Annotated in this window: 52 protein-coding genes, 2 other RNA genes, 1 pseudogene and 1 riboswitch (1 of these 56 running past the window's edge); of the genes and pseudogenes, 27 read left to right on the top strand and 28 right to left on the bottom strand. The window is 56.4% G+C overall.

Annotation, left to right across the window (positions count from 1 at the left end; all coding sequences use genetic code 11):
• From B5G37_RS08875 to cls, 8 genes are all read left to right on the top strand, one after another.
• Window positions 1-687, top strand: partial view of a recombinase family protein gene (locus B5G37_RS08875; RefSeq protein ID WP_087256581.1) — the 3' end only. It extends 729 nt beyond the left edge of the window; the window shows 687 of its 1,416 coding nt (coding positions 730-1,416); its start codon lies beyond the left edge, outside the window; it ends in the stop codon at window positions 685-687.
• A 17-nt stretch (window positions 688-704) separates the two neighbouring features.
• The gene (locus B5G37_RS08870; protein ID WP_143482906.1) at window positions 705-1,085 is read left to right on the top strand and encodes a hypothetical protein; all 381 of its coding nucleotides are present in this window, start codon (window positions 705-707) and stop codon (window positions 1,083-1,085) included.
• A gap of 153 nt (window positions 1,086-1,238) precedes the next feature.
• Window positions 1,239-2,150: a UDP-N-acetylmuramate dehydrogenase gene (gene murB / locus B5G37_RS08865; RefSeq protein ID WP_087256576.1), complete on the top strand. Its 912-nt coding sequence runs from the start codon at window positions 1,239-1,241 to the stop codon at window positions 2,148-2,150.
• A gap of 13 nt (window positions 2,151-2,163) precedes the next feature.
• Entirely contained in the window at window positions 2,164-3,030 is an 867-nt protein-coding gene (gene rapZ / locus B5G37_RS08860; RefSeq protein WP_087256574.1) for an RNase adapter RapZ, read from the top strand.
• Window positions 3,031-3,033: 3 nt separating this feature from the next.
• Window positions 3,034-4,032: a gluconeogenesis factor YvcK family protein gene (locus B5G37_RS08855; protein WP_087256572.1), complete on the top strand. Its 999-nt coding sequence runs from the start codon at window positions 3,034-3,036 to the stop codon at window positions 4,030-4,032.
• Between the two features lie 17 nt (window positions 4,033-4,049).
• Complete coding sequence (gene whiA, locus B5G37_RS08850) at window positions 4,050-4,943, top strand: DNA-binding protein WhiA (protein ID WP_087256570.1); 894 nt, start codon at window positions 4,050-4,052, stop codon at window positions 4,941-4,943.
• 37 nt (window positions 4,944-4,980) lie between these two features.
• Entirely contained in the window at window positions 4,981-8,445 is a 3,465-nt protein-coding gene (locus B5G37_RS08845; RefSeq protein ID WP_087256568.1) for a DNA polymerase III subunit alpha, read from the top strand.
• 12 nt (window positions 8,446-8,457) lie between these two features.
• A complete protein-coding gene (gene cls / locus B5G37_RS08840; protein ID WP_087256567.1) occupies window positions 8,458-10,005 on the top strand; it encodes a cardiolipin synthase in 1,548 nt (515 codons plus the stop codon).
• Window positions 10,006-10,066: 61 nt separating this feature from the next.
• Here the strand turns inward: cls and B5G37_RS08835 are convergent, their stop codons facing one another.
• The 10 genes from B5G37_RS08835 to B5G37_RS08790 all read right to left on the bottom strand — a co-directional run bounded on the left by B5G37_RS08835 (window position 10,067) and on the right by B5G37_RS08790 (window position 19,591).
• A complete protein-coding gene (locus tag B5G37_RS08835) occupies window positions 10,067-10,519 on the bottom strand; it encodes a helix-turn-helix transcriptional regulator (protein WP_087256565.1) in 453 nt (150 codons plus the stop codon).
• Window positions 10,520-10,530: 11 nt separating this feature from the next.
• Window positions 10,531-11,787 (bottom strand): phosphoribosylamine--glycine ligase, encoded by a 1,257-nt coding sequence (gene purD, locus B5G37_RS08830; RefSeq protein ID WP_087256563.1) that lies wholly within the window; start codon window positions 11,785-11,787, stop codon window positions 10,531-10,533.
• Between the two features lie 15 nt (window positions 11,788-11,802).
• Complete coding sequence (locus B5G37_RS08825; RefSeq protein WP_087256561.1) at window positions 11,803-12,975, bottom strand: phosphoribosylaminoimidazolecarboxamide formyltransferase; 1,173 nt, start codon at window positions 12,973-12,975, stop codon at window positions 11,803-11,805.
• 3 nt (window positions 12,976-12,978) lie between these two features.
• A complete protein-coding gene (locus tag B5G37_RS08820; RefSeq protein ID WP_087256559.1) occupies window positions 12,979-13,692 on the bottom strand; it encodes an IMP cyclohydrolase in 714 nt (237 codons plus the stop codon).
• A 53-nt stretch (window positions 13,693-13,745) separates the two neighbouring features.
• Window positions 13,746-13,824: riboswitch (ZMP/ZTP riboswitch) on the bottom strand.
• Window positions 13,825-13,851: 27 nt separating this feature from the next.
• Window positions 13,852-14,490, bottom strand: a complete 639-nt coding sequence (gene purN, locus B5G37_RS08815; protein ID WP_087256557.1) for a phosphoribosylglycinamide formyltransferase — start codon at window positions 14,488-14,490, stop codon at window positions 13,852-13,854.
• 3 nt (window positions 14,491-14,493) lie between these two features.
• Window positions 14,494-15,543, bottom strand: a complete 1,050-nt coding sequence (purM, locus tag B5G37_RS08810; RefSeq protein ID WP_087256556.1) for a phosphoribosylformylglycinamidine cyclo-ligase — start codon at window positions 15,541-15,543, stop codon at window positions 14,494-14,496.
• A 5-nt stretch (window positions 15,544-15,548) separates the two neighbouring features.
• Window positions 15,549-16,973 carry an amidophosphoribosyltransferase gene (locus B5G37_RS08805; RefSeq protein WP_087256554.1) on the bottom strand — a complete coding sequence of 475 codons (1,425 nt, stop codon included), beginning with the start codon at window positions 16,971-16,973 and terminating at the stop codon, window positions 15,549-15,551.
• An 18-nt stretch (window positions 16,974-16,991) separates the two neighbouring features.
• Window positions 16,992-17,702, bottom strand: a complete 711-nt coding sequence (gene purC / locus B5G37_RS08800) for a phosphoribosylaminoimidazolesuccinocarboxamide synthase (RefSeq protein ID WP_087256552.1) — start codon at window positions 17,700-17,702, stop codon at window positions 16,992-16,994.
• 37 nt (window positions 17,703-17,739) lie between these two features.
• Window positions 17,740-18,240 (bottom strand): 5-(carboxyamino)imidazole ribonucleotide mutase, encoded by a 501-nt coding sequence (purE, locus tag B5G37_RS08795; RefSeq protein WP_087256550.1) that lies wholly within the window; start codon window positions 18,238-18,240, stop codon window positions 17,740-17,742.
• A gap of 271 nt (window positions 18,241-18,511) precedes the next feature.
• Window positions 18,512-19,591, bottom strand: a complete 1,080-nt coding sequence (locus B5G37_RS08790; RefSeq protein WP_087256548.1) for a hypothetical protein — start codon at window positions 19,589-19,591, stop codon at window positions 18,512-18,514.
• A 150-nt stretch (window positions 19,592-19,741) separates the two neighbouring features.
• Between B5G37_RS08790 and B5G37_RS08785 the strand changes: the two genes are divergently transcribed.
• Window positions 19,742-20,284 carry a phosphatase PAP2 family protein gene (locus B5G37_RS08785; RefSeq protein WP_242962843.1) on the top strand — a complete coding sequence of 181 codons (543 nt, stop codon included), beginning with the start codon at window positions 19,742-19,744 and terminating at the stop codon, window positions 20,282-20,284.
• Here B5G37_RS08785 and B5G37_RS08780 read toward each other — a convergent pair.
• The 7 genes from B5G37_RS08780 to rnpB form a co-directional block, all read right to left on the bottom strand.
• Complete coding sequence (locus tag B5G37_RS08780) at window positions 20,259-20,984, bottom strand: tRNA threonylcarbamoyladenosine dehydratase (RefSeq protein WP_087256544.1); 726 nt, start codon at window positions 20,982-20,984, stop codon at window positions 20,259-20,261. The genes B5G37_RS08785 and B5G37_RS08780 overlap by 26 nt on opposite strands.
• Before the next feature lie 65 nt (window positions 20,985-21,049).
• The gene (locus B5G37_RS08775) at window positions 21,050-22,597 is read right to left on the bottom strand and encodes a SurA N-terminal domain-containing protein (protein WP_087256542.1); all 1,548 of its coding nucleotides are present in this window, start codon (window positions 22,595-22,597) and stop codon (window positions 21,050-21,052) included.
• Window positions 22,598-22,781: 184 nt separating this feature from the next.
• A non-coding RNA gene (gene ssrS, locus B5G37_RS08770) (6S RNA) lies at window positions 22,782-22,981 on the bottom strand.
• A 6-nt stretch (window positions 22,982-22,987) separates the two neighbouring features.
• Entirely contained in the window at window positions 22,988-23,275 is a 288-nt protein-coding gene (locus B5G37_RS08765; RefSeq protein WP_087256540.1) for a DUF1292 domain-containing protein, read from the bottom strand.
• Between the two features lie 148 nt (window positions 23,276-23,423).
• The gene (locus B5G37_RS08760) at window positions 23,424-24,125 is read right to left on the bottom strand and encodes a queuosine precursor transporter (protein WP_087256538.1); all 702 of its coding nucleotides are present in this window, start codon (window positions 24,123-24,125) and stop codon (window positions 23,424-23,426) included.
• On the bottom strand, window positions 24,122-24,835 hold the full coding sequence (locus B5G37_RS08755) for a radical SAM protein (RefSeq protein ID WP_343229704.1): 714 nt from the start codon (window positions 24,833-24,835) through the stop codon (window positions 24,122-24,124). The genes B5G37_RS08760 and B5G37_RS08755 overlap by 4 nt, the downstream gene beginning before the upstream one ends.
• A gap of 231 nt (window positions 24,836-25,066) precedes the next feature.
• Window positions 25,067-25,443, bottom strand: an RNA gene (rnpB, locus tag B5G37_RS08750) — RNase P RNA component class A.
• Between the two features lie 103 nt (window positions 25,444-25,546).
• On the opposite strand from rnpB, the gene murD reads away from it, so the two are divergent.
• The 10 genes from murD to B5G37_RS08700 are packed head-to-tail and all read left to right on the top strand — an operon-like array spanning window position 25,547 to window position 38,201.
• The gene (gene murD, locus B5G37_RS08745) at window positions 25,547-26,938 is read left to right on the top strand and encodes a UDP-N-acetylmuramoyl-L-alanine--D-glutamate ligase (RefSeq protein WP_087256535.1); all 1,392 of its coding nucleotides are present in this window, start codon (window positions 25,547-25,549) and stop codon (window positions 26,936-26,938) included.
• Window positions 26,935-27,972 (top strand): M20/M25/M40 family metallo-hydrolase, encoded by a 1,038-nt coding sequence (locus B5G37_RS08740; RefSeq protein WP_242962839.1) that lies wholly within the window; start codon window positions 26,935-26,937, stop codon window positions 27,970-27,972. The genes murD and B5G37_RS08740 overlap by 4 nt, the downstream gene beginning before the upstream one ends.
• A complete protein-coding gene (locus B5G37_RS08735; RefSeq protein ID WP_242962837.1) occupies window positions 27,969-28,997 on the top strand; it encodes a M42 family metallopeptidase in 1,029 nt (342 codons plus the stop codon). The genes B5G37_RS08740 and B5G37_RS08735 overlap by 4 nt, the downstream gene beginning before the upstream one ends.
• A gap of 21 nt (window positions 28,998-29,018) precedes the next feature.
• Window positions 29,019-30,017 (top strand): M42 family metallopeptidase, encoded by a 999-nt coding sequence (locus B5G37_RS08730; protein WP_087256533.1) that lies wholly within the window; start codon window positions 29,019-29,021, stop codon window positions 30,015-30,017.
• A gap of 5 nt (window positions 30,018-30,022) precedes the next feature.
• Complete coding sequence (locus B5G37_RS08725) at window positions 30,023-31,273, top strand: methionine gamma-lyase family protein (protein ID WP_087256531.1); 1,251 nt, start codon at window positions 30,023-30,025, stop codon at window positions 31,271-31,273.
• 46 nt (window positions 31,274-31,319) lie between these two features.
• The gene (yunB, locus tag B5G37_RS08720) at window positions 31,320-31,976 is read left to right on the top strand and encodes a sporulation protein YunB (RefSeq protein WP_158099381.1); all 657 of its coding nucleotides are present in this window, start codon (window positions 31,320-31,322) and stop codon (window positions 31,974-31,976) included.
• A 25-nt stretch (window positions 31,977-32,001) separates the two neighbouring features.
• Entirely contained in the window at window positions 32,002-34,023 is a 2,022-nt protein-coding gene (ligA, locus tag B5G37_RS08715; protein WP_087256527.1) for an NAD-dependent DNA ligase LigA, read from the top strand.
• Between the two features lie 19 nt (window positions 34,024-34,042).
• Window positions 34,043-35,221 carry an aminotransferase class I/II-fold pyridoxal phosphate-dependent enzyme gene (locus tag B5G37_RS08710; protein ID WP_087256523.1) on the top strand — a complete coding sequence of 393 codons (1,179 nt, stop codon included), beginning with the start codon at window positions 34,043-34,045 and terminating at the stop codon, window positions 35,219-35,221.
• Complete coding sequence (locus tag B5G37_RS08705) at window positions 35,211-36,134, top strand: DNA/RNA non-specific endonuclease (protein WP_087256522.1); 924 nt, start codon at window positions 35,211-35,213, stop codon at window positions 36,132-36,134. Before B5G37_RS08710 ends, B5G37_RS08705 begins: the two co-directional genes overlap by 11 nt.
• 21 nt (window positions 36,135-36,155) lie before the next feature.
• Window positions 36,156-38,201: an ATP-dependent helicase gene (locus B5G37_RS08700; RefSeq protein ID WP_087256520.1), complete on the top strand. Its 2,046-nt coding sequence runs from the start codon at window positions 36,156-36,158 to the stop codon at window positions 38,199-38,201.
• Between the two features lie 139 nt (window positions 38,202-38,340).
• On the opposite strand, the gene nagE is transcribed toward B5G37_RS08700, so the two are convergent.
• The 7 genes from nagE to B5G37_RS08665 all read right to left on the bottom strand — a co-directional run bounded on the left by nagE (window position 38,341) and on the right by B5G37_RS08665 (window position 46,282).
• Complete coding sequence (nagE, locus tag B5G37_RS08695) at window positions 38,341-39,864, bottom strand: N-acetylglucosamine-specific PTS transporter subunit IIBC (RefSeq protein WP_087256518.1); 1,524 nt, start codon at window positions 39,862-39,864, stop codon at window positions 38,341-38,343.
• A gap of 137 nt (window positions 39,865-40,001) precedes the next feature.
• Window positions 40,002-40,262: an HPr family phosphocarrier protein gene (locus tag B5G37_RS08690; protein ID WP_087256516.1), complete on the bottom strand. Its 261-nt coding sequence runs from the start codon at window positions 40,260-40,262 to the stop codon at window positions 40,002-40,004.
• On the bottom strand, window positions 40,259-41,881 hold the full coding sequence (gene ptsP, locus B5G37_RS08685) for a phosphoenolpyruvate--protein phosphotransferase (protein WP_087256514.1): 1,623 nt from the start codon (window positions 41,879-41,881) through the stop codon (window positions 40,259-40,261). The genes B5G37_RS08690 and ptsP overlap by 4 nt, the downstream gene beginning before the upstream one ends.
• Window positions 41,882-41,912: 31 nt before the next feature.
• Window positions 41,913-42,413 (bottom strand): PTS glucose transporter subunit IIA, encoded by a 501-nt coding sequence (locus tag B5G37_RS08680; RefSeq protein WP_242962836.1) that lies wholly within the window; start codon window positions 42,411-42,413, stop codon window positions 41,913-41,915.
• Entirely contained in the window at window positions 42,400-43,266 is an 867-nt protein-coding gene (locus B5G37_RS08675; RefSeq protein ID WP_087256508.1) for a PRD domain-containing protein, read from the bottom strand. Before B5G37_RS08675 ends, B5G37_RS08680 begins: the two co-directional genes overlap by 14 nt.
• A 275-nt stretch (window positions 43,267-43,541) precedes the next feature.
• Complete coding sequence (locus tag B5G37_RS08670) at window positions 43,542-44,279, bottom strand: copper homeostasis protein CutC (protein ID WP_087256506.1); 738 nt, start codon at window positions 44,277-44,279, stop codon at window positions 43,542-43,544.
• A gap of 125 nt (window positions 44,280-44,404) precedes the next feature.
• A complete protein-coding gene (locus tag B5G37_RS08665) occupies window positions 44,405-46,282 on the bottom strand; it encodes a DUF4914 family protein (RefSeq protein ID WP_087256504.1) in 1,878 nt (625 codons plus the stop codon).
• A 393-nt stretch (window positions 46,283-46,675) separates the two neighbouring features.
• Here B5G37_RS08665 and metF point away from each other — a divergent pair, with 393 nt between their 5' ends.
• The 5 genes from metF to B5G37_RS08640 all read left to right on the top strand — a co-directional run bounded on the left by metF (window position 46,676) and on the right by B5G37_RS08640 (window position 51,475).
• Complete coding sequence (metF, locus tag B5G37_RS08660) at window positions 46,676-47,545, top strand: methylenetetrahydrofolate reductase [NAD(P)H] (RefSeq protein ID WP_087256502.1); 870 nt, start codon at window positions 46,676-46,678, stop codon at window positions 47,543-47,545.
• Between the two features lie 86 nt (window positions 47,546-47,631).
• The gene (locus B5G37_RS08655; RefSeq protein WP_087256500.1) at window positions 47,632-48,228 is read left to right on the top strand and encodes a hypothetical protein; all 597 of its coding nucleotides are present in this window, start codon (window positions 47,632-47,634) and stop codon (window positions 48,226-48,228) included.
• Entirely contained in the window at window positions 48,215-50,623 is a 2,409-nt protein-coding gene (locus B5G37_RS08650; protein WP_087256496.1) for a homocysteine S-methyltransferase family protein, read from the top strand. Before B5G37_RS08655 ends, B5G37_RS08650 begins: the two co-directional genes overlap by 14 nt.
• A gap of 67 nt (window positions 50,624-50,690) precedes the next feature.
• Window positions 50,691-50,894 (top strand): 4Fe-4S binding protein, encoded by a 204-nt coding sequence (locus B5G37_RS08645; protein WP_087256493.1) that lies wholly within the window; start codon window positions 50,691-50,693, stop codon window positions 50,892-50,894.
• Window positions 50,891-51,475, top strand: a complete 585-nt coding sequence (locus tag B5G37_RS08640) for a hypothetical protein (protein WP_087256490.1) — start codon at window positions 50,891-50,893, stop codon at window positions 51,473-51,475. The genes B5G37_RS08645 and B5G37_RS08640 overlap by 4 nt, the downstream gene beginning before the upstream one ends.
• 44 nt (window positions 51,476-51,519) lie before the next feature.
• Here the strand turns inward: B5G37_RS08640 and B5G37_RS08635 are convergent, their stop codons facing one another.
• The 3 genes from B5G37_RS08635 to B5G37_RS08625 form a co-directional block, all read right to left on the bottom strand.
• Window positions 51,520-52,182, bottom strand: a complete 663-nt coding sequence (locus tag B5G37_RS08635) for a Crp/Fnr family transcriptional regulator (protein WP_087256487.1) — start codon at window positions 52,180-52,182, stop codon at window positions 51,520-51,522.
• 12 nt (window positions 52,183-52,194) lie between these two features.
• On the bottom strand, window positions 52,195-54,171 hold the full coding sequence (locus B5G37_RS08630) for a YgiQ family radical SAM protein (protein ID WP_087256485.1): 1,977 nt from the start codon (window positions 54,169-54,171) through the stop codon (window positions 52,195-52,197).
• Window positions 54,172-54,261: 90 nt separating this feature from the next.
• Window positions 54,262-54,936: a Crp/Fnr family transcriptional regulator gene (locus B5G37_RS08625; protein WP_087256483.1), complete on the bottom strand. Its 675-nt coding sequence runs from the start codon at window positions 54,934-54,936 to the stop codon at window positions 54,262-54,264.
• A 132-nt stretch (window positions 54,937-55,068) separates the two neighbouring features.
• Between B5G37_RS08625 and B5G37_RS08620 the strand changes: the two genes are divergently transcribed.
• Entirely contained in the window at window positions 55,069-55,437 is a 369-nt protein-coding gene (locus tag B5G37_RS08620) for a VOC family protein (protein ID WP_087256481.1), read from the top strand.
• 44 nt (window positions 55,438-55,481) lie between these two features.
• On the opposite strand, the pseudogene B5G37_RS08615 reads toward B5G37_RS08620, so the two are convergent.
• Window positions 55,482-55,904: pseudogene (locus tag B5G37_RS08615) on the bottom strand (manganese catalase family protein); the annotation flags it as partial.
• 92 nt (window positions 55,905-55,996) lie between these two features.
• Between B5G37_RS08615 and yaaA the strand changes: the two are divergent.
• Both yaaA and B5G37_RS08605 read left to right on the top strand, forming a co-directional pair.
• Entirely contained in the window at window positions 55,997-56,752 is a 756-nt protein-coding gene (gene yaaA, locus B5G37_RS08610; protein WP_087256473.1) for a peroxide stress protein YaaA, read from the top strand.
• Between the two features lie 78 nt (window positions 56,753-56,830).
• Window positions 56,831-57,583 (top strand): helix-turn-helix transcriptional regulator, encoded by a 753-nt coding sequence (locus tag B5G37_RS08605; protein WP_087256471.1) that lies wholly within the window; start codon window positions 56,831-56,833, stop codon window positions 57,581-57,583.
• Window positions 57,584-57,671: the final 88 nt, after the last annotated feature.

Genomic DNA, 57,671 nt, shown 5'->3' with positions numbered 1-57,671 from the left:
AAACTTCCTGCCCAGGAGCAGCTTCACCATCCCCGTCCCCAGTGGTCCATCGTCACAGAAGAACAGTTTCAGCAGGCCCAGCAGCAGCGGAAACAGCGGCAGCGGGGGCAGGGAGGCACCCGGTACAGCGGTCGGCACCTGTTTAGCGGCTTGATGGTCTGCCAGGAGTGCGGCAGAAGCTTTTGTCGAAAAAGCTATACCTATGCCAAGACCAGAGTTTATTGGAAGTGCTCCGGAAACGAGGAGGGACAGTGCGACAATCGCACAAAAATCGAGGAGGCACAGCTGCTAGAGGAGATTGCAGCCTATGTCAGCGCCCATATTGTACACCCGAATCAGATTGCCCAGGAGCTAGAGCAGCGGCTCAGGCAAACACAACCGGGGGCGTGGACAGCCCAGGAGGAACGACAGAGACTGGAGCGGAAGGCGGCGCGCTATGCCGAGCTCTATGCCAAAGATGCCATGACCTTGGAGGACTATTTGCAGAAGCGTGGAGACATCATGAAACGGATGGAAGCATTGCAGCCCTTGGGGGAGATGCCGGATGACCATGACCTTGCCCAACGGGTGGCCCAGGCCATGGTGTGGCAGGGGTGGAATCGCGCGGACATGGCCAAGTTGGTGGAGCGAATCACGGTGAATGGGGCAGGGGGAGTAAAGGTGTTGCTGCGACACCTGCCGGTTTGATCGCCATAGTGGAGGCTGTGGATCCCATCATTCTCAGCATGAAGCTGGTGGAGAGCTGCGACAGCAGTTGTTGCGGTTGTGGCTGCTGCGATCCCAGCGACATTCCCAGCTGCATCACCTCTTGCTTCCCCGGTGAGCTGTCCATGGGCAGTGAGGGGAAGCGGGTATATGTGACCCTGGGGCAGTTCTCTATGATTCGTCTGGAGCGGGATAGCCAGCTGCTCATTCCCGCCTATGACTACTGCATTCCCAGCAAGGAGTGCACCGGTGGAAATGAGGAGGACCCCTGTGCGCTGTTCCGCAAGGTGCAGTTCCCCACGGAGGAGTTTTTCCCACCCAACACCGTCTCTCCTCCGGAAGGATATCAAGAGGCGAAAAACTGCAAACCCTGTTGCTGACCCATCCTGGGAGGGGCGTTGCCACACAACGCCCCTCTCCCTTTCTGTAGGAGGACACTTTTTTTTTGCGGCAAAGTCTGCTATAATACACTAGAGTCTTTATGACCTCATACATATTTCTATTTTGCGTGTCACAAGCCGGAGGGTTTGCATATGAATCAGATACAAATGCTGCAACAGCAGCTGGAACAGCGGATGCCGGAGTTGGAATTGCGCCCCGGTGAGCCTATGAGCCGCCACACCACCTTTCGGGTGGGCGGACCGGCGGCGTTGATGGCCTGTCCCAGGGAAACGGAAGAACTGGTGGAGGCGGTGAAGCTGGCCCGGGAACTGGAAGTGCCCACTGTTGTGGTGGGCAACGGCTCCAATCTGCTGGTAGATGACCAAGGCGTGAATGCTTTTGTGGTCAAGACGGTGCCTCAATATTCCAAGTGCCAGATTCAAGGAAGTGAAGTGACGGCCCAGAGTGGCATTTTGTTGTCTCAACTGGCCACTCGCGCCGCAGAGGCGGGGTTGACAGGGCTGGAATTTGCCCACGGGATTCCTGGCAGCCTGGGTGGTGGTGTGACCATGAACGCCGGTGCCTATGGCGGCGAGATGGTACAAGTGGTTACCAAGGTGGGGGTTCTACTTCCCAGCGGCGAGGTGGAGGAGTGGGAGGCACAGCGGTGCCAGTTCCGTTACCGCCACTCTGCATTCAGTGACGGGAAGCACCTGGTGTTGTGGGCCAAACTGCGCTTGCAGCCGGGCCAGCCGGACGCCATTCGGGAGACCATGCGGGACCTGGCTGCCAAGCGGCGAGAGAAGCAGCCGCTGGAATATCCCAGTGCAGGCTCCACCTTTAAACGGCCAGAGGGGCATTTTGCCGCGGCGCTCATCGACCAGTGTGGGCTTAAGGGCCTGCGTGTGGGAGGCGCCATGGTTTCGGAGAAACACGCCGGATTTGTGGTCAACGCAGGAGGAGCTACTTGCTCGGATGTTCTGCGTCTGATGGATCAGATCCGGGAGCGGGTGTTCCAGGCCACGGGAGTGGAACTGGAGCCTGAGGTGAAATACGTAAAGTAAGGAGGAAACACATATGCAGCTTTTTATTGTGTCCGGGTTGTCGGGGGCTGGAAAGTCCACCGTGATGTCCATTTTGGAGGACAGCGGTTATTTCTGCGTGGATAATTTGCCGCCCGCCCTGATTCCCAAGTTTGCCGAGCTGAGCCAGATGGGAAACGGGGAACATCAGCGAGCTGCTGTGGTGTGTGATATCCGGGGAGGCAGCAGCTTTGTCCAAGGCCTGTTTGAGGCGCTGGACACGTTGGATCACATGAAAACGCCCTATGAGATTCTGTTTGTAGAGGCGGAGGATGAGACCATCATCAAGCGCTACAAGGAGACCCGGCGCAGCCATCCCCTGATGGATGAAATGGGGACGTTGGCTGGCGCCGTGGAAGCGGAGCGGAAGGTGATGGAGCCGGTGCGCAACCGGGCGGATATTGTGCTCCAGACCGACGCCATGTCTACCCGGAAGCTGCGGGATCGGGTGCTGGAACTGGTGTATCCCGGTCGGAAAAAGGACAGTGAGCTCAACGTCTGTGTCACATCCTTTGGGTTTAAGTACGGGCTGCCCATGGAGGCGGATATGGTATTCGATGTGCGCTTTTTGCCCAACCCCTTTTACGTAGAGAACTTGCGCCCCCACACAGGATTGGATGAAGGGGTTCGGGATTATGTGTTCCAGTTTTCCCAAAGCCACGAGTTCTTGGAGAAGATGGAAGACATGGTGTCGTTTCTCCTTCCCCAGTTTGTGGAGGAAGGGAAGAGCATGGTGGTGGTGGCCATCGGCTGCACCGGCGGGAAGCATCGTTCGGTGGCCATGACCCACGCCTTGGCGCAGTACATAGAGGGCCTGGGGTACCGGGTCTCGGAAAACCATCGGGACATGACGAGGGCATAATTTATGAATGGAAACAATCATAAAATGGGCCCAGCCATTGTGGCCATTGGCGGCGGCCACGGCCTGTCTGCCATTTTGCGGGGGCTGAAAAATGTCACCGACGATCTCACGGCCATTGTCACTGTGGCCGATGATGGCGGTGGATCAGGCACTTTACGGGAGGAACTGGGCATGCCCCCACCCGGGGATATCCGAAACTGTATGGAGGCCCTGGCCGACGAGGAATCGCTGATGCGGAAGTTGTTGGCCTACCGCTACCCTGAGGGGCGTTTGGCCGGTCAGGCCTTTGGCAACCTGCTCTTGGCGGCGCTGGACGGGATTGCCCCTTCCTTTGACCAGGCGGTGGCTCAGATGAGCCAGGTTTTGGCCATTCGTGGCACCATTCTCCCGGTCACCAACGAAGATATCCAGCTGGAAGCGGTATTTGAAAACGGCACCCGTGTTCGGGGTGAATCCAAGATTTTTGCCTTTAAAAAGCAGCAAAACTGCGGGATTCACCACGTGAATCTCATTCCGGAGCATCCGCCGGCCTTGCCTGCGGCCTTGGAGGCCCTGGCCCGGGCGGATATCATCCTTCTGGGGCCGGGAAGTCTGTACACCAGCGTCATTCCCAATCTTTTGGTGGACGGTATTTCTCAGGCCATCGAGGACAGCAAAGCGTTGAAGATTTACATCTGCAACATTATGACCCAGGACGGGGAAACGGAGGGTATGACCGCTTCGGAGCACTTGGCGGCTCTTCTGGAGCACGGCGGGGCAGAGTTGGTGGATTTGTGCCTATGTAACTCGGCCACCATTTCCGGGGAGATGCTCAACCGGTACCGTCAGGAGGATGCGGTGCCCCTGGTGGTGGACCGACAGGAATTGGAGATTTTGGGGGCAGAGGTAGTCTGTCGTCCTTTGACCGAGGATCAGAAGGATTTTGCTCGCCATTCCGGGGACAAAGTGGCCCAAGCGGTGCTGGATTTGTATCAACAGCGGGCCCATACTAAGACTTTTTGATAAAGGAGCAGATGCATGTGACCTTTTCTGCCCAAGTAAAACAGGAACTGTGCCGACAGCCGGTGAACCGCCGCTGTTGTGCGCAAGCGGAGGCCTATGGAATTTTGCTCTACTGCAACACCTTCCATGCCCGGCAGGTGCGCATCATCACAGAATCTCCTCAGCTCAAGCAGCGGCTGCCGGTTCTGTTCCGCAAGGCATTCCGGGTGGAGTTCGATGCGCTGCCAGCCGCAGGGGAGGGGAAGGGCAGCTTTTTGTTGGAAGACCCCCAGAAACTCCACACGGTGTTTGACACCTTTGGCCTGGAGCGGGATTCCTCCGTGTCCCTGCACATCAATTTCGCACACTTGGAGGAGGAGCACTGCCAGACCGCCTTTTTCCGAGGGGCTTTTTTGGCGGGCGGTTCGGTGACCGACCCGGGGAAGAGCTATCACCTGGAATTGGCCACCTCCCACGCTGCCGTGGGACGGGAGAGCATTGCTCTGCTCCAAGAGCTGGACTTTACCCCCAAGGACACCCAACGGAAGGGAAATCACGTGACTTATTTCAAACAAAGCCACCATATTGAGGATTTTCTCACCACCATTGGGGCGCCTGTCTCCGCCATGGAGATCATGACCGCCAAGTTGGAGCGGGACTTGCGGGGCAGTGTCAACCGCCGGGTCAACTGCGATGCCGCCAACCTGGACAAAACGGTGGAGGCGGCTCGGTGGCAGATGGAGGCCATCTATCGCTTGGAAGAGCGGGGTATGCTGGAGGATTTACCGGAGAAACTGAAAGAAGCGGTGGATTTGCGCATGGCCCATCCAGAGCTGACCCTGGCTCAGCTGGCAGAGCTTTGTACTCCGCCGGTGAGCAAATCTGCCTTCAATCACCGTCTGCGCAAGCTGGCTCGGCTGGCCCAGACATAATCCAATCACCATAGTTTTTACACAGGAGGAGCAACCCATGGCATTTGTCCATCTACACGTACATACCGAATATTCCTTGCTGGATGGAGCCTGCCGCATCAAGCAGTTGGTGGAGCGGGTGAAGGAGTTGGGGCAGGAGGCGGTGGCCATCACCGACCACGGCGTGATGTTTGGCGCGGTGGACTTCTATCGTGCCTGTCTGGGGGCTGGCATCAAGCCCATCATCGGCTGTGAGGTGTACGTGGCTCCCCGCTCCCGGTTCGACCGCACCCGGGAGCTGGATGGAGCCCCCCGCCACCTGGTTTTGCTGTGTAAAAACGAGACGGGATACCGCAACCTCAGCTATCTGGTATCTATGGCCTACGTGGAGGGCTTTTACGGGAAGCCTCGGGTGGACATGGCATTGCTGCGGGCCCACAGTGAGGGGCTCATCGCCCTGTCTGCCTGCCTGGGCGGAGAAATTCCCCGGCGGCTCATGGCGGGGGATTACCAGGGGGCCTTGGCCCACGCGTTGGAGATGCGGGACATCTTTGGGGAGGACAGCTATTACCTGGAAATCCAGGATCACGGCATTCCTCAACAAAAGCAAGTGAATGCAGGTATCTTCCGCCTCCACGCCGAGACGGGGATTCCTCTGGTGGCCACCAACGACGCCCACTATCTCACCCGGGAGGACTCGGTGATGCAGGACGTGCTTATGTGTGTCCAGACGGGCAAGCGGCTGGAGGACACCGACCGCATGCGCTTTGAGACCCAAGAGTTCTACATCAAAAGCGAGGAGGAAATGGCGCAGCTGTTTCCCCAATGCCCGGAGGCCATTCAGAACACCGCCAAGATCGCCCAGATGTGTCAGGTGGATTTTCAATTTGGCGTGCATCACTTGCCCGAGTTTAAACTGCCGGAAGGGGAGACGGACGGAGACGCCTACTTTGAGCGTCTGTGCCGAAAGGGATTTGCCCAGCGGTATCCCCAGGCGGGGGAGGATTACCAGCAGCGTCTGGAGATGGAGATGAACATGATCCGCCGCATGGGATTTGTGGATTACTTTCTCATTGTCTCCGACTTCATTGGCTATGCCAAGAGCCAGGGGATTCCTGTGGGCCCTGGCCGTGGTTCTGCTGCTGGCTCCATGGTGTCCTACTGCCTGTATATCACCGATATCGACCCCATGAAGTACAATCTCTACTTCGAGCGATTCCTCAATCCCGAGCGAGTGACCATGCCAGATATTGATATCGACTTCTGCATTCGCCGCCGCCAGGAGGTTATCGACTACGTCTCCCGCAAGTACGGAGAGGATCATGTGGCCCAGATTGTCACCTTTGGTACCATGAAGGCCAAGGCTGCTATCCGCGACGTGGGCCGTGTCATGGACATGCCCTATGCGGAAGTGGATGCCATTGCCAAGCAGGTGCCTTTTGCCCTGGATATGACCTTGGATAAGGCCCTGGTGCTGTCCAAGGGGCTGGCAGACCTGTACAATGGCAATGAAAAGGTCAAGCAGCTGGTGGACATGGCCCGAAAGCTGGAGGGCATGCCCCGCAACGCCTCCACCCATGCCGCCGGCGTGGTCATCACCCGCCGCCCGGTGTATGAGTATGTGCCCCTGGCCACCAACGACGATTTGGCGGTGACCCAGTACACCATGGTGACCCTGGAAGAGCTGGGCCTTTTGAAAATGGACTTTTTGGGGCTGCGAAATCTCACCATTCTGGATGACGCAGTGAAGATGGTGCGGGAGCACCATCCGGAGTTTTCCATGAGCGACATCCGGGACGACGACCCGGGGGTGTTCCAAATGCTCTCGGAAGGGCGCACGTCTGGCGTGTTCCAGATGGAATCCACCGGCATGACTGGCGTGTGTGTGGGGCTGAAACCTCAGAACACTGAGGATATCACCGCTATCATTGCCCTGTACCGTCCCGGCCCCATGGACTCCATTCCTAAGTTCATTGCCAGCAAGCATGACCCCCGGTGCATCTCCTACCGGAATCCCGCCCTGGAGCCCATTTTGTCCGTTACCTACGGTTGCATTGTGTACCAGGAGCAGGTCATTGAGATTTTCCGTCGCCTGGCGGGCTACTCTCTGGGCCAGGCCGACATGGTGCGCCGGGCTATGAGTAAAAAGAAGGTCAAGGACATTGAGCGGGAGCGAGAGGCCTTCATCCACGGCGATCCTCAGCGCAACATTGAAGGCTGCGTGGCCCGGGGCATTCCGGCCGAGGATGCCCAGTCCATCTACGACGAGATTTACGCTTTTGCCAACTACGCCTTTAACAAGGCCCATGCGGTGAGCTACGCCATTGTGGCCTATCAGACCGCGTGGTTTAAGTACCACTATACCCGGGAGTACATGGCGGCCCTGCTCACCTCGGTGCTGGATTCCCAGGACAAGGTGGCGGAGTATATCGCTGAGTGTAAGGAGAACGGAATTGCGCTGCTCCCTCCGGATATCAACGAGTCGGGTTTGAGCTTCACGGTATCCGGGAACAACATCCGTTTCGGTCTGGCTGCCCTCAAGGGAGTGGGCCGCGGCTTTGTCAACGCCGTGTTGGCCCAGCGGCAGCAGGACGGGCCTTTCACGTCCTTCCCAGACTTCTGTGCTCGCATGAGCCAAAACGACCTGAATAAGCGGGTGCTGGAAAGTCTTATCCGGGCTGGTTGCTTTGACCGCATGGGCTACCGCCGCAGCCAGCTTTTGAAGGTGTTTGAGCAGGTGGTGGACTCCATTTTGCGGGACCAGCGGCAGAAGCTGGAGGGGCAGTTTGATCTCTTTGGTGGGCAGGAAAGCCTGGAGCCGGAGATGAAGTTGCCGGACATCCCCGAGTTTTCTCCCGCCGAGCTCATGGCCATGGAGAAAGAGGTTACCGGCCTGTATCTCTCTGGCCATCCCATGGATCAGTACCGCCGCCAAGTGCAAAAGCTCCGTGCAGTGCCCATCGCCACGCTGCTCCAGGGCTGCAATGAGGAGGGAGACCAGCCGCCCCGCTTTTCCGACGGGCAGAAGGTGACCGTGGCCGGAGTGGTTGCTTCGGTGAAGACCAAGACCACCAAGAACAATACCCTTATGGCCTATGTCAACCTGGAGGATGCCACGGGTACGATGGAGCTGATGGTGTTCTCCCGGGTACTGGGGGAGTGCGGCCACTACCTGAAAGCCGGGCTTCCAGTGGCTGTTACCGGGCGGCTGTCCCAGCGGGATGAAAAGGAACCCCAGATCATGGCTGACTGGGTGGGCCCCCTCAGTGAGGAAATGCCGTCGGAACCGGAACCGACGCAGAAGCGTACCGCTGACGCGGATACCTTGTGGATTCGCCTGCCCGACGGGGAGGAATCCCTGGTGTGGCTGAAAAAGCTGTTGAGCATGTTCCCGGGGAAGGAGCGGACCATTGTGTACTTGCAGGACAGCGGCAAGAAGCTGCTGACCACCTGTCTCCACCACACTGCTCTGTTGGACGAACTGAAAGAGAAGCTGGGTGTGGACAGCGTAGTGGTACGATAAGAGGTGAAGACCATGAATCGAATCTTGACACATGTGGGAAGCCTGCTCTTTCACCGGGTAGGCATTATGGCTGGCCTCATTGTCATCCAAATAGGCTTTTATGTCTTCGCCCTGTCCAGACTGCAAGAGATGCCCTTCTACAACGTCATTCATGGGATGTTTTTGGTGTTATCTATTCTGGTGGTGGTGTGGATTGTGGCCAGCAACAGCAATCCAGGCTATAAAATCAGCTGGATCATCATTGTGCTGGGCCTGATGCCCTTTGGCTCTCTGGCCTATCTGCTCTTGGGTGGAAACCATCTGTCCAAGTTCAACCAGAAGCGCCTGCGCATCATGGAGGATAAAATTTTCCAGAACCTGGGGGATGAATGCCACCGATCTGGGGCGCTCACGCAGCTCATCGGCTCGGATGCGGCGTGTATGGCCAACTATCTGGAGCGTGTGGCCCACTGCCCGGTGTATGGCAACACCAAAAGTCACTATTATCCCCTGGGGGACAACTGCTACAGCGATATTCTTTCCGCTCTTTGGGGAGCCAAACGGTATATTTTCATTGAATACTTCATCATTGAAGAGGGGAAACTCTGGAATTCCATTCTGGACGTGCTGCAAGTGAAGGTGCAGCAGGGGGTGGAAGTGCGGGTCATTTACGATGATGTGGGTTCCATTTTCACCTTACCTGCCGACTATCCGGAGCGACTGGAAAAGTTGGGAATCCAGTGCCGAGTGTTCAACCGCATTTTGCCGGTGATCTCCCTGCGCCAGAACAACCGGGACCACCGAAAGTATATGATTATTGACGGGCAGGTGGCCTTTACCGGTGGCATCAACATGGCCGACGAGTATATCAATGTGAAAGCTCGATTTGGTCACTGGAAGGATTCTGCCATCCGCCTGGAGGGGGATGCGGTGTGGTCTATGACCGTGTCCTTCCTCTCCATGTGGGACTTTACCGAAAACAGCCAGGAGGATTTTGACAGCTATCGGCCCGATCCTTCGGGCTGGAGCGAAGTGGGCTATATCCAGCCCTACCAGGACTGCCCCTGGGACAATGAGCCGGTGGGGCTGTCGGTGTACCTCAACCTTATCAACCGGGCCAAGCGGTATGTGTATATCACAACGCCTTATCTGGTCATTGATTACTCCATGACGGTGGCCCTCACCACCGCAGCCAAGTCAGGGGTGGACGTGCGCATCATTACTCCGCACATCCCCGATAAAAAGACGGTGTTTGAGGTGACCCGGGCCCATTACGATGAGCTGCTGGCCGCAGGAGTGAAAATCTATGAGTATACCCCCGGATTCATTCACAGCAAAAACTTCGTGGTGGATGACTGCTACGCCACCGTGGGTACGGTGAACATGGACTACCGCAGCATGTTCCTGCACTTTGAAAATGGAGTGCTCCTCTATGGAACCCCCACCGTCCATGAAGTCCGCAACGACTTTTTGAGCACCCAGGACAAGAGCGTGGAGGTGACGCTGGAGCAGTGCAAGAGCGTACCCTACTATCGACGCTTGGGGCGTGAGGTGTTACAGGTGTTTGCACCGCTCTTATGACACAAAAAAAGATCGGACTGGGAGAAAATCTCCCGGTCCGATCTTTTTTTATTGTCAGGGTTTATTTGCTACGCATGTATCGAGCCACAGCCTGCTCCAGCAGCTGCTGGCCCTCTTTGGAGCGCAGGACATCCAGCACGGCGGCCCGGAGGGCCTGCTGGAATCCGTCGCTTTTCAAAATGGGGTCCAGCATGTTGCCTGTCCCCCCGTGAGAGCGGGGAGCGGGGGCAGAGACAGGCTTGGTTCTGGACGGAACATCCACCGGCTCCTCGGGGAAGGAGCCGTTCATCCAGTTGTCCTGGGTGGTGGGATCGCTGCTCTCACCCCGCAGATAGAACAGAGATACGCCAAAGTAGGCAGCCATTTTCTTCTGCTGATCCTGGGTGGGAGTTTGACGACCTGTCTCGAACTTTTCTACCGCGGTTTTGGGCAGGCCCAGAGCCAGAGACAACTCCGGGCGGCTCATGCCTTTTTGGGTGCGCAGTTCGGTGATGCGTTGGGCTAAGGTTACCATAGGTCTACTCCTTAAAATGCGTGTCCAATGTCGGTGCGGAAGTGCATGTCGGTGAAGGAGATATGTTTGCCTGCCTCGTAGGCTTTGGCAATGGCTTCCTCCAAGGTGGGAGCGGTGGTGGTCACGCCCAACACTCGGCCACCGTTGGTGACGAACTGACCGTCCTTCTGAGCGGTTCCGGCGTGGAACACCACAGAAGCCTTTCCGGCTTCCTCCAGTCCGGTGATAGGATACCCCTTCTTGTAGTCCAGGGGATAGCCGCCGGAGGCCAGCACCAGCACGCATCCGGCTTCCTTCTTCCACTGGATATCCAGCTGATCCAGAGTGCCGTTTACACAGGCCTGGAGCACGTCCATCAAGTCGGTGTCCAGCAGGGAGAGCACCACCTGGCACTCAGGATCGCCAAAGCGGGCGTTATACTCCACCACCCGGGGGCCCTTGGGGGTGAGCATCAGACCGAAGTAGATGACACCCTGGAAGGGACGACCCTCCGCCTGGAGCGCGTCAATGGTGGGTTGGAAAATCTCCTCCATGCACTGCTTGGCAATCTCGGGGGTGTACTGGGGCGGGGGAGAGATGGCGCCCATACCGCCGGTGTTGGGACCCTGGTTGCCGTCAAAGGCCCGCTTGTGGTCCTGGCTGGCGGGCATGGGAACCACATGCTTGCCGTCGGCAAAGGCCAGAACGGTGACCTCGGGGCCGGTCATGCACTCTTCGATGACCACGGTGGAGCCGGAGGCGCCGAACTTCTTGTCTGCCATCATCTCGGTGGCGGCCTGTTTGGCCTCCTCCACGGTGGAGGCTACCACCACGCCCTTACCCAGGGCCAGGCCGTCGGCTTTGACCACGATGGGAGCGCCCTGCTCCTCAATGTAAGCCAGAGCCTTGTCCAGCTCGGTGAAGGTGGCATAGGCAGCGGTGGGAATGTGGTACTTGGCCATCAGCTCTTTGGAGAAAGCTTTGCTGGCCTCAATGATGGCGGCGTTGGCCCGGGGACCAAAGGCGGGGATGCCCGCCTTCTCCAGAGCGTCCACCATGCCCATGGCCAGGGGATCGTCGGGAGCCACCATGACGAAATCCATGTGGTTTTCCTTGGCCCAAGCCACCATGCCAGGCACATCGGTGGCCTTGACATCCACACAGGTGGCTACCTGGGCGATGCCGGCGTTGCCGGGGGCGCAGAACAGCTCGGTGACCTTGGGGGACTGGGCCAGTTTCCAGCAGATGGCGTGCTCCCGGCCACCGCTGCCCACAACGAGAACTCTCATGAAAGAACCCTCCTCTTAGTGGTGGAACAGCCGCATGCCGGTGAAGGCCATGACGATGCCGTACTTGTTGCAGGTGTCGATGACATTGTCGTCCCGGATGGAGCCGCCGGGCTGGGCGATGTACTCCACGCCGGACTTGCGGGCCCGTTCCACGTTGTCGCCGAAGGGGAAGAAGGCGTCGGAGCCCACAGACACGCCGTGCATCTGGGCGATCCAGGCCTTTTTCTCCTCGCGGGTGAGGGGTTCGGGCTTGACCTTGAAGGTCTCCTGCCACACGCCCTCGGCCAGCACATCCTCATACTCGTCGGAAATGTACACGTCGATGGCGTTGTCCCGGTTGGGACGGCGGATGTTGTCCACGAACTGGAGGCCCAGAACCTTGGGATGCTGACGCAGCATCCAGTTGTCCGCCTTGGAGCCAGCCAGACGGGTGCAGTGGATACGGCTCTGCTGACCGGCGCCCACGCCGATGGTCTGGCCGTTCTTGACGTAGCACACGGAGTTGGACTGGGTGTACTTCAAAGTCAGCAGGGAGAGAAGCAGGTCATGGCGGGCAGCCTCGGGCAGCTCCTTGTTCTCGGTGACGATGTTGTCCAGCAGGCTCTCGTTGATCTCAAAGTTGTTGTAGCCCTGCTGGAAGGTGATGCCGTAGATGTGGCGGGTCTCAATGGGGGCGGGCTCGTAGTTGGGGTCAATCTGCACCACGTTGTAGTTGCCCTTCTTCTTGGTCTTGAGAATGGCCAGGGCCTCGTCGGTGTAACCGGGGGCGATGATGCCGTCGGAGACCTCCATGGCCAGGAAGCGAGCGGTGGCCTCGTCGCACACGTCGGACAGGGCGGCCCAGTCGCCGTAGGAGCACAGACGATCTGCGCCACGGGCCTTGATGTAGGCGCAGGCGATGGGGGAGGTGTCAAACCCGTCGGCGAAATAGATCTGCTTTTCCACGTCGGTGAGGGGGGTACCCAGAGCGGCGCCAGCGGGGGAGACATGCTTGAAGGAGGCAGCGGCGGGCAGGCCGGTGGCCTTCTTCAAAGCCTTCACCAGCTGCCAGGAGTTGAGGGCGTCCATGAAGTTGATGTAGCCGGGCTTGCCGTTGAGCACGGTGATGGGCAGCTCACCTTGGTCCATGTAGATGCGGGCGGGCTTTTGGTTGGGGTTACAGCCGTATTTCAGTTCCAGTTCAGTCATGGATTAAACCTCCCAGTGTTTGTTGATGATGGAAGTCTCGGTGTCTCCGGTCTCCAGGTCGATGTAGCGGACGAAGAGGGAGACCTTGTTCTCGTCGTTGAGGGACAGCCACAGGTCCCCAGCCAGGGTTTCCGCATCAGGGGCGGTGATGGCCACCAGGCGGGGTTCCCCCTCGAAGGAGGGCAGGGGGTCCAGGTTTTCCTGATAGGTGTGGATGAAGTGTCCGGTGCCGGGCAGGGGAGCGTCATACTCGTAGAAGTAGCGCAGGTTGCAGTCGGGGTTGCCGTAGGCGGACTTCAGAATGGACAGCTTGTAGCTGCCATCTTTGAGGAGCAAACCGGAAATGCGAGGGGTGTAGTTGGGGGGATCGGGCTCGAAGCAGCGGGAGCGCAGAGACTCGGCAAAGGTTTTGCCGGCCAACAGGCCTTGCTGGATGGTGTCGGTCTGGTCGCCGTTGGTGACGATGGTGTCCTCACCCACCTGGCGCACGGGGTGGTAGATGATCAGGGAGGGATCGGTCATCTTGCTCTCGTCAAAGGCCCGGGTGCGGATGCCATCCTCGGTCTCCTCGAAGATACGGTTGCGGCTGTTCTCGCTACGGCCCATGATGAAATAGGCAATCACCGCCTGCTTGTTGTCGGCGGTGCGGCCCAGCACGATGCCACGGCCGGGATAGGGGTTGCGGGACAGCTCCTGGCACAGATCCAAAGTTGTCATAGTGGTACCTCCTCAATGTGTTTCAAAGAAAAAGGGCGCACCTATCCACAACATAGGTGCGCCCAGACGGTCGGCATTTCTACGGCCATACTCCCTGTGGTCAACCCACTTCCGTCAGTCATATAGCCTGTTAAATATATCATGCCCTGAGCGCTTTTGTCAAGCTTGGGGGGGCAGAATGTGAACCACCCGGCCCTCTACACGGAGCCGGTCTTGGCAGAACAGGGAGACGGCCTGGGGCAGGATGTGCCACTCGGCCTGCTCCATGATGCGTCGCTGCAAGGTCTCGGGGGTGTCCCCCTCCTCCACGGCAACTGCCTTTTGCAGCACAATGGGGCCGCCGTCGCACTCCTCGGAGACGAAATGGACGGTGGCGCCGGACACCTTCACTCCGTACTCCAGCGCCTTCTCGTGGACATGGAGGCCGTAGCAGCCCTCTCCGCAGAAAGAGGGGATGAGGGCGGGGTGGACGTTCAAGATGGCGTTGGGGTAGGCCTGCACCATCTCTTGGGTAAGAATAATCATAAAGCCTGCCAGCACCACAAGGTCAATGTCCAGGTCTTTGAGCTTGGTCACCAGAGCCTGGGTCATGGCCTGGTTGGAGGGGTGCTCCTTGCGGGGGATGACATAGTGGGGAATCTCCGCTATCTCCGCCCGCTCCAGGGCATACGCTCCGGCTTTGGAAGAGATGACGGCGGCAATGGTGCCGCCGCCCAACTCGCCCCGAGCTTGGGCGTCAATGAGGGCTTGCAGGTTGGTGCCGCCACCGGACACCAAAACGGCAATACGCTTACCCATGGATCACACCAGCTCCACGCCAGCCTCGCCAGCGACCACGCTGCCGATCTGGTAGGCGGTTTCGCCAGCCTGAGCCAGAGCGTCCAGAGCGGCCTGGGCCTGGGCGGCGGGAACGGCCAAAATCATGCCGATGCCCATGTTGAAGGTGTTGTACATATCCCGAGCGGGGATGTTGCCTGCCTTCTGGATGAGGGAGAAGATGGGAAGGGTGGGGAAGGAGTCCAGCTTGATCTGGGCGGTGAGGCCGTCCACCATCATGCGGGGCACATTCTCATAGAAGCCGCCGCCGGTGATGTGGCTGACGGCGTGGACATCCACACCAGCGCCCAGCACGGCCTTCACGGCCTTGACATAGATGCGGGTGGGCTCCAGCAGGGCCTCACCCAGGCTCTTGCCGTTCAGCTCATCCATGGGGGTGGTGAGGTCGGCGTGCTCCACATCAAAGACTTTGCGCACCAGGGAGAAGCCGTTGGAGTGCACGCCGGAGGAGGCCAGACCGATGAGCACATCGCCTTCGGCCAGGGACTTGCCGTCAATGATCTTCTCCTCGTCCACCATACCAACGGAGAACCCGGCCAGGTCGTACTCGTCCACGGGGTAGAAGCCGGGCATCTCGGCGGTCTCACCGCCCACCAGGGCACAGCCAGCCTGACGGCAGCCCTCGGTGATGCCGGTGACAATGTCAGCGATGCGGGCGGGATCGTTCTTGCCGCAGGCGATGTAGTCCAGGAAAAACAGGGGCATGGCGCCACCGCAGATGATGTCGTTGACACACATGGCCACGCAGTCAATGCCCACGGTGTCGTGCTTGTTCATGAGAAACGCCAGCTTCAGCTTGGTGCCCACGCCGTCAGTGCCGGACACCAGCACAGGCTTTTTCATGCCGCTCATGTCAGGGGCAAACATGCCGCCGAAGCCACCCAGGGTACCCATGACCCCGGGAATGTAGGTGGATTCCACCATGGGCTTGATGCGGCGCACCGCCTCGTAACCGGCGGTGACGTCCACGCCGGCAGCGGCGTAAGAAGCAGAGTGAGAGTCAGAATGATTCATGGAAATTACTCCTTTCCGTTCCAGCAGTAGGTGCACACCTTGTCACGATCCAGGCCAATGGACTCCAGCAGGCCGTCCAGAGACTGGTAGCCCAAAGAGTCAAAGCCCATCTTCTCACAGATGGCCTTGAGCATGCACTGGCCACGCTCCGTGTGGGCGTCGGCGTATTCCTCCAGGTGCTTCTGGCCTTCGTCACCCTCCAGCTCCTGGATGGTGCGGCGGGCCAGCAGGTCCATGTCGGAATTGCCCCGGGAGAAGTTGAGATACTTGCAGCTGTACATGATAGGGGGGCAGGCAGAGCGCATGTGTACTTCCTTGGCGCCCGACTCGTAGAGGAAGTCGACAGTCTCCCGCAGCTGGGTGCCACGGACGATGGAGTCATCCACGAACAGAAGCTTCTTGTCCTGGATGAGCTCGGGCACGGGGATTTGCTTCATCTTGGCCACCTGGTTGCGCACCTCTTGATTGGCCGGCATAAAGGATCGGGGCCAGGTGGGGGTGTATTTCACGAAGGGACGGGCAAACTGTTTGCCGCTTTTGTTGGCGTAGCCGATGGCATGGGGTACACCGGAGTCAGGCACACCAGCCACAAAGTCCACGTCGGGCTGGACGCCCCGGGCCTTCTCGTCCCGGGCCATGATTTCGCCGTTGCGGTAGCGCATGACCTCTACGTTGACCCCCTCGTAGTTGGAGTTGGGGTAGCCGTAGTAGGTCCACAGGAAGGCACAGATCTTCATCTCATCGCCGGCGGGCACCAAGGTTTGGAAGCCGTCGGCGGTGACCTGAACGATTTCCCGGGGGCCCAGCTCGTAGGCATCTTCGTAGCCCAGCTTGTGGTAGGCAAAAGACTCAAAGGACACACAGTGGCCCTCGGGGCCCTTGCCGATGAGCACCGGCAGACGGCCCAGGCGGTCACGGGCGGCAATGATCTCACCCCGGTCGGTGAGGATGAGCAGGGTCATAGACCCTTCAATCTGCTCTTGCGCGTGGCGGATGCCGTCAATGAGGTTGGTTTTCTGGTTGATGAGGGCGGCGGTGAGCTCGGTGGAGTTGACCTTGCCGGAGCTCATGGCCATGAATTGGTGACCAGGGGTGGAGAAGTGCTCGGCCACCAGCTGATCGGTGTTGGTGATCACGCCCACGGTGGTGATGGCGTACAGGCCCAGGTGGGAGCGCACCAGCAGGGGCTGAGGGTCGGTGTCACTGATACAGCCGATGCCGCTGCAACCGTGAAAGTCGTGGAGATCCTTCTCGAACTTGGTGCGGAAGGGGGTGTTTTCGATGGAGTGGATCTGACGCTGGAAGCCGTCGGTGGCGTCATGAATGATCATGCCGCCCCGACGAGTGCCCAGATGAGAGTGGTAATCCACGCCGAAAAAGATATCAAGAGTCACGTCCCGCTTGGAGACGGCGCCAAAAAAGCCTCCCATGCTGTTCCTCCTAGTAAATTACTTGCCCATGAGGCGACGGCTCATCTCCTGATAAGCGCCCTCAACGTTACCAAGGTCACGACGGAAACGATCCTTGTCCAGCTTCTCGCCGGTCTTGGAGTCCCAGAAGCGGCAGGTGTCGGGGCTGATCTCGTCGGCCAGAACAATGGTGCCGTTGGAGGTCTTGCCGAATTCCAGCTTGAAGTCCACCAGGGTCACGCCGCACTCGGCCAGAGTCTTCTTCAAAAACTCATTGACCGCGAAGGCATAGGTCTTGATCTGCTCGATCTCCTCCCAGGTGGCCAGCTTCAGAGCCACAGCGTGGTAGTCGTTGATGAGAGGATCGTGGAGGTCGTCGTTCTTGTAGGAGAACTCGATGGTGGGCTGCTCAAAGACAATGCCTTCTTCCACGCCGTAGCGCTTGGCAAAGGAACCGGCGGAGATGTTACGGATGATGACTTCCAGGGGGACGATGGAGACCTTCTTCACAGCGGTCTCACGCTCGTTGAGCTCCTCCACCAGGTGAGTGGGAACACCGGCCTTCTCCAGCTGGGCCATGAGGAAGTTGCTCATCTGGTTGTTGATCACACCCTTGCCAACGATGGTGCCCTTCTTGGTGCCGTCAAAAGCTGTGGCGTCGTCCTTGTAGGACACGATCACTACGTCGGGGTTCTCGGTGGCGAATACCTTCTTGGCTTTTCCTTCATACAGCTGTTCCAGTTTGTTCATGATACATCGTCCTTTCTCTATGTCCAAGTGGTGGAAATTACAGTTGGGAGAGCTCCTGCTGGAGTTTGTCCTCTTTGGCAGCGATCTGAGCGGCCATGATCTGGCGGTCTTCATCCAAACGAGCGGCCAGATCGTCGTCGGACACGGCCAGAATCTGAGCGGCCAAAACAGCGGCGTTCTTGGCACCGTTGAGAGCTACGGTGGCTACGGGAATGCCACTGGGCATCTGGACCGTGGCCAGGAGAGCGTCCAGACCGTCCACAGCGCCGCCCTTGAGGGGGATGCCGATGACGGGGAGGGTGGAGTTGCCGGCAAAGGCACCGGCCAGGTGAGCGGCCATGCCAGCGGCACAGATGAGCACGCCGAAGCCGTTTTTGCGGGCAGAGCGGGCAAATTCAGCGGCCTGCACCGGAGTGCGGTGAGCGCTCATGATGTGGGCCTCGTAGGGGATGCCGTAGTGGGCCAGTTGCTGACAGGCACCCTTTACCACAGGCCAGTCCGAATCAGAACCCATGATAATTGCGACTTTTTTACTCATTGTTCCAGTCTCCTTTACAATACGCATGCCAAAAAGCAAACAGGCCAACCACATGAGCGTAGTCGGCCTGTTTGGATTATGGACGGAATTTGGACGCAGAGATGCCCTGAGACATGGCAGATGCAACAGAAAAATGCTCGGCCTTCACAGGGCAACACCTCTCTACAAAAAGTATCTTTATTCTATACATAAAGTCCTGCGCAAATCAAGGTATAAAATTTTTTTCGTAGGCTTACACAATGTGACAGCGCCAAAAGGAAAAGAGGGCTGGTTAGAATAACCCGGTATGCTCTAAAATCTCAGTGACAACCTGCGCTCTGCCGGCCCAAGAGGCCTTGCGGGCGTATTCCTGTCTGCGTGGCGCGGCCATGGTAGATTCTTCCTCCAAAGCCCTGCGACAGCGGCGAATAAAGCCTGCAGAGTCATATGCGGTGTAAACAACATCGGGGAATGGCTCTACCTGGTCGGATTCGATCATCGTGACAATGGGTTTGCCGGATGCAAGATATTCGTACATGCGAGAGGGAATGATATCCGAGCCCTTGAGATCCCGATGAAACAGGTCAAAGAGTACGTCACAGGCGTACAGATAATCGGGCAACTCCACGGGGTTGATGGGGCCGGTCAAGACGATGTTGGGGCAGTGCTTGAGATGCATACGCACGGTGGATGTGACCCGGCCCATGAGCAGGAAGGTCCACTCGGGATGGGTCTGCGCCGCTTGTACCAGAGGGGCCAAGTCCAAGCGGTTGTTGATGTCACCCACCCGACCAAGAATGGGAGAGGGAAGCTTGGACAGCTGAATGGGCACTGTGAGCCCGGGACGGGTGAACATGCGGTCATTGACACCGTTGGGCAGAAGAACAATGGTGTCGTTGCAGGGGGCAAGCCGCTGCACCAGGCCCTGGGAGGCGGCAAATACCACCTCTGCGTGGCAGGTCAGATCACTTTCCTCCTCCACGTATTCCTCGCCCCATTCTCGGAAACAATCATATACCAAACCGCTGTATGCAAAGTGATCCAGATACATGGCTTGATCGGGGGCGGTGCACCACAGCACGGGCTCCACAAAGTGGTGGTGGTTGAGAATCTGCTGGATGAAGTCTACGGTTTTGCTGTCATTGCGGCGCTGAATGGCGGCGTTGCTCCAGCGGGGCAGCAGAGGGGTAGGCAACGTGTAGACGGTGATGTGGGGGCGCATTTTACGCCCTTGCCGGGGCTTGGCGGCGCCCCGGGGTACCGGGGGTTCAAAAAAGAGAACTTGTACATCATTGAGCCGGGCCAGCAGCTGCTGGGTCCGATTGGGGCGCGCCTGCCAGGGAGTGTGGGACAGGCAGAGCAGTTGCTTCATATCGTTCACCTCAGTGGTCACAAGAAAATATCTTGCCGATGCCGGAGAAATCCGGTAGAATAGGGGCAAGATGCAAGAAATTGTGTCGTTAATTTATTATACAATATGCTTGGCCTGCGGGTCAAGGGAAGGAGCGTAACCGTGTTGGAGATGATACAGCAGCTGGATGAACAGGCGCTGCGCTGGATTGCTCAGTTTGTGCGCCAGGAGTGGTTGAACCCCCTGGTGATCGCCTACACCAGCTTGGGCAATGCAGGGCTTTGCTTCATTGCAGCAGCCCTGATTCTTTTGTGCTTTCGGAAAACAAGGGAAGGAGGGGCTACCGCCCTGACCGCCATGGGGCTGGGCCTTTTGGTGACCAATCTTACCATCAAACCGCTGATTACCCGTCCCAGACCGTGGGTGGTCATGGAAGACTTTGTCTCCTTGGTCACCAGTTCGGATCCCCACTCTTTTCCCTCGGGGCATACGACGGCGGCCTTTGCCTTTGGTGTGGCGCTGTTTTTGACCTTGCCCCAGAAATGGGCCAAGGCCACAGCCTTGGTGGCTGCGGCCTTGATGGGATTGTCTCGCCTGTATGTGGGAGTGCATTTTCCCACGGATGTACTGGCAGGAATGGTGATTGGAACTTGCTGTGGACTGCTGGCCAGATGGCTGGTCCAGCGCTTCAAGGAGCGGTTTTTACACCGGTGAGGTGGGAGATGACCCACTGAGCCAGCAATAGTCCTGCGCTGGCGGGTACCCACATGGAACTGGCGGGGATGGAACGGCGACCCGGAGGGTGCGCTTCTGTCCCGTCGTGAGCACGAGAGGGAAGCTCGGGGGAGAACACCACAGGATGGTGGACGATCCCCCGGGCTTTCAATTCTTTGCGCACCACCCGAGCCAGGGGACACCCCTGGGTTTTGGACAGATCGGCAATGCGCAGTTGTTGGGCGTCCAGTTTATTGCCCGTCCCCATGGCAGAGATCATGGGGATGCCTCGGGTGTGGGCGGTCTCAATAAGATCCAGCTTGCAGGAGACCAGGTCAATGGCATCTACGATACAGTCGTAGGGTTGGGTAAAGAACTCCTCTCGGGTCTGGGCCTCGTAGCGGGCTGCCATGGGGTGGAGACGACAAGTGGGGGAGATGTCGCTTAAGCGGAGTGCGGCAGCCTCCGCTTTTTTCATGCCTACGGTGGAGTGGACGGCAAAAGATTGCCGGTTGATGTTGCTCACGGACAGTTCATCCAGATCGATGAGGGTCAGTTCACCCACCCCGGAACGGCATAGGGCTTCTGCGCACCAACTGCCCACGCCACCCAGGCCAAAGATGGCCACATGGCTGCTTTGAAGGCGGGTAAAAGCGTCATCTCCCAGCAACATGCGAGTTCGAATGAATTGATCTTCCATGTCAGATCCTCCTGTGAAAAAGTTTCCCCGGCGCTTTTGCGCCGGGGAAACGTACCTGTGTAGACTTAATAGCCGAAGTACTTGGCACCGTCAGCCTCAGCCACGGCGTAGGCGTCACCCTCCAGCAGCTTCTCAGACCACTCGGTCATAGCATCGCTGGTGAGAGCGGAGCGGACGGTCTGTTTCCAGGACTCTTCTTCCCACTCCTGGAAGTAGGTGATGTGATAGCCCCAATAGGAAGAGGAGGAGCTGGTGTCACCTTCGTGCTTGGTGGTGGTCACATCACCGGCAGTGCGGTCTTCTTCAAACAGCCAGGTGTCCCGGTCGTCGGTGAGAGAGCCAGACTTCACGCCAGTGGAGATGCCGCCGTTGGAAGAAGTGTTGCTGGCGGAATAGGAGGCAGCCAGTTCGCCGAAGGCCTCGGCGGTCTTGTCGCTCTCTTCCCACTTGGCCATAACCTCGTCCACCTTGGTCTTGGCAGCATCCCAAGCCTCCTGGGTGGGAGCCACCGCGTTGCCATCTTCGTCGGTGGTGGTCTCAGCCTGGATGAGAATGTCACGGATGGTGGCGGGGGTAGAGGTGTCCTGATAACGCTTGTGGAAGATTACCAGATAGTAACCGGTGTCGGCACTCTCCACCACGGTAGCGCCGTTCTCTTCCAGCTTCAGCAGTTCGTCCTTATAGGCGCTGGTGATAGAGCTGGTGCCCACCACGGTGGTGTGGTCGCCAGAGGCATCGGGAGAGGTCTCAGTGATGAGTTTGGTCACCAGCAGGCCATCCTTATAAGAGGCCAGGGCCTTCTCGGCTTCCTCCTTGGCCTTGGTCATGGCTTCTTCCTTGAGCTTGGTGATTTCATCGTTGCTCAGGGCATTGCCTTCGTCATCGGTCTCCTTCACAGTATCCGCCTTGAAGTAGAGGTAGGAGTACTCGAAGGTGTCCACATCGTCCTTGTGCTCCTGATAATACTCGTTGAGCTGATCGTCGGTGTAGCCATCGGAGGTTTTCTCCACGGTATCATTGTAATACTTGGTGGCCAACAGGGACTGGGACAAAATATCCTCGAAGGTGCCCACGGTAATATAACGACCATACATGGAGCGCAGGCTGGACTCATAAGTGATGCCGGAAGAGGCGGCGGAGTCCTTGTAGTACTGGATGGTCTCGTCCAGATCCTCCTGGATATCTGCCTCGGTGTAACCGGCCTCCAGGGCGGCATCATAACGGGCCTTGGTAGTTTGAGCCTGGGTCAGAGCATTCTCCATGAAGTAGTCCCGATAGGTGGTGCCTTCCTCTTCATTGTACATCTGCTCGCTGTCAGACTTGCTGGTGTCGATGATGCCGTAATTGGCATAAGCGGAGCGGATGCCGTTGTAGTAGTAGCTCATTTCTGCCACACTGATTTTGGTATCGCCTACCGTGGCAGCGGTGGCGTTGCGCTGGAAAATGCCGGAGTTCCAAGTGAGAAGGGCGGCAACCAAAATGGCGACAACCACACCGATGGCCGTATAGGTGCGGACTTTTCGTTTGTAAGCTGCCTGTTCGGAACGGGCTTTCGCGTTCTTGTCAGAAGGGGCAACGCTCTGGCGCTGCTTCTTCTCTCTGGATGCGCTCATGGTATCAATCCTCTCAAGTTTTCAATGGTATTCCCGGGTATAGGGAAGGCATATCGTCCGGATAGGAGAATGTGCCGAATGGAGATATTATAGCACGGTGGGTGAGAGCATGCAAGGAAAATCAAAATACGCAGGCTCCAAACATGCAAAAAGCGATGCAGATTCCTTTTCTGCATCGCTGAAAAAAGTCCCCGCCATAGCCGTGCCGCCCAATTAAAAACCTGCACGCAAATGCAGGTGGGTTGTCTCCACCTGGGTTCCACACTTCCAACGTCCAAATCCTCGCGAAGAGGTCCGGGAGGCCTGCGTTCCACCAGGTGAGGGGACATCCCGTTTAAGAGATGTGGGTTTTAAAAGAGCGGTCACGAGACAAGGCAGGGAATTCTTTGATTACTCAGACTCCTCTTCGGAATCGTCGAACAAGGTCTCCACAAACTGCTCGTAGACCTCGTCCAGTTCGCTCTGGTCGTCGATATCAGCCAGGATCTGCTCGCCGTTTTCTTCGGCCACGCGCAGAAGGATGAGACCAAAGTCCTCGTCGTCTTCGTCCATATCAGCAGGTACAAAGGCCATGTAGGTGTTGCCCTTGTGCTCCAGTGTACCCAGATGCTCCAATTCAAATTCGTTGCCGTCCTCGTCGGTGACGGTGACGAAATCAGGTCCAAATTCTTCGCTCATGCCTAGAAGTCCTCCTTATGGCGTTTTTGGGCGAATTTCTTTCGCTGGAACCATTGTAACTGCAAATGAGAAAAAAAGCAAGGGGGAGAATTGAGAAAAGAAAATCGAACCCCCCCACAAATTCCATTGTGGAGGGGTTCGGCCTGGTTTATGCAGGGTTCTTTTTCTCGTGAATGAGACGAGCCCAGTATACAATGGGGGTGTCCAGCAGGGAGGTGAAAATGAAGATGACATAGCTGGAGAGGACGATGGATACCAGCGTGGGAATGTCATACATTCCGTAGAAGGCAAATACGGTGTACAAAACGGCGTTGAGCAGCTGGGAGACCAAGGTGGAGCCGTTGTTGCGCACCCACAGGTAGGCCCGCCGATCTCCGCTGAGGCGCTGGGTGAAGGCCCACCACTTATGGTATAGCCACACATCAAAGACCTGGACGATGGCGTACACCGCCAGGGAGGCCAGCATCAGCCGGGGAGTATTGGAGAAAATATCTCGCATGGGGAGTGTGGCCCAGTCGTTGACGGAAGGGATGTACATAAGCCAGGACTGGGAGACCAGCACAAAGAGAATGTTGGCTGCAATGCCAATCCACACCGCCTGTTGGGCCTGCTTTTTTCCTGCAATCTCGCTGAGAATGTCGGTGACCAGGAAGGTGGTGGCAAAGAGGATGTTTCCCAAGGTCATTTCCATCCCGAAGGCTTGCACCAGAATTAAAACCTCGATGTTGGCGGCAATGGTGGCAAAGACAGTAAATGCCATCAAACCACTGGTGCCAAACAGGGCAAACCACAGCAGCACCGAGCCGTATAGGACCAAAAGGGTGACGATCAAAAGTAGTTCATTTCTCATAATTTCTCTCCTACACCAAAGTCTGTGTTATCCAACAGAATGTCCACTCTGGGGTTATCCTTGTACAGAGGATAGATCTCCCGCACAAAGGCGTCCCGCACCGCCAAATCTGGCACAATAGGAGTGGTGTTGGGAACCATGATGTTGATACAAACCCGGTGAAAGTGAGCTAGACCCGTTTCCACGTCCTGCTTCATGCTCTCCACGCTTTGGCCGGTGAGACCGAAGAGCAGGCAACACTCGTCAAAGGGGGCGGCGATGATGGCGGGATCGGTTTCGTCAATGCCCTTGTCCAGCACTTGCTCCCGATAGGCCGCGTCGAAGGTCTCCACCCCAATTTTCACGTGGAGGGTAACGCCCAGGTTGGCAAAATGCTCTCGCAGTCCAGGCAAGGTTTTGCGAAATAACCAGTGGCTCTCTACGTGAAGATCTCGGATGCCGCGTTGCTGACACACCCGGTCTACTTCCAACAGGGTAGAGGGATGGAGCTCGGCAAAGGAGCCGGAGTTGATGACTTCCAAACGGCGAAATTCCCCTGTGACGTGGGACAGAGCTTCCCGGTTGAGAGCCAGATTGGCGTCCTCGTCCATGGAGGCATCCAAGTGGTAGTCGCAAAACCGGCACCGTTTCCACGCGCATCCTCTCCCGCGCAGCAGGACAATTTCCCGCGGATTTTTATCGTTGATGACAGAATAGCGACTGAGTTCCACCGTGATCCCTCCAAAGAGCAAAAAAATATGGTGTACTCACACATGAGTACACCATCCAAATTGCGCACAAAAGCGCACCACAACTGTGGGTTGTGGTTTTCCCGTAGTTTTGTTTAGAGACAGGATGGTTCCGAACTGTCTGTATGGAATTGCGCATTTCATTATAACGGTTTTTTTTCACCTGTCAAGAGAAAAGAAAACAGCTCGCTAAATATCAGCGAGCTGTTTTATGGCACAAGTGGGCCTGTAAGCCGGGTTCTGTCCTTTAAGACAGCCATCTATCTAGGCGCAGCGTTGCCCCTGCGCTCCAGCCACCTCCTCAACGCGGCCGGGCCGACCTATGTGCGTTTCCACGGTGTTGCTCCGGATAGAGTTTACAGCGATGAGCAGTTCCCAGTCATCGGGCGGGCGCTTATCTCCGCCTTTCCACCCTTACCTTAGCCCCCGCCCCTCTTTCGAGGGCCATATAGACTAAGGCGGTATATCTCTGTTGCACTTTTCCTGAAGTCGCCTTCGGCGGGCGTTACCCGTTATCCTTGCCCTACGGAGCCCGGACTTTCCTCATGGACGGCCTTTCGACCTGCCCACGCGGCTGTCCAGCCCACTTGCTCCATGATTGTACTCTAACTTTGTATGATTGTCAAATGGGAGTTTATGCGTTATAATATCCTGATGTCATTTACTCCGAAAGGGAAAAGGAGGCAGAGGTCAATGCAATCGATTCTCATGGATTACTTGAACTCGCTCAAGGGGAAAAAGATTGCCGTCATCGGCATGGGGGTTTCCAATGCCCCATTGGTCAAGAAAATGTTAGAGGCCGGACTGCAAGTTCGGGTGTGTGATAAGCGGGAACGCGAGGATTTTGACGGTTTGGCAGAGCTGGAAGCTAAGGGCTTGAAGGCCAGCCTGGGACCGGATTACCTCAGCGGCCTGGAAGGTGCAGATGTGATTTTTCGCACCCCTGGTGTGCGTCCGGACCTGCCGGAGATTGCCCGCGCTGTGGAGGCAGGCGCTCAGCTGACCTCAGAAATGGAGACATTTTTGGAGCTGTGCCCTTGCAGCGTGATTGCGGTCACTGGTTCGGACGGGAAAACCACCACCACTACCATTATTGCAGGTCTGCTCAAAGCAGCGGGCTATCGCACCTTTGTGGGCGGAAACATTGGACATCCTCTCCTGTGTGAGGTGGATGAAATTCGCCCCGACGATATGGTGGTGCTGGAGCTGTCCTCCTTCCAGCTTATGACCATGCGCCAGAGCCCCAACGTGGCGGTGATCACCAATTTGTCCCCCAACCATCTGGATGTCCATAAGGATATGGAGGAGTATATCCAGGCCAAGCGAAACATCTTTGCCTATCAGGACACTGGAGACAAACTGGTGCTCAATGCAGACAACGAGATCACTGCCGGGTTTGCCCAGGATGCCCGGGGAGAGGTCACGTTGTTCAGCCGGAAAAAGTACCTGGAGCGGGGCGTATGCGTGCGAGACGGCATGGTGTGCTATTGCACCCGTCCCGTGCTGGCTGCCGACGACATTCTCATTCCCGGCGTGCACAACCTGGAAAATTATATGGCTGCCATCGCCGCGGTGGATGGGCTGGTGTCTGACGAGACCATCCGGGCGTATGCCAAGTCCTTTGGCGGCGTGCCCCACCGCATTGAACTGGTGCGCAAGCTGGACGGGGTGCGCTACTACAACGACTCCATCGCATCCAGCCCCACCCGTACCATGGCTGGACTGTGCTCGTTCCAGGAAAAGGTGATCCTCATTGCAGGTGGATACGATAAGCACATTCCCTACGATGTGCTGGGCCCTGAGATTGTCCGGGCCGTCAAATGCCTGATTTTGACGGGTGCTACAGCGGATAAAATTCAGCAGGCCACCCTGCAGGCGGAGGGCTACCAGGAGGGAGCCCCCCAGATCATCCGCTGCGACAACTTGGAGCGGGCGGTGCACACCGCCCACCAGGTGGCCACAGATGGGGATGTGGTGATTCTCTCGCCGGCCAGTGCATCCTTTGACTGTTTCCGCAACTTTGAGGAGCGGGGCAACAAGTTTAAGCAGTATGTCAATGCCCTGGAGGGAGTGAACGCCCCTTGAATACCTTAGATCAGCTCAAACGCCTTTGCCAGACGGGCGGCCCTTCGGGGTATGAAGCGCCGGTGGCCCAGGTGGCCCGGGAGCTTTTGGAGCCTTGGATGGACGAGGTGTGGGTGGACACCCTGGGCAGCGTGGTGGGCGTGCGCCGCTGCGGAAAGCCCAACGCCAAAAAGCTGCTTTTGGATGCCCATCTGGATCAAATCGGCCTTATGGTCACCGGGGCGGAGGACGGATTTCTCCGCTTTGCATCGGTGGGCGGGGTAGACCCACGCATGCTGCCGGGCCGGGAGGTGACCATTCTCACCCAGCCGCCGCGTTTTGGGATTATCGCCTGTCTGCCGCCCCATATTCTCTCTCAGGAGGAGCGGGAGAAGGCCCCGGCGCTGTCGGAATATGTGGTGGATACCGGCTTGACGCAGGAACAGGTGGAACGGGAAATCCCCGTGGGTACGCTCATGGTGTTCCGGGACTGTTTCCTGGAGCTGGCCGGTGGCCGTATTTGCTCGGGTTCCTTAGATGACCGGGCCTGTTTTGTAGCTCTGCTGCGCGCGGTGGAGCTGCTCCATGACCAGCCGCTGGATGTGGATTTGTACATTTTGGGCAGTACTCGGGAGGAGATTGGCGGTATGGGGGCTGTGGTGGCCACTCAGACCATCAACCCTGATTTTTGTGTGGCCGTGGATGTCACCCATGGGGCAACGCCGGACAGCGGGAAAGGCCGTGCCTATGAGTTGGGTGGCGGCCCAGCCGTGGGGATTGGCCCCAATATGACCCGTTGGATGACCCAGCGCCTGTTGCACAAGGCCCGGGAGCAGGGCATTGCCGTGCAAAAAGAGGTGATGGGTGGAGACACTGGTACCAACGCCTGGGGCATGCAAATTTGCAACGAGGGAATTGCCACGGCGGTACTCTCTCTGCCTCTTCGATACATGCACACGCCCGTAGAAGTGGTGGACTTGGAGGATTTGGAGCAGACGGCGCAGCTGCTATCTGCCTTTGCTCTGCATCTGGGAGAGGAGGCGGCGCAGGTATGATGTTGGAGACCTTAAAACAACTGTGTGCGCTGCCCGGGGTGTCTTCTTACGAGGACGCTGTCCGGGACTACCTGATTCAGCAGGCCAAGCCCTATGTGGATGCCATGCGGGTGGATACCATGGGCAACCTGATTGTGTTGAAAAAGGGCGCTAAGGCTACGGGGAATAAGCTGATGCTCTGTGCCCATATGGATGAAGTGGGACTGATGGTGCGCTCCATCACCGAGGACGGGTATCTGAAATTCGTCTGCGTGGGAGGAATTGACCGTCGGGTTCTGCTGGGCAAGCAGGTTCGCATTGGCGCCCAGGGCGTGCCTGGGGTCATTGGCCTGAAGGCCATCCACATGACCACAGCGGAGGAGCGAAAGAAAGTTCCCAAGTTGGAGGACTATTACATTGACATTGGTGCTGGAAGCCGGGAAGAGGCGGAAGCGTTGGTGGAGCCGGGAGACCCTTGTGCTTTTGTCAGCGACTGCGTGGAGTTTGGGGATGGATTCCTCAAAGCCAAGGCGCTGGACGATCGGGTGGGCTGTGCGGTGTTGCTGGAATTGCTGCGCCAGGAGCTGCCCATGGATGTGACGGTGGTGTTTACCGTCCAAGAGGAAGTGGGAGCCCGGGGAGCGTTTGGGGCTGCCTTTTCCGTCACCCCGGAGATTGCTCTGGTGGTGGAGGGAACTACGGCGGCGGATGCGCCCACTCAGGAACCCCAGGAGCAGGTGTGCTGGTGTGGGAAAGGCCCGGTGCTGTCCTGGATGGACCGTGGGACCATCTATGACCGGGAGTTGTTCCAGACCTTACGGCAGGTGGCCACTCAGCACCAGATTCCCTGGCAGTTGAAGCACTATGTGGCGGGAACCACCGACGCCAAAGCCATCCAACGCACCAAATCCGGTGTACGTGTGGCAGGCCTTGCTGCGCCGGTACGTTATCTCCATGGGCCCAGCAGCGCCGTGAAGGTGGAGGACGTGGAGCAAGTGCTGGAGCTTCTCCGGCAGTTCGTGCACACGATGGCCCAAGAGAGCTGATAAAAGGAGCGAAATGCGACGATGATACAGACTTTGACAACCCTGTGCACCGCCTTTGGCCCGTCTGGCGCTGAGGGGGCGGTGGCGCAGGTGATTGAGCAACTGGCTCATCCCTATGTGGATGAGATCGCCCGGGATACTCTGGGAAATCTGATATGCCATAAAAAGGGCCCGGGGCCACGGCTGATGTTCTCCGCTCACATGGACAGCATCGGTCTGGTGGTGACCCACATTGATGAAAAAGGCTTCCTTCGGGTGGGGGCTATCGGCGGTGTGCATGCCGATGCCGTGGTAAATACCCCTGTCCGATTCCAAAATGGCACCTGTGGCGTCATTGCGGCTCAGGTGGGATCCACACCGGGCAAGCGCACCGTGGCGGATCTGTACCTGGACATTGGTGTTTCCTCCCAGGAAGAGGCCCAGCAGCTGGTGCAGATTGGGGATGTGGCTGTGTACAACACCCCGGTGGTTTCAGTGCAGAATATGATGAGTGGCCCGTATATGGACAACCGCATCTCCTGCCTGGTGCTTTTGAAGGCCATGGAGAAGCTTCAGGACTGTCCCAACGACGTCTATTTCGTCTTTTCCACCCAGGAAGAGGTGGGCCTGCGAGGTGCAAAAACCGCCGCCTGGTCCATTGATCCTCACTACGGCGTAGCCGTGGATGTTACATCCGAGGACGGACAGCCGGGGGCCAAGCACACGGCTAGCAGTTTGGCCGGCAAAGGGGCAGCAGTGAAGGTGATGGACCGGTCGGTGATCTGCCATCCCTACATGGTGAACCTTCTGATGGATCTGGCCCAGGAGCACCATATTGCAGCCCAGCGGGATGTGATCCAGGCGGGGGGTACCGACGCAGGGGTCATCCATCAGACCCGTGGCGGTGTATGTACCGGGGGAATTTCCATTCCCTGTCGCAATGTCCATACGCCTTGCGAAATGGTTTCCATGCAAGACGTGCAGGCCTGCATTGACTTGGTGGCCGCTTTGGCCCAAACAACCTTACAGAAAGAGTGTTAAGTGAAATGTCTTTGGAATTTTCAGAGCAGTTGCGCACCTTGGCCCGTCAGGCCGAGGAGACGCTGAAGGAACAATTTGCCCGCATCGACGCCGTGGCAGAGGCCAACACCCTGCGGGTGCTGGACGCCTTCCGGCAGTTCCGGGTGGCGGAGAGCTATTTTGCCGGCACCACCGGCTATGGATACGATGATCTGGGCCGGGATAAGCTGGATGAAATCTACGCCCACTTGTTTGGCACCGAGGATGCCCTGGTGCGCATTGGCTTTGTCAACGGCACCCATGCCATCTCTGCGGCGCTGTTTGGCTGCCTGCGGCCTGGTGACGTACTGGTGTCTGCGGTGGGAGCGCCCTATGATACCCTGTTGGGCGTCATCGGTGTCACCGACAAGGGTACCGGCTCTTTGAAGGACTTTGGTGTGGAGTACCGTCAGGTGGATCTGACCCCGGACAACACCCCTGACCTGGAGGGGCTGGCTCAGGCGGTGTCTGACCCCAAGGTGAAAGCGGTGCTCATTCAGCGTTCCAAGGGTTACTCCACCCGGGCCTCTCTGTCGGTGGACGAGATTGGCCATATGTGTGACATCATCCGCCAGCACAACCCCAACGTTGCCATTCTGGTGGACAACTGCTACGGGGAGTTTGTGGAGGAAAAGGAACCTACTCACGTGGGCGCCGACCTGGTGGTGGGCTCTCTCATCAAAAATCCCGGCGGTGGGTTGGCCCCCACAGGTGCCTATCTGGCCGGTCGTCACCACCTCATCGAAGGGGCTGCCATGCGTCTGACCTGCCCGGGCATTGGCAAGGAGTGCGGCTCCACCTTGGGCAACAACCGCCTGCTCTATCAGGGCTTGTTTATGGCCCCTCACACGGTGGCCCAGGCTCTGAAAACCGCCGTGTTTGGCGCCGCTCTTATGGAGCAGATGGGATATGCTACCGAGCCCCACTCTTTGGCCCCCCGCCATGACATCATCCAGATGATCCACTTGGGCAATGGGGAAGGGGTCAAGGCCTTCTGTCGAGGCATCCAGTCTGGTGCGCCGGTGGATTCCTATGTCACCCCCGAACCCTGGGATATGCCCGGTTACGATTGCCAAGTGATTATGGCTGCCGGTGCCTTTATCCAGGGTGCTTCCATTGAGCTGTCTGCGGATGCCCCCATGCGGGAGCCCTATACGGTGTACCTGCAAGGCGGCCTCACCTATGAGTCTGGAAAGGCCGGCTTAATGTTGGCGGCCCAGGAATTGTTGGGCCGGTGAATGAATCAAGCCCCCGGAATCATACCATGGTTCCGGGGGTGATCCCGTGTCGGTGCCATTGCGACGCCGCTGGAAACGGTGGAAACAACATCCGGTGCAGCGTGTTGCGCTGCCTGCGGTCATTGCACTTTTGCTCGTCTGGGGAGTTTTTGCCTTTTTCTCCGAGCATTTGAGACCCATGGTGGAGACTGTGGCTAAAAGTCAGGCCACCAATCTTATCTCGGTGACGGTGTCTCAGGTGGTGGAGCAGTGTATGAGCCAGCAGGGATTAAGCTACAATGACCTGATGGAGATGCACCAGCAAGAGGAGAACGGGACTATTACGGTGACAGGGCGCACCACAGTGATCCAACAGTTGAGAAATGATATTACCCAGGCCTTAGTGGAGCAGCTGGAAAATTTAGATTCCGGCCAATTGGGAGTGCCTCTGGGCAATCTAACAGGCTGGATGCTGTTTTCGGGTTTAGGCCCCAAACTTCGGGTTACCATTGATTCCGTGGGGGATGTGGTGACCCAGGTCTACAACCAGTTTGACAGCGCCGGGATCAACCAGACCCACCACCAGGTGCTCATGGATGTTTCTGTGACGGTGCACCTGTTTATTCCCGGCGAGATCACGTCGGTCACCGTGGATACCACGGTGTGTTTGGCGGAGACGATTTTTCTGGGGACCGTACCCAATAGCTATTTGCAAACGGGATAACACAACACAAAGGAGATCAACGGATATGGATTCCTTGCAGCAAATCCAAAAGCTCCGGGAGGAGCTCAACCAGCACAATTATCAATACTATGTCTTGGACCAACCCACCATCTCCGATTTTGAATATGACCGCATGCTGCGGCAACTGGAGGAGTTGGAGCAGGCCCATCCGGAATGGATCACCCCTGATTCTCCCACCCAGCGGGTAGGGGGGAAGGCTCTGGACAGCTTTGCCCAGGTGACCCACCGGGTGCCGCTCCAGTCTCTGCAGGACGTATTCTCTCCCGAGGAACTCCTGGATTTTCACCGCCGCATTTCTCAGGGGGAGCCAGTGGAGTATCTGCTGGAGCCCAAAGTGGATGGGTTGTCTGTGGCGCTGGAATATGAAAACGGCGTGTTTGTTCGCGGCGCCACTCGTGGAGACGGCATGGTGGGGGAGGATGTGACAGAAAATCTGCGTACCATCCGCTCCATTCCTATGGTTTTGGAGGGAGCGCCGGAGTCCCTCATCGTCCGCGGCGAGGTGTATATGCCCCGTAAGACTTTTGAGCGGCTCAACCAAGAGCGGGAGCTGAGGGGGGAGCAGCTGTTTGCCAATCCTCGTAACGCTGCTGCCGGTTCCATGCGACAGTTGGATCCCAAAGTGGCGGCTTCCCGTGGACTGGATATTCTTATCTTCAATATTCAAGATGTAAATGGAATTTCCTTTACAACAGATAGCGATAGCCTGGACTATCTGCGTGGATTGCGATTCAAAGTCATTGACTATTTGAAAACTTCGGATATCCAGGAGATTCAGGAGAGCATTCAAAAGCTGGGGGATGAGCGAGAAAAGTATCCCTTCGACATTGATGGAGCGGTTGTAAAGGTAAATAACTTGACAGATCGAACCGCTCTTGGAGAGACTGCAAAATTCCCGCGTTGGGCTGCGGCCTATAAGTATCCGCCGGAGCAAAAGGAAAGTGTGGTACGGGATATTGTGGTGCAAGTGGGGCGCACCGGTGTGCTCACTCCCAAGGCGGTGGTGGACCCCGTGCGTCTGGCGGGAACCACAGTGACCAATGCCACCCTGCACAACCAGGATTTTATCACGGAGAAAGACATCCGCATCGGAGACACCGTGGTGGTGCAGAAAGCGGGGGAGATCATCCCTGAGATCGTGTCGGTGGTCACGGCTAAGCGTCCTCCCGACACCGTGCCCTATCAGCTGCCTCAGCAGTGCCCGGTGTGCGGTGCGCCGGTGGTGCGAGACGAGGATGGCGCCCACGTGCGGTGCACGGGGGCAGAGTGTCCGGCTCAGCTGCTGCGCAATCTCACCCATTTTGCCAGCCGGGACGCTATGGACATTGAGGGCCTGGGCCCAGCTGTGGTAGAGGCTTTGGTGCAGGCAGGGCTGGTGCGTACTTCGGCGGACTTGTATACCTTGCAGCAGGAGCAGGTGGCAGAGCTGGAGCGCATGGGCCAGAAGTCGGCGGAGAATTTGCTTGCTGCCATTGAGCGCTCCAAGGCCAATGATTTGTCCAAACTACTCTTTGCCTTTGGCATTCGCCAGGTGGGGCAAAAGGCGGCCAAGGTGTTGGCTGCTAAGTTTGGCTCTCTGGAGGTGCTGGCCCAGGCCAGTGCAGAGGAGCTCACCGCCATTGACGACATCGGACCCATCACGGCCCAGTATCTCACCCAGTGGTTTGCCTCTCCCCAGAGCCAGCACTTGATGCATAGCTTGGCTCAGGCAGGGGTGAACACCCTGAGTACCGCCGCGCCCGTGGGGGATCGTCTGGCGGGTCTGACCTTCGTGCTCACCGGGGAGTTGTCCCGCAACTCCCGGAAGGAAGCGGGGGCCATGCTGGAGGCCTTAGGGGCTAAGGTATCTGGTTCAGTGTCCAAAAAGACCAGCTGCGTCATTGCAGGTGAGGCCGCAGGCTCCAAATTGCGCAAGGCCAATGAACTGGGTGTGCCTGTGCTGGACGAAGAGCAGTTCCTCCAGCTGGTCAGCGAGGATGCAGGGGTGTATCAACCCATCCTGGACGCCATCACTGCAGAGAAATAGAAATCGAGGTAATGTCACCATGAAATGCAAAGTTGCCCAGCGTATGGAGGAATTCCAGCCTGGTATTTTCAATGTCTTGGATCAGCGCCGTCAACAGCGTCTGGCTCAGGGCCTTCCCGTGTATAACCTGTCCATTGGCACGCCGGATTTTCTCCCCGAGCCCCACGTGGTGCAGGCTCTGGCTCAGGCGGCTTCGGACCCGGCCAATTACCGCTACTCCCTCACCGAGCTTCCTGAGCTGGTGGAGGCGGTGCAGAACTGGTATCAGCGCCGGTACGGGGTACATCTGGTGAAGGACGAACTGATGAGTGTATACGGCTCTCAAGAGGGGCTGACCCATATTGGCTGGGCCCTGTGCGATCCTGGTGATGTGGTTATGGTGCCCGACCCCGGTTACCCCATTTTTGAAGTGGGCCCGGCCCTTTGTGGGGCTCACATTGTCCACTATCCCTTGGTGGAGGAGAAGGGGTATCTGCCGGACTTGGATGCTATCGACCCGGAGATTGCCCGAAAGGCCAAGATGATGGTGGTCTCCTATCCGGCAAACCCGGTGTGTGTCACCGCACCCGACGAGTTTTATCACCGGCTTATCGCCTTTGCCAAGGCCAATGATATCATCATCATCCACGACAATGCTTACTCGGACATCATCTTTGATGGCCGGGAAGGAAAGTCCTTCCTCAGCTATGAAGGGGCCAAGGATGTGGGCGTGGAGTACAACTCCCTGTCCAAAACCTATAACTTGACGGGTGCACGTATTTCTTTTGTGCTGGGTAATCGGGAGATAATCCAGACCTTCCGTCGTCTGCGCTCTCAGATCGACTACGGAATTTTCCTGCCTGTGCAGTACGCCGCCATTGCGGCCCTCAACGGCCCCCAGGAGAGTGTGGAGCGCAATCGTGCGGAGTATCAGGCTCGCCGGGATGCTCTGTGTGGTGGTTTGCGTTCCATTGGCTGGGAGGTTCCCGACAGCCAGGGCAGCATGTTTGTGTGGGCCCCCGTGCCCCAGGGCTATCACAACTCTGTGGACTTCTGCTTTGAGCTTTTGGAGCGCACGGGCCTTTTGTGTACACCTGGCTCTGCCTTCGGTCCCTTGGGAGAGGGACATGTGCGCTTTGCCCTGGTGCAGCCAGTGGAGCAGATGAAAAACATTGTGGCTGCTGTGGCCGCCAGCGGGATGATTGGCCATGAAAAGTAAGCGAGCTGCCACTCTGATTCTGGCACTGCTGGCCTGCCTGTGGCTGACGGGGTGTGAGAGCCTTGCCACGTTGCCCACGTCTACAGTTGAGCCCACCGCTACCACCCAGCCGAGTTCTTCTCCCACTCAGCCTGCGGAAACCATCACTCTGGATTCCATCCCGCCCTATGACCAGCAACCCTATGTGGTGTTACAGGACAATGTACCGGGATTCCAAGAGTCGGATTGGACCACCCAGGCTTTTGAAACGTATTCTCCCTTGGATGAGCTGGGCCGCTGTGGTGTGGCCTACGCCAACATCTGCAAAGAGTTGATGCCCACCGAAGAACGGGGAGAAATCGGCCAGGTGAAGCCCAGTGGCTGGCACACGGTAACCTATGATGTGGTGGATGGCAGATATCTGTACAATCGCTGTCACCTCATCGGCTTCCAGCTGGCTGGGGAAAACGCCAACAAAGAAAACCTCATCACTGGTACTCGCTATCTCAATGTGGTGGGCATGCTTCCCTTTGAAAATGAAGTGGCCGACTATGTGAAGGAGACGGGAAACCATGTGCTGTATCGGGTTACTCCCATCTTCCAGGGAGCCAACCTGGTGGCCTCCGGGGTACAGATGGAAGCCTACTCCGTAGAAGACCGGGGAGAAGGGGTGCGCTTCCATGTCTATGTCTACAACGTGCAGCCTGGCGTCGGTATCAAGTATGAGACGGGGGAGAGCTGGTTAGAGGAAGAAGCCATGCCCTCCCAAGAGGTGGGAGCTCAGTATGTGCTCAACACCAGCTCCAAGAAGTTCCACCTGCCTGGCTGCTCCAGCGTGGAGACCATCAAAGAGGGGAATCGTCAGGATTACCAGGGAAGCCGAGAGGCACTGGTGGAGCAGGGATACACGCCCTGCGGAGCCTGCCATCCCTAATATCGGTCAACGGAGTCAACTATGTCATTGAAGGAATTCTTACATACCTACCACTTGACCCTAAACCAGCAGCAGCAACAGGCCGTCCAGACACTGGATGGCCCGGTGCTGCTGCTGGCAGTTCCGGGGAGTGGTAAAACCACCGTGTTGGTCAGCCGCATTGGATACATGGTTTTAGACCAGGGGATTCCGCCCCAATCCATTCTCACCATGACCTATACGGTATCGGCAGCCCAGGATATGCGGCAACGGTTTGCCACCTTGTTTGGGCCAGAATATGCCCAGCGCTTGGAGTTTCGCACCATTAACGGGGTGTGCAGCCGTATCATTTCCTGCTACGAGCGCATGACGGGGCGGAAAGCCTACGCCTTGATGGAGGATGTTCGAGAACAGACGGCCTTGTTGGGACAGCTGTACCATCAACTGACTCAGGAGTACGCCACAGAGAGCACCATCAAGTCCATTCAGACCGCCATCACCTACACCAAGAACCAGATGCTCCGGGATGAGGAGCTGGACCAAGTGGAGGTGGATGGGGTAGAGTTTCCGGCGTTGTACCGGGCCTACACCAAGGCGTTGCAGCAACAGCAGAAGATGGACTATGACGACCAGATGGTGTACGCCCGGAAGATTTTGCGCCTATGCCCGCCAGTGCTTCGCCATTTTCAGCAGCGGTATCGCTATATCTGTGTAGACGAGGCCCAGGACACCTCTAAAATTCAGCATGCCATCATCGCCCTTTTGGCGCAAAGTCACCAGAATTTATTTCTGGTGGGGGATGAGGATCAGAGTATCTATGGGTTTCGAGCGGCGTATCCCCAGGCGTTGCTCCATTTTGAGAAAAACTATCCTAATGCCAAGGTTCTGTATATGGAGACCAACTACCGATCCACCCAGGAGATCGTATCCGCTGCGCAGAAGTTCATCGAGAAAAATGCCAACCGTCACCCCAAACAGATGATTTCCACCGGGCGAAGCGGGCCCAATCTCCGAAAAGTTTTCCTGTGGAAACGGAAAAATCAATACACCTATCTGGCCAAGGTGGCCAAGGAAGCCACCCGCCCCGTCGCCATCTTGTACCGGGACAATGACAGCGCCATTCCTCTGATTGATGTGTTCCAGCGTCAGGGGATTCCATATCGGTGTCGGCAGGTGGACTGCGGCTTTTTCTCCCATCGTGTGGTGCGGGATCTATGTAACATCATCCGCTTTGCTGCCCAGCCGTGCGATGGCACGCTGTTTCTGGATATCTATTATAAGCTGGGGGCGGGAATTAGTCGAGTGGCAGCGGTGGAGGCGGTGAATCGCTGTACCGGGGAGGGCTTGACCATTTTGGAGTTTCTCTCCCAGTGCTCCATGCTCAGTCCCTGGTCCCGAGAACAGTGTGCGGCTCTCCAAACCCACTGCAATCGTCTTCTCTCCCAACCAGCCCACCAGGCCATCTATCGCATTGTGCATTACATGGGGTATGGAAAGTACTTGGAGGAACGCGGGGGAGATCTGCATAAGGCGGAGATTCTGGAAACGTTGGGGCAATATGAGGCCACTCCTCTGGATCTGCTGAAGCGGCTGCAAGAGCTATACCGGCTGATGCGGGAGGGAGAAAGGGGAGGGGAGAAGGCCTATGTCACCCTCTCTACCATCCACTCCAGCAAGGGGCTTGAGTATTCTCACGTCATTCTTATGGATGTTGCGGAAGGGATTTTGCCCAAAGTACCCAAGGTGGGCCAGGATGAGGACCAGTTCGATCTCTACCAAGAGGAGCGACGGCTGTTTTACGTGGCCATGACGCGGGCCAAGGACGAGTTGTGGGTGCTGTCCTTTCAGGAGGAGGATCTTACCTCCAGCTTTACCCGAGAGCTATTTCCGCCTCAATTCCAAGAAGCTGTGCAGACAAGGGGAGAGCAGAGGTTCCAAACGGGAGATATGGTTCGACATAAAACCTATGGGGAGGGTATCATTCGAAACCGCGTGGGTGATATCGCAACTATATCCTTTGCCTCCGTGGGAGAAAAGCGTATGTCCATTTCCACGGCCTCTAAGCATCATTTGCTGGATACACGATAAAAGGGCTGCCCGGATAGATTCTGGGCAGCCCTTTGGCATAAAAAGATCCCTGTCCTGCTGTGGACCGCAGGACAGGGAATTTTCTGTGAGAACTAACTCACGAAAAATATGTTCTTTTTGGGTGATTTAAAGTAGAAACTTAGTGAACCAGCTTCTTGAACTCGTCAGCCACGAACTGGACCTTAGGACCAATGATGACCTGAACAGAGGTCTTGCTGGGACGGATGACACCGGCAGCACCGGAAGCCTTGATCATCTTCTCGTTGACCAGGGTGGAGTCCTTAACCTCCAGACGGAGTCTGGTGATGCAGTTGTCCACGGAAGTCACGTTGGCAGCACCGCCGATGCCTTCCAGCACGGCCTTAGCAATGGCAGTGTAGTCGTTGTTGGCCAGGACAGCGTTCTGCTCGTCCTCATCGTCGTCGTCCTCACGGCCGGGAGTCTTCAGGTTGAACTTGGTGATAGCAAAGCGGAACACCACGTAGAAGACGATAGCGGCAGCGATGCCCAGAGGAATGATCAGCAGGGTCTTCTGAGCAGCGGGCAGAGAAGCGGAGAAGATCAGGTCAGTCAGACCAGCGGAGAAGGAGAAGCCAGCGCGGAAGCCAACCACGGTGGTCACAGCCACGAAGATGCCGTACAGCAGAGCGTACACAACATACAGGCCGGGAGCCAGGAACATGAAGGCAAACTCGAAGGGCTCAGTCACGCCGCACACGAAGGAAGCGATAGCAGCGGACAGCAGAATGCCCATGGCAACCTTCTTCTTCTCGGGCTTAGCAGTGTGATACATAGCCAGAGCAGCAGCAGGAATACCGAACATCATGCAGGGGAAGAAGCCGGACATGTACATACCCAGGCTCCAGTCCACATCGGCGGTGGTCTTACCAGCCCAGAAGTTGGACAGGTCGCCCAGACCGATGGTGTCGAACCAGAACACGTTGTTCAGAGCGTGGTGCAGGCCAGTGGGGATGAGCAGGCGGTTGAAGAAGGCGTAGAGGCCAGCGCCAACAGCATCCAAGCTGGCAATGCCCTTGCCCAGAGCAACCAGAGCACCAAAGATCACGGGCCACACGAACAGCAGGATCACGGACACCACGATGGAAACCAGACCAGTGACGATGGCCACGCTGCGCTTGCCGCTGAAGAAGGACAGCCAGTCAGGCAGCTTGGTGTTCTTAAACTTGTTGTAGCACAGACCGGCGATCAGACCAGCCAGAATGCCGATGAAGGGGTTGGCAATCTTAGAGAAAGCAATGTAGTTGGTGCTGGTGGTGGAGATGACACCCTCAGCGTCCACAGGCAGCATGAAAGGAGCAACTGCGCCCACAGTGCCGGTGCTCAGCAGGTTGGTGATCATCAGCCAGGACACCAGACCAGCCAGACCAGCGGTGCCTTCCTTGTCATCGGCCATACCAACGGCAACACCGATGGCGAACAGAATGGCCATGTTGTCGATCAGAGCGCCACCGGCCTTGATCAGGAAGAAGCCGATGGAGTAGCCCAGACCAGAAGTAGCATAGCCCAGACCCTCAGCAACAGCGCCGCCCATCATGTAGGCGGGGCAGAGCCAGTAACCGATACCCATCAGAATACCACAGATGGGCAGGACAGCCACGGGCAGCATCAAAGCTTTACCGAGGCGTTGTAAAAATCGCATCATAAAATGATACCCTCCCTCAATAGATGTGCGGGCCGGATTCATCCGGCCCTCTTTGGGGGTGGCCGCCGCCCACTGCGGCCACCCAGTTACACCCAAAAAGAACGCAAGGAGTATGCAATTTTAGAAGATGCTGTGTCTTACAGATTTTCCTTCAGGAAAGTCTCCATAGCGGCAGCAGCGGCAGCCTCATCGCCACCCTCGCAGGTGATGGTGAGAGCGTGGCCCTGCTTGGCGCCCAGCTTCATCAGGCCCATGATGCGCTTGGCATCGGCGGTCTGACCGTTGACGGTGATCTTGATGTCACAGTCGGGGTGAGCACCAGCGGTCTTGGCCAGCTGGCCGGCGGGACGGGCGTGGATGCCCAGGGGATCTTGAATCACATAATTGATGGTAATCATTGGGGTTTTCCCTCGCTTTCACAAACTTTTTTTCTCAATTCCAACACCCGGGTGGGGGAGACAGACAATTCGTCGTATCCCATATCCAGGAATGTTTCGGTCAAAGAAGGATCGGCGCCCAGCTCGCCACAGATGCCGCACCAAATGCCCTCTTTGTGAGCATTCTCGGCGATCATGCGCAGCAGTCGCATGATGGCGGGGTGATGGGTATCGCCAAACTCCTCCAGCATGGGGTTCTGACGGTCCACAGCCAGGGTGTACTGAGTCAGGTCGTTGGTACCGACACTGAAGAAGTCCACGACCTTGGCCAGCTCGTCGCTGATGACAGCGGCAGCGGGAGTCTCGATCATGATACCGTGCTCCACTTCGCCCACGGCAACACCCTGCTCCTCCAGCTCCTTGCGGAACATGTCGCACATCTCACGCACGCGCTTGACTTCCCACACAGAAGCGATCATGGGGAACATGACGCTGACGGGGCCGTGAGCGCTGGCACGATAAATGGCGCGCATCTGGGTGCGGAACACCTCAGGACGGCGGATGCAGATACGAATGCCACGCAGACCCAGAGCGGGATTCTCCTCGGCATCCAGGTTGAAGTAGTCGGCCTGCTTATCAGCACCGATGTCCAGGGTACGGATCACGCAGGGACGGCCCTCCAGGCCCTCAACAACCTTGCGATAGGCCTGATACAGATCGTCCTCAGTGGGATAGTCCTCACGGCCCAGGTAGAGGAACTCGCTGCGCAGCAGACCTACGCCCTCGGCATCGCCCTTGATGACGTGCTCCACGTCGGAGGGGTTGCCGATGTTGGCAAACAGCTTGATCTTCTGGCCGTTACGGGTCACAGAAGGCTTGCCGCGGTAGGCTTCCAGTTCCTGCTGACGACGGATCAGCTTCTCACGCTTCTCAGTCATGACCTTGATGGTCTCGTCGTCGGGCTGGATGTAGTAAACACCCTCCAAGCAATCCACAACCATGGTCTGGCCGTTGAGGGACTCATCCATAGCCACGTCAGCCTTCACCAGGGAAGGAATGCCCATGATACGGGCCAGAATGGCGGTGTGGCTGTTGGCGGAACCCTGCTGGGTAACAAAGGCAAGAATCTTGTCCTTGGGCAGCTGAACAGTTTCAGAGGGGGTCAGATCCTCGGCAACCAAAATGCCGGGCTGATCCATCTCAAAGCCAGAGCTGCCGCCGCAGAGAATGTTCACCACACGGGTGGACACGTCACGCACGTCCACAGCACGAGCCTGCATATAAGAGTCATCCATAGCAGCGAAGGCAGCGGCAAAATCCTCACCAGTCTGCTTCACAGCCTGAGCGGCACTCTGTCCGTCCTGAATCATACCCTGGATGCTCTCCAGGTAGTCCAGATCGTCCAGCATCATCATCTGGACATCCAAAATCATGGCCTGCTCCTCACCCAGCTCCTTGGTGGCGTGATCCACGAGATGCTGCAGCTGAGATACGGCCACTTCCTTGGCCTGATCAAACTTCTGCTGCTCCACAGCGGGGTCGCCGCAGGAGACGGGCAGGGTAGCCTGACCCTTTCGATAGAGATAAACCGGGCCAATGGCCACACCGGGACATACCGGCAGTCCAGAACCTTGCGTCATGTTCATCCTCCTCAGTTTTTCTTCTTTTTCATTACTTCTTCAGGGTGACGAGAGGATCACCGGGCTTGACGGGGCCGGTGTGAGCCTCAACCTGAGAGAAGTTATCAGAGTTGCAAATCACCATGGGAGTAATGGTGTCGTAGCCGTCGGCCTGAATGGCTTCGCGGTCAAAGGTAATGAGCAGCTGGCCCTTCTTGACCTTGTCGCCGTTGGCAGCGTGGACGGTGTAGTGGGTGCCCTTCAGGTTCACGGTCTCCAGACCCACATGGATGAGAACCTCAGCGCCGTTGGCAGCCTGCAGGCTCACGGCGTGGCCGGTGTCGAACATCATTTCCACGGTGCCGTCGCAGGGAGCTACCACCTGAGTGCCAGTGGGGCGAACAGCAACGCCCTTGCCCAGAATCTCTTCGCTGAAGGTGGGGTCATTGACCTGGCTGATCGCAACAGCCTCGCCTTCCATGGGAGCGTAGATCACCAGATCCTCCTCTTCCGTTTTTGTGGACTTGCCCAGCAGCTTGTCAAACAGTCCCATTTTCATTCACTCCTTCTTTTCCTGTGTTGATGCGGTGTAGGTGAACGGCCAGATAGGCCTTTTGTTCCTTAGATAACTGATTGCCGCAGGCCTCCTCCAATTCTTTCGTGAGCAGCTCTGCCAGGTGATAATCCTGGGGGAACCTCTCTAAGATCAAATCGGAAAAAGCGGCATCCGGCGTATGTGAGCTACGGGGAGAGTACAGATCCAAAGCTAAGAACTTCAGATGGATGACGAACTCATCGTAGTAAATAGTAGAGCGATCAATGTGAAAGTTCTCATTGGATTCCAGCGTGTGTAACATCTGGCCCAAAGCCTGGGTTACCTTTAATGTGATGCCCAAGGACATCTCGTGTTCTGCATTGACCAAGTGAAGGGCAATGGAAGCAGCCTCATCTTGCGGCAGAGAGACATCAAAGCGCCGCTGAATCTCCGTCAGCGCATGGCACCCAATGTTGTATTCCTGAGGGTAAAACAAGCGAACTTCTGTGTGAAGGGCATTGGTAAAACCAAGGCCAGACCGGGCTCTGCGAATGGCAAAGCATATGTGGTCACACAGGGTCAGATAAATGCCTTCGTTCAGGGGGTGGTCCAGAATCTGATTGGCATACTCCACCAGTTCCGCACAAAACTCCACCTGAGGCTGGGGACAACGAGACAGCAATTCTTTCAACTGATCCAGGTTATCCGGATTTGTGATGCTGAAAATCTTCTCTACACGCGCTTGATCGATCAACTGGCCTTGCTTGACGCCAAAGCCAAGACCTCGGCCCATGACAATGTGTTCCTGTTCGGCCTCGTCCAAGCAACTGACGATGTTGTTGTTGATTGCCTTAAGCACATGGAATACCACAGTGATTCCTCCTTTGAGTAAGCAACAAAGGACGAAAAAGAGAAAAACCAGGCCTCACCCATAACAGAGAATTGGGCACCGCCCAGACACTTTGCTCTGTAATTTCGTCAAGGTGAGTCCCGGTTTTGCCCGCTTCCGCGGTAACAATCCAAGCATCTGGATAAATACTATAAAATACGCGGGAGTTTGTCAATAGGGTTTTAGGTAAAAACAATAATACCGGTCTCATCCACAAAATTGCAGGTAAATTTTTGGTGAATATTACTCGTAAAATTTTAATTTTCGCTTTCTAAAATCTGACGTGCTTTGCGCACAACAGATTCGTCCGTGTAAAAATTCTGGTACTCGCTGGCAAATGGTAGCCCCATGGGCACACCGTCCCGGCGGCACTTCATCCCGCTGTCCACGGTGCGCTTGGCAGACATGTGAAATGCATTGATCCCCGTGTGCTGACGGATGAAGTCGATGTTCTCAGGAGAGACGCCACTGCCCGCCAACAAGGTGATCCGGCCATTGGCTTGCTGGTGCATCTGAGACAGTGTCTCCACCCCCTCTTTGGCGGTGGCAGCTTGTCCCGAGGTCAGAATGGTGTCAAAGCCTAGCTGAATGGCGGTTTCCAATCCTTGCTGGGCATCCACACACACATCAAAAGCTCGGTGCAGTGTTTTACCCAGGGAGCCGGCAGCGGAAATTAGTGTGGACAGGAAAGGGACATCCAAGCTGCCATCTGCCTGCAAAGCACCCAACACCACGCCATCTACTCCCATGGAACGACACATTTCCACTTCCTTGAGCAGGATTTCCTTTTCAGATTGGGTATACAGAAAATCACCGAAGCGGGGGCGTAACAGAACACGGACGGGGACACCTAGTTGCTGCACCGCTTCGATCAGGAAGGGGCTTGGGCTGGTTCCGCCGATAATCAGGTTTCCGCACAGTTCCAGGCGAGTTGCTCCACCCGCCACTGCGGCCTGAGCGGATTCCACACTATCTACACAGATTTCCAAAGTCATGGTCTGATCCTCCGACTACAATTCTTATTACCTCTATCATATCTGAAATCCGCGCTTGGGGCAAGAGAATTCTAAAAAAATCCCCCTCTCAGCATGCTGGAAAACTGAGAGGGGGATCGTGCTCATTATTTCAGGCCCAGGGGAGTGATGGCACAGTAATCTTCCACAGTACCACGCTTTTTGAAGCATTCCAGAATTTCTTTGCCCACGGGATGAAGCTCTTCCACGTCGAAAGCTTCCAGTTCCTTGGCGAAGAAGTCGTAGAGGATCTGAGCACCCTTTTGGTAACCTTCCATACCCATCTGCTCCTGGGTCTCCGGATGGAGGAACGTGGTACGGATCTCCTGGCCGTCCACCTTCATCTCCTTCATGCAGTATCCCAGCAGGGCACAGGGAGCGGGGGCGAGACGATCCATCTTCATGTTCACGCCGCCACGGCGGGCCAAGTATTCACGGGCAATCCACTCGGCAGCAAATCCAATGCGGTACACGCCGATGTGCTGATTGGGAATGAGCACGTATTTGGTGTTGGGGCAGTTGAGGATCTGTTCCAGCAGCAGGTTGGCCTGAACCACCTTTAAGCCAGTGGCAAAGGGCCAATAGGAGCCCACGCCCTCACTGGCCAGGGGGGAGTTTCCGCTGATGCTGGGATTCTTAAAGCCGCGAGGAGCCACCAGACGCCACAGCCAAGCCAGAGCAGGGGGGATGATGTGCATCAGTCCCATAATGCCGTAGTCCGGGTGAGCGGCCGAGGAGGGGGGCATACGCACGCCGAAGCTGCGAACATCCACTTCCACGGGAGATTCCACGATATTGTCCACCATTTTGCGGGGGATAATCACACGGGGGTTGGGGCAGGGCTTCCCGGTGGAATCCATAGTGTGATCCCAGATCAGACAGGTAGCTCCAGGCACACCATCAATGTTAAAGAACATCAGGGGCTTTTTGCTCTGGATGGTAATGCGCTCGTACATGGGATCGCTGCCGTACTCGGTGATGCCGTCTACCCGGAGGAACCAACCGTCCTCACCGTCATACAAAGCCAGCTTTCCGCTACCACTCTGGAAGGAGGGGTGGCAGATGGCCATGTCATCGGTGACAGGGTGAATGGTACAGGTATCACTCATGTGCAGATAGTCTTTTTCCCCGTTTTCCAGGTTGGTACCCAGCAACACTCGGCCGTCAGGTACACGATGTACATCTTGCAGTAGCTCGCTCTTACCGCCGCCGGAAGCGCCCTCGTGCATCATCACCATCTCGTTTTCATAAGGGGTGACAATGCGGGCGGCAGAGGCGTGGGCGGTGACCCAACCCTCCTGTTCGCCAATATCCAGCAGCACACTGTAGATACCCTTCTTGGCAGAGGGGCCGGGATACAGGTTGTAGGAAAACACCTCATGGCGACCATCCACACGGTTATGCACGCACACTTGCTTGCCATTGAAGTGGGTGTGACGGAAGGGAGGAGCCACGTAGACAATGGCACGAGGCTCAAAGTTGTGGATATCCTTGGCATTGACAAAGGCCTGAAGCTGGGAGAGGGCAAAGGCGAAGAAAGCTGCATTTCTGGGGCAGACCAACAGAGCCTCGTAGCCGTACTCTTTACCACCAGCCATGAAGGGAACCAGAATCAGCTCCTGACGGGCCAACCAGCGGTAAGTCTCTGTCTTCAGTTTATCGAAGTCGTAGCCGTACACATCCCGGAAGCGAGGCTTATCCGTGGGCTGATCGTCGCCAATGCGCATACAGTCGGGATCGCGACGACGCATATAGTCCTCGGTGAAGTTTACGGCGGCACCATTTTTGCAACGAGACACCACGGCTTCCTTAACCAGCTCTCCGTTGACCTTGTAGCAGACATCCACCTGATTGGTATTGGTGTTATTGCCAAAAATCAGGCCATACAGCATCTCTTCCGTCTTGGGGATGATGATGCTGGGGCTATTGTCCAGGATTTTTTCCAAGGCGGGGGGGAGAATGAATTCTTCCAACAACACGCTCATAGACCGAAACCTCTTTTCCGTGACATAGTTTGAAATTTAACATTCTATACGTAGAGTATCAAACATGGTATTCACTTGTCAACCACTCTTTTCTTGCAAGATAAAATCTTGAACTTGCATTTTTGCAATTCTTTCATTTTTCTTCCAACAGTAGATAACAATAGCAGACTAAAATTTACAGAAACCGGCGAGGTCTGACAACTTTTTATCTGTAAAATGAATTTCTGGCTGTTTTTTCTACATTGGGGCAAACAGTGGCACAATAATTCCGGTTAATAAAAATTTAACATCCCTGTAAACTTCCGTGGAGAATCTTGCATTTTGCCTATGCTTCCTGTATACTTTACAAACATAAGCTGTTTAGCGAAAAAAAGCAAACGAGTGAGGTGCCCTATGAAAATTGCAGAATTGTTTGGTCGAGGACGCCCGGTTTTCTCTTGTGAAATCTTCCCTCCCAAGAAGGATTCTCCCATTGACAGCATCTATCAGACGCTGGATGGGCTGAAAGATATCCGGCCGGATTTTATCAGTGTGACCTACGGTGCCGGTGGCTCCGGGGCGGTGAATCAGTCCACCCAGGAAATTGCCTGTATGATTGAACAGAAATACCACATTCCGGCCATGGCCCACCTGACCTGTGTGGGCTGCACCAAAGAGAGTTCTCTGGAAATCCTGGAGACTTTGAAGGCTGGCGGGGTGGAGAATATCCTTGCCTTGCGGGGGGACCACAACCCCAATGTGGGGTCTCATACGGATTTTCTCCACGCCAACGATCTGGTGTCCTGGATTCGTGAGCACGGAGATTTTGGCATCTCTGGCGCCTGCTACCCGGAAGGACATCCGGAAAGCCCGGATATTGTCTCGGATATTCGGTATCTGAAACAAAAGGTGGATGCAGGTGCCACGCATCTGGTCAGCCAGTTGTTTTTTGATAATGATGATTTTCTCCGCTTTTTGGAGCGTTGCCGATTGGCTGGCATTGACGTGCCCATCGAGGCGGGCATTATGCCAGTGCTGAGCAAGGCGTCCATTCAGCGTATGGTGTCTATGTGCGGGGCCTCTATGCCCCGAAAGCTGACCCGCATTTTGGCCCGCTATGGGGACCACCCCCAGGCTATGCGGGAGGCGGGCATTGCCTATGCCATTGACCAGATTTCCGATTTGATTGCGGCGGGAGTGGATGGCATCCATCTGTATACCATGAACAATCCTCAAGTGGCCCGCCAAATCAGCGACAGCATCTCCGCCATCCGCAGTGTATGAAGGAAAAGGAATTTATACTGACAGCCATAGACATCTCTGAAGTGCTGCGCTATATGGGATGTCCCCCAGAACAGGCAGATGCATCGTTGAAACAGATGGTAGAGGCCTGTGCCGATCAGATGGTGAAGATGGCGCGGCCTCGGTGGACCTCTCGTGCGTTGCCCATTTCTCATCAAAAAGAGGGTGTGTGTCTATCCAGCGGCCTACTCCTACCGGGCAAGGATATTTCTTCCCACTTGGATGGCTGCCATGAGGTGGTGCTGTTTTGTGCCACCCTTTCGTCTCAGGTGGATCAGCTCATCCGTCAGGCGGAGAGCCGGGATATGCTGCGAGCTCTCTGTCTGGATTGCTGTGCTACCGCGGCGGTAGAACAGCTGTGTGATTGGGTGGAGGAGCAAATCCACGCCCAATATCCTCAGTGCTACTTCCCGTTTCGGTACAGCCCAGGCTATGGAGACCTGCCGCTTTCGGTGCAGGGACCTTTCTTATCTCTGCTGGACGCGCCTCGTAAATTGGGGCTGTGTGCCAGCTCCAGCCATATTTTAACCCCGCGAAAATCGGTGACAGCGCTCATTGGCGTGGCCTCTGCGCCGGTGTCCAGCGCCAAACGCAGCTGCATCAGCTGTCCGGCGGGAGATCATTGTCAATATCGAAAGGCAGGTGGACACTGTGGATCTGCGTAACTTACTGGCCTCCGGCCAGCCTGTTTTGTTGGATGGTGCCATGGGCACCATGCTGCAAGCCAAAGGCCTTCCCACGGGAGCAACCCCCGAATTAGTGGCCTTGGAGCACCCTGAATGGCTTCTGGACATCCATAGCTCCTATCTGGATGCGGGAAGTCATATCGTGTATGCCAATACCTTTGGCGCCAACCGGGAGAAACTGTCTCACTGCGGAGCGACCGTGGAAGAAGTGGTCCGCGCTGCAGTCTTTCTGGCCAAGCAGGCGGCTCAGGGCAGGGGGCTGGTGGCGCTGGATATCGGGCCCATTGGACAGCTGCTTGAGCCCACGGGAACGCTGGAATTTGAAGAAGCGGTGGATATTTTTGCCCAGGTGGTCCGGGCCGGCGTAGCCGCCGGAGCCGATTTGGCGGTCATCGAAACCATGACAGACCTGCAGGAGGCCCGGGCGGCCCTGCTGGCTGTCAAGGAAAACAGCGATCTGCCTGTGATGGTCACTATGACCTATGAGGCAACGGGACGCACCTTCCTGGGGTGCCGTCCCGCCTGTGCAGCTTTGACGCTGGAGGGTATGGGGGCAGATGCTATTGGTATCAACTGCTCCTTAGGCCCGCGGGAGATGCCTCCTTTGGTGGAAGAGTTGATTGCTTGGACTACGTTGCCGGTGGTGCTCAAGCCCAACGCCGGGCTGCCCCATCCCGATGGTTCGGGATACGACATTACCCCGGAAGAGTTTGCTCAAAGCTTGGCCCAATGTGCCCAGTTGGGGGTACAGGTGTTTGGCGGCTGCTGTGGTACTACACCAGAGTACATCCGCCTGTTGCGGGATGCCCTCAGCCAGACCCAGGTGCGCCATGTGCCACGCCAAGTGCCTCCTGCGGTGTGCAGCGCCACCAGGGTGGTACCCATTGACCGGGTGCGCGTCATCGGGGAACGCATTAACCCCACAGGGAAAAAGCTGATGAAGGAAGCTTTGCGCCGGGGCGATGTGGACTATATGCTGGGCCAGGCCCTGGAGCAGGTGGAGGCAGGCGCGGACATTTTGGATGTCAACGTGGGCTTGCCTGACATCAACGAAAAAGAGATGATGGTGGAGGCGGTGAAGGCCATCCAGGGGATCACCGATGCTCCTTTGCAGCTGGACTCCACCGATCCCCAGGTGCTGGCCGATGCCCTGCGGGTATACTGCGGCAAGGCCATCGTCAATTCCGTCAACGGAGAAGATGCTACCAGCTGCCACATCCTGCCTCTGGTGAAAAAGTATGGGGCAGCAGTGGTGGGCCTGACCTTGGACGAGAAGGGAATCCCCCAGGGAGCCCAACAGCGTGTGGACATCGCCCGCCACATTTTGCAGCGGGCACAGGAGTACGGCATTGCCAAGCAGGACGTGTACATTGACTGTCTGACCCTCACTGTCTCCGCAGAGCCCACCGGTGCGGTGCAGACCTTGACCTCCCTTCGTCAAGTGAAGGAGGAGCTGGGTCTGAAGACGGTGCTGGGGGTGTCCAACATCTCCTTCGGGCTTCCTGCCCGCAGTTTGGTCAATCAGAACTTTTTGACCATGGCCATGGCCGCCGGTTTGGATTTGCCCATCATCAACCCCAATCTGGACGCAATGATGGCGGCGGTCCGGTGTTTCCATCTGCTGACCACCGTGGATGAAAATGCCGCAGACTTCATTGCGGCCTATGGAAATGCCACGGTATCCACCTCCATCACCAGCCAAACGACCACGAATGCATCCCCGCAAGCTGCAGGGGGCAAGACCTTGGAAGAGGCGGTGCAGGCAGGGTGGAAGGCGGAAGCTGCCGCTGCTACCCAGGCGTTGTTGGAACAATACGAGCCCATGGTCATCATCAATGAGAAGCTGATTCCGGCGCTGGATCGGGTGGGCAGTGATTTTGAGCAGAATAAAGTATTTCTGCCCCAGCTGATTCAGTCGGCAGGAGCGGCGCAGGCTGCCTTTGACGTGATCCGTCAACACATGTCGGGTAGCGGACAAGCCCAGGTGGAGCGGGGAACCATCGTCCTTGCCACCGTCAAGGGAGATATACACGACATTGGTAAGAACATCGTGAAGGTGCTTTTGGAGAATTACGGATACATGGTGGTCGATTTGGGACGGGACGTGGACCCCGAGAAGGTGGTGGAGGCCACACGGCAGCACAAGGCCCCCTTGGTGGGCCTGTCAGCCCTGATGACCACCACTGTCAAGAGCATGGAGGAGACCATTGTGCAGCTGCGCCGGGCCGGCTTGCCCTGCAAGGTGATGGTGGGTGGCGCAGTGTTGACACCGGAATACGCCCAGCAAATTGGCGCAGATTTTTACGCCAAAGATGCCAAGGAATCCGCGGACATTGCCAAACAGGTCTTTGAACAGCTTTCTGCTGAAGTGTGATCTGGTCACAGAACTTTGATGTGGCGCATAGTATGATACCTTCCATCGAGTTTAGGAGGTCAATGCTATGAGTCCAACAAAACGACGTGCAGTGGTGGATCAGGCGGTGTGCGTTGCCTGTGGCTGCTGTGTAAAGGTTTGCCCCTTGTCTGCCATTCGGGTGGAACGCGGATTGTATGCCGCAGTGGACCCTGCCCGATGTGTGGGGTGTGGGAAGTGTGCCAAGGAGTGTCCGGCGTCCGTTATCCGGATGGAGGAGGTGGCACGATGAACCAAAAGCACTGGTATGACTACCTCTGGATTGTATCCGCGGCCTACCTCATTCTGGGCTTTTTCAATATTCTGTTTGCCTGGCTGGGGCTACTGTGTTTCTTCATTCCCCTAATTTTGTCCGTGGCCACGGGGCAGAAGAGCTATTGCAACCGCTATTGCGGCCGTGGACAGCTGTTCTCCCTGCTGGGTGGTCGTTTTGGGCTGTCTCGCCGCCAGGATATCCCTGGTTGGATGAAGAGCAAGGCCTTCCGTTACGGGTTTTTGGTGTTCTTCTTTCTCATGTTCTTCTCTATGCTGTGGAACACCTACCTGGTGTTTACCGGGATGAAATCTCTGTCCCAGGCGGTGACCTTGCTGTGGACGTTCCGTCTGCCTTGGCATTGGGCGTACCATGGGACCTTGTTTTCTCCCGGTGTGGCCCAGTTTGCCTTTGGCTTTTACAGCGTGATGCTCACCTCCACGGTGTTAGGGCTGGTTACCATGGTTCTGTTCAAGCCTCGCTCCTGGTGTGTGTATTGCCCCATGGGCACCATGACCCAGCTGATTTGTAAGGCTAAAAACGCCTGTACATCCAAATGAATAGGACAACGGCTGCTATTCCTTGGAATAGCAGCCGTTGTTTTTTACGACGCTTGGCTCAGCTGTTTTAAGGTAGCTTCATCCAACAAATCCACTGCGCCACGGGAAAGGGCCACCAGGCCCTCTTGCTGGAAGTAGCGCAGCATCCGGGTCACCACTTCCCGGGCGGTACCCATGTGGTTGGCAATCTTTTCGTGGGTCAATTCCAGGTGAGTGCTCCCTTCCAGCACACTTTCCTGGAGCAAAAAGTCGGCCAGACGCTTGTCAAAACTTTTCCACATCACCTGCTCCATGAGCCACATGACCTCCGAAAAGCGTGTGCTCATGACCTCGTTGGTGAAGTTGGCCACAGCAGCGGACTGCTCCATGAGAGCTTTATACACATCGGGAGGGATTACCCAGAAGGTAGCATCCTTCTCAACCTGGATTTGGATATCGAATTGAATGCTTTGCAACATACAGGAGGCGGAAAATAGACACATGTCCTGCTCAAAAAGCCGGTATAGCGTGATCTCTCGTCCTTCCTCCGACAGAATATAGCCCCGCAATTGACCGCTGCACACCAAAAGTAGTCCTAGACAATCGGCAGAACCATTGTGAAGGATTTCGCCTTTACTGGCCTTGGCGTAGCGAGAAGAGCGCCCTAAGGTATCTTGCTGCTGAGGGGTCAATTGATCCCATATGGGAAAATAATCAGAAATTTTCATGTTCTCACCGGATTACTTTCTGCCTGTACGCTTTTTGCGGGAGTTGCTGGGTTTGGCCACGGCCCACCCGGCTTTTTTCTTGTGGGATTCCTTGGAACGAGTGGGCTTGGGAGGCTCGGCCTTTGATTTTCCGTTTCTATTTGAGTTGGATGCGTGGCGGGGTGCATCCACGGGCTTTTTACCTGCCCATTGGCCGCCTTTGGGACGAATCAGGCAGTGCTTGTCATAGCCAATGAGGTCTTCACGTCCGGCTTTCACCAGGGCTTCGTGCACCAACATGTAATTCTTAGGGTTACGATACTGAATCAGCGCACGCTGCATGGCTTTTTCGTGGGGATTGGTGGGCACATAGACAGGCTTCATGGTGCGGGGGTCCAGACCGGTGTAGTACATGGCTGTGGACAGCGTAGAGGGAGTGGGGTAGAAGTCCTGAACCTGTTCCGGCATATATCCCAAGTCCCGGAGATATTCAGCCAAAGCCACGGCCTCTTTCAGGGTGGAGCCAGGGTGGGAGGACATGAGGTATGGCACGACGTATTGCTTCAGACCAAATTGTTCATTGAGCTTTTTATACTTGGACAGGAACTTATCATACACGGCTCGGGGAGGCTTGCCCATTTTCTCCAAAACAGGGTCGGCAATGTGTTCCGGGGCCACTTTCAGCTGTCCAGACACATGGTGCTGCACCAATTCCTTGAAGAAGGTGTCGTCGGTATCCGCCAGCAGATAATCAAAGCGAATACCCGAGCGGATAAACACCTTTTTCACCCCGGGGATGTTGCGCAGCTTACGCAGCAGAGATAGATAGTCCCGGTGATCGGCTACTAGGTTCTTGCAGGGGCGAGGGAACAGGCACTGCTGAGTGGGGCAAACGCCTTTGGTCAGCTGTTTTTTGCAAGAGGGATGGCGGAAGTTGGCGGTGGGGCCACCCACATCGTGGATATAACCCTTGAAATCCGGCTCCCATACCATCTGTTGAGCCTCAGCCAAAATGGACTCGTGGCTCCGGGTTTGCACGATACGTCCCTGATGGAAGGTCAGGGCACAGAAGCTACACCCGCCAAAGCAGCCACGGCAGGAGACCAGACTGAATCGTACTTCTTCGATGGCGGGCACACCGCCGGCGGCCTCGTAGGAGGGGTGATAGGTGCGCATGTAGGGCAGTCCATATACCCGGTCCATTTCAGACTGGCTCAAGGGTTTTTGTGCGGGGTTTTGGATGACGTACTCCTTGGGACCATAGGGCTCCACCAAGGTTTTTCCGGAGAAAGGGTCTGTATTGCAGTATTGGGTGTAAAAACTTTGGGCGTATTTCCGCTTGTCCTCACACAACTCTTGGTAAGAGGGAAGGGTGAGGTAGGGAACCATCAAATCCACCTGAGTGGCGCGGTATACGGTGCCGTCTACAAAGGTGATGTCCTGGGGCTTGAGACCACTGTCCAGGGCATCAGCCACTTCCACCACAGACCGCTCCCCCATGCCGTACATCAGTAGATCCGCCTGGCTGTCCAGCAAAATGGAGCGCTTGAGCTTGTCCGACCAATAGTCATAGTGGGCCATGCGTCGAAGACTGGCTTCAATGCCGCCAATGAGAATGGGAATGTCCTTGTAGACCCGGCGGATCAAATTGCAGTAGACCACCGTGGCATAATCCGGTCGTTTCCCAACCACGCCACCAGGTGTAAAGGCATCCATCTTGCGGTGCTTTTTGGACACGCTGTAGTGGTTGACCATGGAGTCCATGTTTCCGCCTGTGACCAGGAAGCCAAGACGGGGGCGGCCCAGAATGGTGATGGACTGGGGATTTTTCCAATCAGGCTGAGAGATGATACCCACTTTGTAGCCTGCTGCTTCCAGCACGTGGCTGATGATGGCGTGGCCAAAGGAAGGATGATCCACATAGGCATCTCCGATGACATAGACGAAATCGCACTGGTCCCATCCACGCTGCTCCATATCTGCCTTGGAAATGGGCAAAAAGTCACGCATGTTGCGTCCTCCTTGAATTCGAACATAATTTGTATCTATTCTATACGAAAATTGCCAGGAAGGCAATGTATTTTTCCTTCCAGCAGAAAGCTATACCTCGGCGGTGGCGTCCGGCATGAGCACAAAAAACTTTCCATCCACTTGCAACAGTCCGTCCCGCTGCATTTTTCCCAGTTCATTGGAGAGTGCGCTGCGCTCCACATTGAGATAATCCGCCAATTGCTGCCGGTTAAAGGGAATGGCAAACGAGGGTGACTGGTGTTGAGCCGCCTGTTGGGACAGGTAGGTCAGCAGCCGTCCCCGGATGGTTTTGGCGGTGGTGCAGGCTATCTTTTTGGATAGTTCCAGGTTTTTTTGCGCGGAGATCATGAGCAAGTTTTCCACCAGCCTCTGGTGAAATCCGCAGCCGTTGCTACAAACCCGCAGCATGCGCGGGGTCTCCAGAAAGAGAATGGTGGTGGGCTGCGCAGCTACTACGCGTACCATCAGCGGCTGGTTAGGCACGCAGGCATAGGTCTCTGCGAACATGTGGCCGGGTTGTAAGGTGGAGAGAATGCTGCTGTGGCCCCAGAAGTCGTCTCGCAGAATCTGTACACTGCCCTCCAGTACCATACCCATGGCGGTGACACAGTCTCCGGCATCATAGATGGTTTGCCCTTTGGAAAAGGACTGTTCACGGGCCCGGAGGCACTCCAACATGGCAGGAATATCAGGGGCTTGGATGTTGCGAAACAGGGGAGTTTGAGTGAGAAACGTTAGGTCCATAGTTGTGCCTCCTGAGAATGGGGGTGGTGTATTCATTGTAAGTGGTTTTCAATTTTTCGTCAACTTAGTTGCAAGAATGCAGTGGGTCGGATATAATGGAACCCGTGTAAACCACTGGGAGGAGTGACCCCTATGATTCAATTTCAACACTTTAATTTCAATGTGCTAGATTTGGGCAAGAGCCTGGAGTTTTACCGGAAGGCCTTGGATCTGGAGCCGGTGCGGGAGCACTTGGCGGAGGATGGTTCCTTCAAACTGGTGTATCTGGGCGATGGACAGACTGAATTTCAGCTGGAGCTGACGTGGTTGCGGGACCGCACCGAGCCTTACAATCTGGGCGAGTGTGAGTTCCACTTGGCCTTTGTCACCGACGATTACGATGGTCTCCATGCCCGCCACCAGGAGATGGGATGCATTTGTTACGAAAATCCCGCTATGGGTATTTATTTTATCACCGATCCGGATGGATATTGGATCGAGATTGTTCCCCAGAAGAAATAAAAAAGGCCCCGGCAGCGAATAAAACATTCGCTGCCGGGGTTTTGTCATCGCTTTTGGTCGAAGGCGGGGTTGGTGAGATAGATGTTTTTCTGGTCCATGCGCTCTTTGGCTCGGTAGATGGCCTCACCAAATCGCTGGAAGTGGACGATTTCCCGCTCCCGCAGGAATCGAATGACGTCGTTGACATCGGGATCATCGGACATGCGCAGAATGTTGTCGTAGGTCACGCGAGCCTTTTGCTCGGCAGCCATATTTTCTGTCAAGTCCGCAATGACGTCCCCCTTGACGCCGATGCCAGCGGCATTCCAGGGGGAGCCGGAGGCGGCTGTGGGGTACACACCGGTGGTATGGTCGATGAAATAGGGGGCGAAGCCCCCGTCCCGCAGCTGCTCCTGGGTGAGGTTGCGAGTGAGCTGGTGGACGATGGTCCCGATCATCTCCAGATGTCCCAACTCCTCTGTTCCTACAGAGGGAGCGAATTGACACCTCTGTAGGTGTTGCCGGACTGCATTTCATGTGATATGGTATGAGTATAGTCTGGAATTTCGGAGGAACACCCATGAAAATCATCATCTCTCCGGCAAAGAAAATGAGAGTGGATACGGATACCCTTCCCTGGAAGGAGTTGCCCGCCTTTTTGCAAGACACAGAGCGTCTTTGCAAGACCATGCAGGGCATGTCCGATGAGGGACTGAAGAAGCTTTGGAAATGCAACGATGCCATTGCAAAATTAAATGTAGAGCGGTTGCGGCAGATGGATCTGCGCCGCAATCTGACCCCTGCGGTTTTGGCCTATGAGGGGATTCAGTATCGGTATATGGCTCCCGGGGTGTTTACCCAGCAGGAATACGACTACATCCAGGACCACCTGCGCATTTTGTCCGGTTCCTACGGTGTGCTCAAGCCCTTTGACGGGGTGACCTCGTATCGACTGGAAATGCAGGCGAAACTTCGAGTGGGGAAAAGCAAAAATTTGTATGAATTCTGGGGAGTACGGTTGGCACAAATCTTGGCCGAGGAAACCAACTGTATCCTCAACCTGGCCTCCAAAGAGTATAGTGTGGCGATCTCCAAGCACCTGCCCGCCGGTGTGCGCTGGATCACCTGTGTGTTTGGGGAGGAGAAAGACGGAAGAGTGATGGAGAAGGGGACAGCCTGCAAAATGACCCGGGGTGAGATGGTGCGTTTTCTGGCCCAGAATCAAGTGACCCGGGTAGAGGAGGTTACCAACTTTGACGGCCTGGACTACCACTACGACTCCACTCGATCCGATGAGAACACCTTTGTGTTTTTGCGTCATTCCAAGCATCGTTAGGTTCAAAATACCTGCGCAAAGAAACTTTGCTAGACAAGCAAGTGCCAATGACCTATGATGATTTTGAGGTGAGGGGCTATGACAGATGTGGGGAAAAACATTCGTACTCTGCGGGAGGCCAAAGGGCTGACCCAGGAGCAGTTGGCGCAGATGCTCTATGTGACCCGGCAAACTATTTCCAATTATGAGATGGGAAAAAGCAAACCAGATGTGGATATGATCCGGAACATTGCCCGGGTGCTGGATACGGATGCCAATACGCTTTTGTACGGGCCGCCGGACTTTCAGCGAAAAAGAATGGCTTGGAAAGGCTTCGGGGTTGGGGCTGTATTCTGTTTGGGGTTGTTTGTTGCGTATGGGCAGGCGGTTCCCTGGGCACAGGAGGTGGCCTGGACACGCTACACAATGTTTCCGTATCTGTTTTTGAGATTGATTGTGCTACCCTGTGCCATGTTTGCTCTGGGATGGACCATCATGCAGGGAGTGTGTTGCTTGCTTGGGGTAGACCTGGAACGGGGAGAGAGGAGCTATACGATTCCGCTTCGAATTGTCCTATGGATCGCTCTGGTTGTGGTGGCTTTACTCCTGGTTCCGTATGCAGTGTGGCTCATGGCGGAGTGGATCGGAGCGGGTAGCGGAAGTTTTCCACACATTCCCCTCTACACACCGTTGGTCAATGCCTTCATGATGAGGTGGGGGCAGGCGCCCTATCTAGCTTGGGGATTGGGCGTGGCCTTTTGGTGGGCGGGAAACTCTTTGCGGATATCCCATAAAGTTGAAAAAGAAAGCCCGAAGTTCAGATTGATATGCTCCCTCTATGAGAGACAGTGAAATAAAACACTGTCAATCATGGAGGGAGCATTGTCATGCCAAGGAAGCAAAAGTTAGGTGTAGAAGAAAAGATCAAGATTATACGAGA

Origin of the sequence: Pseudoflavonifractor sp. An85 (assembly GCF_002161235.1) — a bacterium.
Taxonomy (GTDB): Bacteria; Bacillota; Clostridia; order Oscillospirales; family Oscillospiraceae; genus Enterenecus.
The sequence above is the reverse complement of the archived record's forward strand: the minus strand, read 5'-3'. Positions and strand labels throughout refer to the sequence as shown.

Excerpts from the sequence above, each read along its gene's own strand:
- murB (WP_087256576.1), top strand. The coding sequence starts at position 1,239 with ATGAATCAGATACAAATGCTGCAACAGCAGCTGGAACAGCGGATGCCG.
- rapZ (WP_087256574.1), top strand. The coding sequence starts at position 2,164 with ATGCAGCTTTTTATTGTGTCCGGGTTGTCGGGGGCTGGAAAGTCCACC.
- B5G37_RS08855 (WP_087256572.1), top strand. The coding sequence starts at position 3,034 with ATGAATGGAAACAATCATAAAATGGGCCCAGCCATTGTGGCCATTGGC.
- B5G37_RS08845 (WP_087256568.1), top strand. The coding sequence starts at position 4,981 with ATGGCATTTGTCCATCTACACGTACATACCGAATATTCCTTGCTGGAT.
- cls (WP_087256567.1), top strand. The coding sequence starts at position 8,458 with ATGAATCGAATCTTGACACATGTGGGAAGCCTGCTCTTTCACCGGGTA.
- B5G37_RS08835 (WP_087256565.1), bottom strand. The coding sequence starts at position 10,519 with ATGGTAACCTTAGCCCAACGCATCACCGAACTGCGCACCCAAAAAGGC.
- purD (WP_087256563.1), bottom strand. The coding sequence starts at position 11,787 with ATGAGAGTTCTCGTTGTGGGCAGCGGTGGCCGGGAGCACGCCATCTGC.
- B5G37_RS08825 (WP_087256561.1), bottom strand. The coding sequence starts at position 12,975 with ATGACTGAACTGGAACTGAAATACGGCTGTAACCCCAACCAAAAGCCC.
- B5G37_RS08820 (WP_087256559.1), bottom strand. The coding sequence starts at position 13,692 with ATGACAACTTTGGATCTGTGCCAGGAGCTGTCCCGCAACCCCTATCCC.
- purN (WP_087256557.1), bottom strand. The coding sequence starts at position 14,490 with ATGGGTAAGCGTATTGCCGTTTTGGTGTCCGGTGGCGGCACCAACCTG.
- purM (WP_087256556.1), bottom strand. The coding sequence starts at position 15,543 with ATGAATCATTCTGACTCTCACTCTGCTTCTTACGCCGCTGCCGGCGTG.
- B5G37_RS08805 (WP_087256554.1), bottom strand. The coding sequence starts at position 16,973 with ATGGGAGGCTTTTTTGGCGCCGTCTCCAAGCGGGACGTGACTCTTGAT.
- purC (WP_087256552.1), bottom strand. The coding sequence starts at position 17,702 with ATGAACAAACTGGAACAGCTGTATGAAGGAAAAGCCAAGAAGGTATTC.
- purE (WP_087256550.1), bottom strand. The coding sequence starts at position 18,240 with ATGAGTAAAAAAGTCGCAATTATCATGGGTTCTGATTCGGACTGGCCT.
- B5G37_RS08790 (WP_087256548.1), bottom strand. The coding sequence starts at position 19,591 with ATGAAGCAACTGCTCTGCCTGTCCCACACTCCCTGGCAGGCGCGCCCC.
- B5G37_RS08785 (WP_242962843.1), top strand. The coding sequence starts at position 19,742 with ATGATACAGCAGCTGGATGAACAGGCGCTGCGCTGGATTGCTCAGTTT.
- B5G37_RS08780 (WP_087256544.1), bottom strand. The coding sequence starts at position 20,984 with ATGGAAGATCAATTCATTCGAACTCGCATGTTGCTGGGAGATGACGCT.
- B5G37_RS08775 (WP_087256542.1), bottom strand. The coding sequence starts at position 22,597 with ATGAGCGCATCCAGAGAGAAGAAGCAGCGCCAGAGCGTTGCCCCTTCT.
- B5G37_RS08765 (WP_087256540.1), bottom strand. The coding sequence starts at position 23,275 with ATGAGCGAAGAATTTGGACCTGATTTCGTCACCGTCACCGACGAGGAC.
- B5G37_RS08760 (WP_087256538.1), bottom strand. The coding sequence starts at position 24,125 with ATGAGAAATGAACTACTTTTGATCGTCACCCTTTTGGTCCTATACGGC.
- murD (WP_087256535.1), top strand. The coding sequence starts at position 25,547 with ATGCAATCGATTCTCATGGATTACTTGAACTCGCTCAAGGGGAAAAAG.
- B5G37_RS08735 (WP_242962837.1), top strand. The coding sequence starts at position 27,969 with ATGATGTTGGAGACCTTAAAACAACTGTGTGCGCTGCCCGGGGTGTCT.
- B5G37_RS08730 (WP_087256533.1), top strand. The coding sequence starts at position 29,019 with ATGATACAGACTTTGACAACCCTGTGCACCGCCTTTGGCCCGTCTGGC.
- B5G37_RS08725 (WP_087256531.1), top strand. The coding sequence starts at position 30,023 with ATGTCTTTGGAATTTTCAGAGCAGTTGCGCACCTTGGCCCGTCAGGCC.
- ligA (WP_087256527.1), top strand. The coding sequence starts at position 32,002 with ATGGATTCCTTGCAGCAAATCCAAAAGCTCCGGGAGGAGCTCAACCAG.
- B5G37_RS08710 (WP_087256523.1), top strand. The coding sequence starts at position 34,043 with ATGAAATGCAAAGTTGCCCAGCGTATGGAGGAATTCCAGCCTGGTATT.
- B5G37_RS08705 (WP_087256522.1), top strand. The coding sequence starts at position 35,211 with ATGAAAAGTAAGCGAGCTGCCACTCTGATTCTGGCACTGCTGGCCTGC.
- B5G37_RS08700 (WP_087256520.1), top strand. The coding sequence starts at position 36,156 with ATGTCATTGAAGGAATTCTTACATACCTACCACTTGACCCTAAACCAG.
- nagE (WP_087256518.1), bottom strand. The coding sequence starts at position 39,864 with ATGATGCGATTTTTACAACGCCTCGGTAAAGCTTTGATGCTGCCCGTG.
- B5G37_RS08690 (WP_087256516.1), bottom strand. The coding sequence starts at position 40,262 with ATGATTACCATCAATTATGTGATTCAAGATCCCCTGGGCATCCACGCC.
- ptsP (WP_087256514.1), bottom strand. The coding sequence starts at position 41,881 with ATGACGCAAGGTTCTGGACTGCCGGTATGTCCCGGTGTGGCCATTGGC.
- B5G37_RS08680 (WP_242962836.1), bottom strand. The coding sequence starts at position 42,413 with ATGGGACTGTTTGACAAGCTGCTGGGCAAGTCCACAAAAACGGAAGAG.
- B5G37_RS08670 (WP_087256506.1), bottom strand. The coding sequence starts at position 44,279 with ATGACTTTGGAAATCTGTGTAGATAGTGTGGAATCCGCTCAGGCCGCA.
- B5G37_RS08665 (WP_087256504.1), bottom strand. The coding sequence starts at position 46,282 with ATGAGCGTGTTGTTGGAAGAATTCATTCTCCCCCCCGCCTTGGAAAAA.
- metF (WP_087256502.1), top strand. The coding sequence starts at position 46,676 with ATGAAAATTGCAGAATTGTTTGGTCGAGGACGCCCGGTTTTCTCTTGT.
- B5G37_RS08645 (WP_087256493.1), top strand. The coding sequence starts at position 50,691 with ATGAGTCCAACAAAACGACGTGCAGTGGTGGATCAGGCGGTGTGCGTT.
- B5G37_RS08640 (WP_087256490.1), top strand. The coding sequence starts at position 50,891 with ATGAACCAAAAGCACTGGTATGACTACCTCTGGATTGTATCCGCGGCC.
- B5G37_RS08635 (WP_087256487.1), bottom strand. The coding sequence starts at position 52,182 with ATGAAAATTTCTGATTATTTTCCCATATGGGATCAATTGACCCCTCAG.
- B5G37_RS08630 (WP_087256485.1), bottom strand. The coding sequence starts at position 54,171 with ATGCGTGACTTTTTGCCCATTTCCAAGGCAGATATGGAGCAGCGTGGA.
- B5G37_RS08625 (WP_087256483.1), bottom strand. The coding sequence starts at position 54,936 with ATGGACCTAACGTTTCTCACTCAAACTCCCCTGTTTCGCAACATCCAA.
- B5G37_RS08620 (WP_087256481.1), top strand. The coding sequence starts at position 55,069 with ATGATTCAATTTCAACACTTTAATTTCAATGTGCTAGATTTGGGCAAG.
- yaaA (WP_087256473.1), top strand. The coding sequence starts at position 55,997 with ATGAAAATCATCATCTCTCCGGCAAAGAAAATGAGAGTGGATACGGAT.
- B5G37_RS08605 (WP_087256471.1), top strand. The coding sequence starts at position 56,831 with ATGACAGATGTGGGGAAAAACATTCGTACTCTGCGGGAGGCCAAAGGG.